Source organism: Nocardia nova NBRC 15556, from assembly GCF_001613005.1.
GTDB classification, from domain to species: Bacteria; Actinomycetota; Actinomycetes; order Mycobacteriales; family Mycobacteriaceae; genus Nocardia; species Nocardia nova.
In genome coordinates this window covers 57,672-115,342 of sequence record NZ_BDBN01000002.1, presented here as the reverse complement: position 1 = coordinate 115,342, position 57,671 = coordinate 57,672, and the positions used below count along the sequence as shown (strand labels likewise).

Below are 57,671 nucleotides of genomic sequence, written 5' to 3'. Positions count from 1 at the left end.
GGTTCCGTATGTCATCACCGAGGTCGACGCGACCCGGCTGGTGGCTGCCACCCGATTCACCGATGCGCACCTGGGCGGTAACGGTGCGGTTCACGGCGGTCAGATCCCGCTGCTGTTCGACGATCTGCTCGGCATATTCGTCGAGATGAAGGCCCAACCGGGTTCGCGCACCGCTTATCTGAAAGTCGACTACCGCCGCATCACTCCGGTCGACCGACCCCTGCGCGTGGAGGCATCCATCGATCGGGTCGAAGGCCGCAAGACATTCGTCAATGGCCGGCTGCTCGACGGTGCGTGCGTGTGCGCCGTGGCCGAGGCCCTGTTCGTGCGGTTACTGCCCGGACAACCGTAGGTCTCGGCAGCTGGCTGCCGCCCGGTTCACCGATGCGCACCCGGGCGGCAACGTACCGCTGTGCTGCGGCGTGAATGCCGATCGTTATCAGGCGCGGGGGAAGTTGAGCATGCGGCGCGCGTTGGTTTCGGTGATCATTTCGACTTCGTGGTCGGGGACGTCGGCCAGGACTTCGGCGGCGCGTTTGCGGCTGTTGGGCCAGTTGGAGTCGGAGTGGGGGTAGTCGATTTCGAGCATGATGCGGTCGATTCCGGCCTTGTGGCGGTTTTCGACGCCGAATTGATCGTCGATGAAGCAGCCCCAGAAGTGCTTGAAGTAGAGGTCCGAGGGGCGGGTGTCGAAGTCGATGGGCTGGTAGTGACGGTGGCGTTCCCAGACGAAGTCGGCACGTTCGAGGATGTAGGGAATCCAGCCGATGCCGCCTTCGGCGAGGGAGAATTGGAGTTTCGGGTGGCGTTGCAGGACGCCGGAGAACAAGAGGTCGGTCAGTGACCACATGAGGTTCGTGGAGAAGATGGTGATGGCCACGGCGAACGGTGCGTCGGGCAGGACGACCTGACCTGGGATTGCTTTGGTTCCGGAGAAGGAGAATCCGGGAACGTAGGAGCCGGAGCCGAAATGCAGGGACAGGACCTGTCCGGTCTCTTCGCAGGCGTCCCAGACAGGTTCCCAGTAGGTTTTGTCGTGGAACGAGGGCAATCCGAGGGGCACGGGGGAGTCGGGGAAAGTGATCGTGCGTGAGCCCTTGGCAGCGGTGCGACGGATCTCCTGGGCGGCCAGCGTGGGGTCCCAGGTGGGGATGAGGGACATGGGGATGAGCCGGGTGGGTGCGGTCGCGCACCATTCGTCGACGTGGTAGTCGTTCCAGGCTTTGACGGCGAGGAGGGCCAGCTCTTTGTCCTTGGCGCGGTGGAAGACTCCGCCGCCGAAGCCGGGGAAGGAAGGGAAGCAGAGCGCGGCTTCGACTCCGTCGACGTCCATGTCCTTGATCCTGGCCGCGGGGTCGTAGCAGCCGGGGATCATGTCTTCGTAGCGGACGGGGTCGAGTCCCCACTGTTCCGGGGGTTTGCCGGCGACGGCGTTGAGTCCGACGGTGGGGAAGATGTCGCCGTCGTAGTGCCAGACGTGCTTGTTGTCGACTTCGACGATTTTGGGGCCGCGGTCTTTCAACTTCTCCGGGAGGCGGTCCTGCCACACACGGGGGTGTTCGATGAGGTGGTCGTCGACCGAGACGATCTGATGGTGGTCCTGCAAGGGCATGGGGGGCTTCTCCTGTGACGAGGTTCGTAGGCTGCTCGTCTGATACCAAAATCAGCTAACTTATTGACCTTTATTGGTCAGTTCTAGTCAATCAGATCATAGGCTCGAATGTGCGACTATCGCCGGAGTTTTCCCGTTGATATCGCGCTATGAGATTGGGGTGCTGGGTGAAGTTCCAGTTCAAGCCCATGCGAGCTGGCGCCGGATATACTAATAGAGTATTTATTCAGCTGATTGTGGGCGTCGTGCGTAGAGTGCGCATCGGGAACGCGGTTCGAGACGATGGAGGTCGCGATGACGGAGCAGGGTAACCCCCCGGAGCGTGCGGACAAGGACGATCATGACCTGCTCACCTACAGTGAGGTGGCCGTACGGTTGCACGAAGAGGTGGAGTCCCTCGCGCAGCGGGCGCGCGAACTCGCCGCGGCCGGTGAATCGGAAGAGCTGACGAGGGTGGAACAGCGGCTCGCCGTACTGGAAGCCGCTCGCGACCGCAACAGCCGCCAGCCCATCAACGATGACAACTTCGAAAAGTTCTTCGGATACAAGGGTTTCGCGAGAAGGAACGTCTGAGTGCGGCGGTCTGCCGCACCGGGTCGCTACCGGGGTCGGCGGCCACCCGGCGTGACCGCCGAGAAGATACGGTGTCAGCCCCGGTGATGTCGGATGTAGCTGTGCCCGTTCATAATTCGACCCATCCCGCGCCCGCCGAACTCCGGCGGGCGGCGGTGATGATGCGCTGGACCCGCAATCCGTCCGCGAGGCCGGGGACGTCGGGGGTCGGTTTTCCGTCGAATGCCGGAAGCCAATCCTCGAGCAGCAGCGCCAGTTGCCGTGCGGCGCCGTTCCGTGCTCCGCCCTCGAAGGACAACGCGCCCGAGCGCGGGATGCGGGACGAGCCGGGTGTGGTGCTCAGTGCGGGCTCGTCGGCGGTACCGGCGAGCAGGGTGCGTTCGAACAGCGTGCCGTCGATGGCCACCGCCCCGGCGCTGCCGGTGATGTCGAGGTGGTAGGAGGCGCCCGCGTGCAGACCCATCGCGGTCAGCGTGTGAGTGGCGACGACCCCCGACTCGAAGCGGATGAGCACCGATGCGGTGTCGTCGGCGTCGATCTCGAGCACGGTGCCGTCGGGGCGCTGGCGGCTCGGCACCGTGGTGCGCACATCGGCGCACACCGCGGCCGGCTCTCCGAACAGCCAGCACAGGTAGTCCAGGTCGTGGGCGCCCAGACCCAGCAGATAGCCGCCGCCGTCGGCACTGCGGTACATCCATTCCGATTGCAACGGATGGGCCGGATGCCAGTAGTCGACCCGGGCGCTGACCCGCGCCGAATACGGGGTTCCGAGATAGCCGCCGGAGATCAATTCGCGCGCCGCGTACTTCTCCGGTGACCAGCGGTCCTCGAAACACACCGCGTGCGCGACACCCTTGTCCTCGGCGCGGGAGAGCATGTCGTGCGCATCGTCGTCGGTGAGTGCCAGCGGCTTCTCGCACAGCACATGCTTTCCCGCCTCGATCGCGGCCAGCACCTGATCGTGATGAGCCACCGTCGGCGTCGCGATGGAGATGACATCGAGGTCGTCGCGCCGGACGAAGGCGGGCCAATCGGTGCTCAGATCCGTGATCCCGGTACGACCACCGGCCTTGTCCACACTGGCCTCGGTGCGCGCGCACAGGGCCACCACCTCGAATTCGGGGACCGCCCGGAATGCGGGCACCTGCACGTGCACACCCCATCCGACGCCGACGATCCCCACTCGCAATCGATCGGACACCACTTCTTCTCCTATATACGGACTTCGTTGTTCCGATATGTGTTGTGCTCGCGCCTATTTCGGCATGCCCAGCACGCGCTCGGCGAGAATGTTGCGCATGATCTCGGTGGTGCCGCCGGCGATCGTGGCCGAGCGCGACATCAGGTAGTCGTGCTGTGCGGCGGCACCGGTCGCCGTGGTGATCGCGGCCGGGCCGAGCACCCGCAGATGGGTGTCGCCGATCGCCTGCATCGTGGTACTCCAGACCAGCTTGATCACCGAATGTTCGGCGCCCGGCGCACCACCGGCGGCGATCCGGCCCAGTGCGCGCTTGCCCAGCAGTCCGACCGCGCGGGCCTCGCTCAGTCGGTCGGTGAGCTCGGCGCGGGCGTGTGCGGGAAGCTCGTGGCCGGCGAGGGCGGTGACCAGATCCAGGACGGTCTGTTCCAGACGTCCGGCCATCATGATCACTCCGGCGCGTTCGAAGCCGAGCGTGGTCATGGTGACCTTCCACCCCTCGTGTAGGGGGCCCAGCAACGCACTGCGCGGCACCCGGACGTCATCGAAGAACACCTCGGCGAATCCGCCCTCGCCGGTGATCTGAGTGATCGGGCGGCGGGTGATTCCGGGGGTGTCCATCGGGACCAGCAGGGCCGAGATCCCCTTGTGCGGGGGCGCCTGCGGGTCGGTGCGCACCAGCAGCAGGCAGTGTGTGCCCTCCATCCCCTCCGAGGTCCAGATCTTCTGGCCGTTGATGACGAATTCGTCGCCGTCCAGCGTCGCGCGGGTGCGCAGGCTGGCGAGATCACTGCCGGAGCCGGGCTCGGAGAAGCCCTGACACCACACCTCGGTCCCGGCCTGGATGGCGGCCAGATGCTCGCGCTGCTCCGCGGTGCCGTAGTGCATCAGGGTCGGCGCCACGTTGTTCACACCCAGGACTCCAGCCAGCATGGGCGCCCGCGAGCCCGCCAGCACCTGGTCGCAGGCGACTTGATCGACGATCGAGAGCCCGCGGCCGCCGAATTCCGTCGGCCAGTGCGGTGCGATCCAGCCGGCCTGGTGCAGGCGCTGCTGCCAGGACAGCCGGGCCGGGAACGAATCGTCGGCACCCCATTGCTCGTGATGCAGCGGCAGCAGTGATTCGACGGCGGCGGCGAGTTCGGCGGCGGGGCTGCCGGGGGCGATCTCGGCGGCCACGGTCGACGCGGCCGCGTCCCGGGTGGGGTCGAGGCGCTCGCGGGCGGCGCTCACGCCGCCGAACAGCGGGGCCGAGGCGCCGGCCCGGCGATAGTAGAGGTGTGCCTCGTGCTCCCAGGTGAAGCCGACTCCGGCCAGCACCTGAATATAGTCCGCGGTGACATGCTGTGCGGCCGTGACGGATTCGAGCAGCGCCAAGGCGACCGCCTGATCCAGGGCAGCGGCTCCGGCGCCGGAATCCAGCAGCCCGGCAACTTCGCGGGCGGTGGCTCGCGCCAATTCGACATGGGCCAGCATGTCGGCGCACTTGTGCTTGACGGCCTGGAATGCCCCGATCGGCTTGCCGAATTGTTCGCGGGTGGCGGCGTAATCGACCGCCGCCCACAGACAGTGGCTCGCGACGCCGGTCAGGTCACCGGCCAGGGCCAGTCCCGCGGTGACCAGGCTGCGCCGGATCGCCCCCACCGCGTCGTCGCCGGTGGCCAGAACGGTGCCCGCTGCCTGCCGCAGATTCACAGCGCCGAGCGGGCGTAGCAGATCCAGGCTTTGGGTTCGCTCGGTGCGCACCGCGTCGGTATCGGAGGTCGGCACCGCGATCAGCAGCGGGCCGGATTCGCTCTCGGCGAGCACGAGGACGACGTCGGCCTCCGGCGTCAGGATCAACTCCGCGGTGCCGGAGACCAGCGCCCGGTCGGGGTGGTTACCGGCCACGGCCTCGAATCGCCCTGCGACCGCGGGCATTCCGGTGTGTTCGGTCCACGCCACGGCCGGGACGACGCGTCCGGAGGCGATATGCGCCGACAGGTCGCCGCCCGCGACATTCGGCGCGCTCAGTGCGCCGAGCGCGCCCGCGACGGCGATGACCGGCGTCGGTGCCACGACCGAACCCAGCGCCTCGGCGGCCACGGCGAAATCGGCCCAGCTGCCGCCGGATCCACCCTGGGATTCGGCGACCGGCAGTCCCGCGACGCCCACCTCCGCGAGCTGCGACCACAGCGACACCTCGCTGACCCGGTCGGGGTCCTGGATCAGCTTGTGCGCGGCGCCGGGGCCCCAGTGGCGGTCGAGCAGCCGCGCGATCGCTTCCACCAGCGACTGCTGCTCTTCGGTGTCGGCAACGACTACGGACGAGTTGATCACAGGCTGTCCCCTCCGGCACACGCGGAAAACAGAATCATATAAATAATTATGCCATGTCAGATTTGATTCATGCCAGCAGTGCGGTGAAGCGCCAGTCCAGCACCTGCCGGTCCGTGGTGGCGGTGTTGTGGGCGAACACGCGCGAGCGCAGCTGCAATACGCCACCGTCGTCGCCCAGCGCCGTGGCGCTGTCCACGGTGAGCTCGCTGGACAGGGTGTCACCCTCGTGCACAGGACCGGTGTGATCACACGAATGCCAGCCCAGCACCGTGACGAGGTTGGGCAACGCACGAGTGGCCTGTGCCAGTGCGATGCCGATGGCGTGCCCGCCGTAGACGAGCCGACCCTGTTCACCGACCCGGTAATCATGGTGTGTCGCAGCGATATTCAGGCTCAGGCGAGCGAATTCGGGCGCGTTCGAGACGACATCACCGCTCGAGTGCCGGATCTGCCCGGCCAGCGCCGGATCGAAGTGGGTGCCCGGCACAGCCGCACGGAAGGCGCGCAGATCCCACGGCGGGGGTGTGGTCCGTGCCGGCTCCGTGTCGATGCCGATGCGCGACAGGTCGTCGTCGGGCACGACCCTGGCGGGATCCGGATTCTCGCTCAGCGGCAGCATCGCACAGCGGTGAAAATCGAGCACCGTGCGTTCCAGATGGTCGGTGCAGGTGATCCGCAGCGCGGCCATGCCGGTGGGACGGCGGCCGGGTTTGGCGGAGTTCTGCCGGAGTCCGACGACCTCGGTCCGGGTGCGCAGCGTATCGCCGAGGGCGGGGAAGCGATGGAAATTCAGCCCGCGGTAGAACAGGTTGGCTTTCACTCGCCGGGTCACGATCGTGGATTGGCCGATGGCGACATCCCAGACCAGGGCAGGGTGGGCGAGCGCCGCGCCGGTGACCGCGGTGGACAGGTGCCGGTCCAGTGCCAGCCGCAGGCGATCGCCCGCGATGGCCTGGTGTGCGGCCGACAGGCCATCGGTCAGCGTGATCGAGGGCGCGTCGTCGAAGATCTGGCCGACCCGCAGGTCGTCGAAGTAGGGCCCGTCGCCGGGTGTCGTCATCACTGTTGTCCTCCGATTCGTGTCAGCACCCGCCGGGCGGCGATCGCGACGGCCTCGTCCAGCATGCGGTCGCCGAGCCGGGCTACCCCGGCGCCGGCTCGGGTGGCCTCGTCGAGCGCGGCGAGGACGGCGCGGGCGTGTTCGACCGCATCCTGGTTGGGAGTGAATTGTGCTGTGGCCGTAACAATCTGGGCGGGATGCAGAACCCATTTGCCGTCGAATCCGGCTTCGTGCGCCCACCGGACGCGGCTGCGGAAATCGTCGTCGTCGGTGACGGCGAGATGTGGTCCGTCGATCGCCGCGACGTCGTTGGCCCGCGCCGCCAGCAGGATGCGATCCTGGATGGCCGCCCATCGCCCGGGCGGCAGGTCCGCGCTGCGGCCCAGTGCGGCGCCGAGGTCGGCGTATCCGATCACGACGGCGGCCAGGGGAGCGGTGGTCCGGCAGATGTCGTCGGCCGCCAGCACGCCACGCGGTGTTTCGATCAGCGCCTGCAGGCTCGCCGGATGGCCGTCGAGCAGCGCGTGTGCGCGCTCGAGCGTCGCGGAGTCCTCGACCTTGGGAATCACGATGCTGTCCACGGTGCTCGTCGCGGCGAGCGCGCGCAGATCGTCGGCGGCCCACGCGGTCGTGAACCCGTTCACCCGCACCGCGACCGAGCGCGCCGGGTCGCGTTCGATTCCGCGTAGCAGATTCGCGACGAGCTCGCGCGCCGATTCCTTGGCGTCGACGGCGACCGCATCCTCCAGGTCGATGACCACCTCGTCGGCACCGGCGTGCAGCGCCTTGACGATCCTGTGTTCGGCTGCGCCCGGGACGACCAGTACGGCGCGCCGTCGGACCGGATTCTGCTTTGACGGCATAGACGTGCTCCTACGATGGGTGGTGAATGTATGGACATTTGACCCGGGGCTGACTTGCGCTGCCGGGCAGTAGATCGGCACGTTAGCAATGCAACTGGCGCCTGTCGAACTTTCGGCACGGCGTATGCTCAGCGGGCGAACCAACATTTCGAAAAATGGCCGTACAAATTGTCCACGGCCTGGAGGAGACGACGTGAACCACGGATGGCTGAACAGTGAGGAGGTCTTGCTCGTCGAGACCGTCCGGGCCTTCATCGACCGGGAGGTCAAGCCGAAGGTACAGGAGTTCGAGCACGCCAACCGCTATCCGGAGGAGTGGATCGAGCAGATGAAGCGGATCGGCATCTACGGCTTGGCGGTGCCCGAGGAATATGGCGGCACTCCGGTGTCGATGCCCTGCTACGTCCAGGTCACCGAGGAATTGGCGCGTGGCTGGATGAGCCTGGCCGGGGCGATGGGCGGACATACCGTGGTCGCGAAACTACTGACCCTCTTCGGCACCGACGCACAACGGCAGGCCTACCTGCCACGGATGGCCACCGGTGAGCTGCGCGCGACGATGGCGCTGACCGAACCGGGCGGCGGCTCGGACCTGCAGGCGATGACCACCCAGGCCAGACGCGACGGCGACGAGCTGGTCATCACCGGAGCCAAGACCTGGATCAGCAACGCGCGCCGGTCCGGGCTGATCGCGCTGCTGTGCAAGACCGATCCGGCGGCGGTACCACGGCATTCGGGTATCTCGATCGTCCTGGTGGAGCACGGTCCCGGCCTGACCGTTTCGCGCGATCTGCCCAAGCTCGGCTACAAGGGCGTGGAGAGCTGCGAGCTGTCGTTCGACAACTATCGTGCGCCGGTGTCGGCGATCCTCGGCGGTGCGCCCGGTCAGGGATTCGCGCAGATGATGAAGGGGCTCGAGACGGGCCGCATCCAGGTCGCCTCGCGGGCGCTGGGCGTGGCCGCGGCGGCGCTCGAGGATGCGCTGGCCTACTCCCAGGATCGGGAGAGCTTCGGTAAGCCGATCTGGAAGCACCAGTCGATCGGCAACTATCTGGCGGATATGGCGACCAAACTGACCGCGGCGCGGCAACTGACTCGCTATGCGGCCGAACAGTTCGACCGCGGGGAGCGCTGCGATATGGAAGCGGGAATGGCCAAGTTGTTCGCCTCCGAGGTCGCCATGGACATCGCGTTGAACGCGGTGCGCATTCACGGCGGATACGGGTACTCGACCGAATACGACGCCGAGCGCTACTTCCGCGACGCCCCGCTGATGATTGTCGGCGAGGGCACCAACGAGATCCAGCGCAATGTCATCGCCGGTCAGCTCGTCGCGCGCGGCGGTATCTGAGCCGTCGGCGGTCCGTAGGATCTGTTTCCCATGAGGCGGGACAGGGTGGAGTCGGAACCGGCGTACCGGGCGGTGGCGCGCAGTCTGCGGGCGGAACTCGCGGCCGGCCGCTACGCCGGTGGAGTGGCACTGCCGACCGAAATGGAACTGGCACAGCGACATCGGGTCAGCCGCCACACCGTGCGCCGCGCGTTCCAGGATCTGGTCGCGGCGGGGGAGGTGTACCGGGTGGCCGGGCGCGGTACCTTCGCCACCGGCGCCGAACAGCGGTATCTGCGGCAGTTCGGTTCGATCGAAGACCTCATGCAGTTGTCGTCGGACACCACCATGCAGGTGCGGTCGGGGCTGCGTCGCCGGGTCGACATCGAGGCGGCCAGCCGGCTCCGGCTCGACACCGATGTGGTGTACACGGTGGTCTTCGTCCGCCTGCACGACGGAGTGCCGTTCGTGTGCACGACCGTGCATCTACCCGAGCCGATCGCCCGCTCGGTGGCCGCGGCGCCCGAGCTGGCCGACGGCGCATCCAGTCCCTACACCGTGATCGGACTGCTGGAACCGCACCTGAACAGCCCGATCGTCGAGGCCGCGCAATCGATCACGGTGGCCGCGGCCACCCCGGCGACCGCCGCCGAACTCGGCTGCGCACCCGGACATCCGATGTTGCGCGTGGACCGGCTGTACTCCGATGCCGGCGGCGCGGCGGTGGAATTGTCGGTGAGCCAATTTCTGCCCGAGCACTACACCTACCGCGTGACACTACGGCGATCGGGTGTCACCCCGGCTTGATCGCCCCGCACAATATAGCTCAAAACGATCAATCATCTACCTATTCGATGATACCGTGACCTGCGGCCGGACCATCAAGCATCATCCGCGCCGGCTCGACAGTGCCCCGGAGGATCGTTCTGGAATGACTCAACATGTGGTGTTTCTGTTGCTCGGTCTGGGCAACGGCGCGGTATTCGGGGCCCTGGCCCTGGCCGTTGTCCTGACCTATCGCAGCTCGGGTGTGGTGAACTTCGCCTCCGGCGCGATAGCGCTCTACACGGCCTATGTCTACGCCTACCTGCGCGAGGGCAAATTCTTGCTGCTGGTGCCCGGTCTGCCGACATCGATCACATTCGGTGACGGGCTGGCGATGTGGCCGGCACTGCTGCTGTCCATCGTGCTCGCCGCGGTGCTGGGTGCGGTGCTGTACGTAGTGATCTTCCGGCCGCTGCGGTCCGCGCCCGCTGTCGCCCGCGCGGTGGCCGCGCTCGGAGTCTCGCTGGTGCCCGCCGGTCTGGTGGCCGTCGAACTCGGCACCGATCCGATCAATGTGGACCCGATATTCCCGGCGACCATCTGGCGCAACGGCGATCTGCGGATCTCGGCGGATCGGCTGTATTTCGCGGTCGCGATCCTGGTCCTCGCGATCGTGTTGTCGCTGATCTTCAAGTACACGAAGTTCGGCCTGGCCACCCGCGCCTGCGCCGAGACCGAGCGCGGCGCCTACGTCAGCGGTATCTCACCCGATCGCGTCGCGGTCTACAACTGGATGCTCAGCTCGGCCGTGGCCGGGCTCTCCGGCATCCTGATCGCCCCGATCGTGCCGTTGGTGCCCGTTGCCTACACGCTGTTCATCGTGCCGGCGCTGGCCGCGGCCGTGGTCGCCCGCTTCGAATACGTCGTGGTGGCGGTGATCGCCGGACTGGCGGTCGGCGCCCTGCAATCGGAGGCGCAGTATCTCGCCTCCAAACATTCCGCGCTGCCCTCGAGTGGGCTTCCCGAGTTGGTGCCGCTGGTATTGATTCTGGTCGTACTCCTCATCAGATCGCGGCCGCTCCCGGCGCGGGGGGCGATCATTCTGCGAAGTCTTGGCAAAGCGCCGAGACCCCGGCGCATCCTGCCGACGACCATGCTGATGGTGGTGGTCGCCGCGGTGGCGCTGGTGGTTCTGCACGACCGCTACCGCACCGGCCTGATCATCAGTCTGATCATGGCGATCATCGCGTTGTCGACCGTGGTCGTCACCGGCTATGCGGGCCAGGTGTCGCTGGCGCAGTTGACGATCGCCGGTGTCGCCGGATTCATCCTCGGCCCGATCAGCACCTCGTGGCATATTCCGTTCCCGCTCGCCCCGCTGTGCGCCGCGCTCGTGGCCACCGCGCTCGGCGTGCTGGTCGGCCTGCCGGCGCTGCGCATCCGCGGACTCACCGTGGCGGTGGCGACACTGGCCATGGCCTATGCGGTGGAAGCACTCTGGTTCCGGAATGTGGATCTGGTCGGTTCGTCGGGCGTCGCGATCGGCTCGCCCTCGTTGTTCGGCTGGGATCTGGGAATCGGTTCCGGGCACGGGTATCCGCGGTTGAGTTTCGCGTTCCTGTGCCTGGTCGTGCTCGTAGTGGTCGCGCTCGGCGTGGCATATCTGCGCAGGAGTTCGCTGGGGTCGCAGATGCTGGCCGTGCGGGCCAACGAACGCGCCGCCGCGGCCGCGGGGGTCAGCGTGGTGCGCGTCAAGATCATCGCCTTCGCCATAGCGGCGTTCATCGCCGGAATCGGCGGTGCGATGCTGGCCTATCAGGAGCAGACCGTCACCTTCGACGCGTTCTCGGCATTGAACAGCCTCGTGCTGTTCGGCACCGTGTACTTGGCGGGGACGACATCGGTCGCCGGTGGCCTGCTCGCGGGCGTGCTGGCGGCCAACGGCCTGGTGTTCATCGTCGTCGACGAAGTCTTCTCCGCACACGGCTGGTATCCGGTGGTGGCCAGCATCCTGCTGATCTTCACCGTGATCCTCAATCCGGACGGAATCGTCGGGCCCTTCCACACGCTCGTGGCCCGCCGATGGGGCCACGCAGGGGGCGAGAAGGCCGGGGCCGCAGTCGGTTCCGTGCCACCGCGGGCGGCCGGGCCGGTCATGGCGAACGATTCCGGCGCGCCCACGGCTCTGGAATTGCGTGACGTGTCGGTGCATTACGGCGGCGTGGTCGCGATCGACGACATCTGCCTGTCGATTCCCCGCGGTGCGATCGTGGGGCTCATCGGACCCAACGGCGCCGGCAAGACCACGCTGATCGACGCGATCAGCGGCTTTGCCGATCACAAGGGCGCGGTGCTGCTGGGCACCGAGAATATCGACGCGCTGCCCCCGCACCAGCGCATCCGCGCCGGTTTGGGCCGGACCTTCCAGGCCGTCGAACTATACGACGACCTGGATGTGCAGGAGAACGTGCGCGTCGGATTGACCGCGGGCCGGCACCGTGGCGGCGGTGACGATCAGAAGCTGAGCCGCGTACTGGATCTGCTCGGTCTTTCAGAGGTGCGCGCCCGCCTGGCGGGTGAGCTGTCCCAAGGGCAGCGCCAGCTGGTGTCGATCGCGCGAGCTCTGGTCGGATCGCCGGATGTGCTGTTGCTCGACGAACCGGCCGGCGGGCTGGACACCAATGAGAGCCAGTGGCTGGGCGATCGTCTTCGCGACGTCCGCGACAGCGGGGTCACCATCGTCATGGTCGATCACGACATGGGATTGGTACTCGGGCTCTGCGACCGCATCCATGTGCTCGACTTCGGCAAGGTCATCGCCTCGGGCGGGGCCGAGGACATCCGCACCGACCGCGTCGTCGCACAAGCTTACCTGGGCAGCGCGCACACCAGTGGATTGGCGATCTGATGACTGAAACTACTTCTGCCGCACCGGCATTCGAATGCAGCGGACTGGTCGCCGGGCATGGTTCGGTCGCCGTGGTCCGCGATATCGGACTGCGCCTGGACGCCGGGACGGTGCTGGCCGTCCTCGGCCCGAACGGCGCCGGCAAGACCACGATGATGGAGACGATGGCCGGTCTGCTGCCGCGCCTGGGCGGGGAGGTCCGCGTCGGCGGCACCGCGCTGCCCAGTGGGAAGCCCGCCGCCGCCAACCGGGCCGGACTGGCCCTGGTACCCGACTGCCGGGACCTGTTCACCACCTTGACGGTGGCACAGAATCTGCAGCTTGCGCACCGGCGCGGTGGACCCGGCGTCGACGCGTGCCTGGAGATATTCCCGGCCTTGGCGAAACGGCTGAACGTGGCCGCGGGCGCGCTGTCCGGAGGCGAGCAGCAGATGCTCGCGGTGGCCCGGGCGCTAGCGCAGAACCCCGCGGTACTGCTGATCGACGAGATGAGCATGGGATTGGCGCCGGTGATCGTCGAGAATCTGCTCCCCGTGGTGCGCCGCGTGGCCGAGGAAACCTCGGCGGTGGTGATTCTGGTGGAGCAACATGTGCGGCTGGCGCTCGAGGTTGCCGACGAGGCGATCGTGCTGGTGCACGGTGATGTCCGGCTGCGAGGACCGGCCACGGAGTTGATCGACGATCCCGACCGGATCGAGGCCGCCTACCTCGGCGAGATGGGGACCGCGCCGGCGTAAGCGCAACCGGAAATAGTTCGGCCGCCTCCGGATTCGGAGGCGGCCGAAGTCGTGTTCGCCGAAGGTGGTCAGCGGCCGGGCATCGAATACAGCTTGGCGTCCGCGGCGACGCGGCGGTAGTTCGACAGGGTTCCGGCCTTGTCGGCGGTAGCCATGATGCCGTCGGTGCTGCAGATATTCGGCGACAATGCGATCTGCTTACCGTTGCACTGGAACATGACGCCGCCCGAGAGCGGGTATTCCGTCGCCGGCGCCGATTGCAGAGTGCTGGTCACGGTCGCAGGGGTTGGTTCCGAAATCTTGGCGGCATTCAGCGCATCGACCATGCCCAACATCGGCGAGTAGCCGAAGGCCGCGGTGGAGCCGAATTTCGCGCCGTCGCCGTATTTGCCCAGGACGCTCGCGAAGAGTTTGCCGTCGGGCCGGTCCTTGCTGAGGTCGGTGGTGGTGACCACGTTGATGTCCTGGTACCCGCCGGGGATGGCGCTCGCGCCTCCCGGCGTGATGCAGCGGTCGATGATGGTGGTCTTCACGCTCGGGTCGACGGTCTTGATCGCCTTGAGGGCGCTGGTGCAGAAGGTGTCGTTGCCGACGACGGTGTAGAGGTCGGGATGTTCGCCATCGGCGGCGGCGATCTGCGGGGTCATATCGGCGGTGCCCGGAGGCACCGCTGTCACGTTCAGGCCCACGCCGGCGTTGCCGTAGAGCAGCGCGCCGATCTGGCGGGCGGGCCCCTCCGCGGCCGGCACGCCGATGACGACGAGGTCGGCCTTCTTCACGCCGTCGGCCTTGGCCTGTGCGGCGGGCGTCCCGAAGTAGGACAGCCCGTTCAAAAGCATGAACACCCCTGGCGTCTGCAACGCCGCCTGAGTGCTCGCGGTGTGGGTGACCAACGGGATTTTGGCCGCGGCCAGAGGCGCTATCGTCGCATCGATCTGACCTTCGACACCTTCGACCACAGCCGCCACGTCGGCCGCCACCATCTGATTCGCGCAATCGGTCGCGGTCGCGGGCTGGCCGAGGCTCTCGCACACCTTGAGCGTGATCGGATGGCCGCCGAGACCGCCGAGATAGTCGTTGGCGTAGGCCACCGCCGCGCGGGCCCCCTTGATCTCGTCGGTGTTGTCGATCGCCGGCGATTTTCCCTCGCTGATGAAGCCGATGGTGACCGGCGAGCCGGCGGCTTTGTTCGGTGAACCTGCGATCGGCTCGGCCGAGGGGGTCGAATCCGACGTCGACGACGAGCTACACGCGGTAGCCACCGCGAGGGCCGCGGCGATCATCAGTGGCGCTGCGATGCGCCCGGGGGTCCGTGGACAGTGCACTTCAATCTCCAATCGTGATCCTGGCGACCCCGTGCAGCCGGGGCGGATGGACAGATGCGGCACGGACGTGCCTCTGCCAGGGATTTGATGCTATCCGATAGATGATTGAACTGATCGTGGTTTCCGGGTCAGGATGCGAAAAATAGTTGAATAATTTTATTCGAAGTGCGTCGAGTGGTCAGTGCCTGCGTGATGCGGCCAGCATCTCGGCCACCGAGACGAATTTGACCCGGGGGCGGCCTTGCTGCTTGCCGAGTTCGCGTTCCGCGGCGTCGATGGCGCGCCAACCGGTGCCGTCGACCAGTTCTGGGCGGCGCTCTGCCAGCAGGGCATGCAGGGCCCGGCGGTCGTGGCGGGGTGCGGGCAGCATGCCGGCGGCGAAGTCGTCCAGCAGACCGGCCACCGTCTCCTGGGCACACGCCTTGTTCGTGCCGATCACTCCGCGCGGCCCGCGTTTGATCCAGCCGGTCACGTAGACGCCGGTCACGGGGTCGCCCTCGGCGGTGACCACCCGGCCCCGTTCGTTCGGCACGATATGCCGAGACTCGTCGAAGGGCAGGTCCGGTACGGGCTGCCCGCGATACCCGACCGAGCGCAGCACCAGCGAGGTCGCGATCGTCTCGGTACAATCGGTCGGCCGGGGGGTCAGCTCGCCGCCGGATTCGGCCAACTCGTTGCGCACGATCGTAAGCCCGTCGACCCGATCGGTCCCGAGGATCTCCACCGGTGAGGTCAGGTACCGGAACACGATCCGTTTGTGACCGGGGTGCTGTGCCTGCTGCGAGTACTCCCGGGCCAGCTCGACCTTGAGCAGGGTCGACGGCTCGGTGCCGGGATCGTCGAGGACGGCCTGGCTGGCCGAATCGAGTTTGAGCTCGGATTCGTCGATGATCACATCGACGCCTGGCAACCGTTGCAGGGCAAGAAATTCCGGCGAGGTGTAGGCTGCCTGGACCGGGCCGCGACGGCCCAGCAGAACCACCTCGCGGATCGTACTGTCACGCAGGGCTGCCAGGGCGTGGTCGGCGATATCGGTGCGGGCGAGCTCCTCGGGGTCGAGTGTGAGCACGCGCGCGATATCGAGTGCCACATTGCCGTTCCCGACGATGACAGCGCGCTCACCCGACAGGTCGAAGACGCGATCGGCGTAGTCGGGATGGCCGTTGTACCAGGCCACGAACTCGCCCGCGGAATGGCTGCCGGGCAGCGATTCGCCGGGGATGCCGAGACTGCGGTCGGCCGATGCTCCCACCGCGTAGATCACCGCATGGTGGTGATCCATCAATTCGGCATGCGAAATGTGTTCGCCGACTTCGACATTGAGCAGATAGCGGAAGCTGGCGTGGCGGGCCGCGGCCTCGAACGTCGTGGTGATCGCCTTGGTTCCCGCGTGGTCGGGGGCGACACCGGCTCGCACCAGTCCGTGTGGCGAGGGTAACCGGTCGATCACCTCCACCTCGGCGTCGGCGCGGCGCATCAGCTCCTCGGCGGCATAGGCCGCGGCCGGTCCCGCACCGACGATCGCCACGCGCAGGGTGCCGAGTTCCTTGGCGACCCGGCCGGGGGGCGCCGGCTGGATCATCTTCGCGTCCAGCGGGTGCCGCTCGAAGTAGCCGGCGTTGATGTCGGTGTAACGTTGCAGGCCCTCGGGCAGCTCGTCCTCGGAAAAGATCGCGTCGACTGGGCACGCATCGGCGCATGCGCCACAGTCGATACAGGTCTGCGGGTCGATGTAGAGCATTTCCGCGGTGGCGAAATCCGGGTCCTCGGGCCGCGGCCGGATGCAGTCGACCGGGCACTCCGACAAGCAGCTCGCATCATTGCAGCATCTCTGCGTCACTACGAAGGCCATGGTGCGAGGTCCTCACATTCCCTGTGTCGCAACAACTTCGGTACGTCAGCAGGCTATCTGCGGATCGTCCGGATATGGTTCGCGACTAGTCTATACGGTTTATTGAGTCAACCTATTGTACTATATCGTACAGGGCTGTCGGCTCGCGGGCGGTGCGCGCAGGAGCCGCCGCGACATGTGCCGCGCGTCGACGAGCCGAAACCGACAGGCGGTGTACTCACGTGGACGTGGCGACAATCTGGACCACCCGGTGGTCCCCCTCGGTGTGGACCGGTGCCATGCGGCTGATGATCGAACTGGGCCGTCAGGTCTGTGCGCTGGACATGCCCTCGGAGATCGGCGGGACGATCGAGTCGGCGGCGCGGTCGAAAGGGTGGACCGTCCCGGTGTTCGAGTACCGGCCCGGTCAATGGTTGGTGTTTGCCACACCCGACCGGCCGGTCGCGGAAGCGGAACGCCGCGGTTTGCGACAGGCGGGGGTGACCGCGCTGGACACCGGGACGTTGGAGTTGCCGATGCCGGGAGCCAACAGCCCGTATTGGCACCGGCACCTGCATTCGGTCCGGCCGGTGCCCTCGCGCTCGCAGCTGGTGAGCCTGGTTCTCAGCGCAACGACCGGCAGTCGGGGCGAATAATCGCCGGGGAATCCACGCGCTGAGCCACGGGACCGCCGGCCCTCACAGGGTGCCGGTGGTCCGGTCGAATGCCAGAGGGGCGTGCGGGGCCGGGGCCCCGGTGGCCCGCGCGGTCCCGCCGATGAGGTACTCCATCAACGTGATGAGCATGGCCTTGGCGGACTCGCGACGGCGTGCGTCGCACAGCATGACAGGCACATGGTCGGCGAGGTCGAGGGCATCGCGGACATCCTCGGTCGTGTAGCGAGGTGCGCCGTCGAAGCAGTTGACACCGACGACGAACGGCAAACCGCGACGCTCGAAGAAGTCGACGGCGGCGAAACTGCTGTCGAGCCGTCGGGTATCGGCCAGCACGACCGCCCCGAGGGCGCCGAGGGCCAGTTCGTCCCACATGAACCAGAACCGGTCCTGCCCGGGCGTGCCGAATACGTAGAGCACCAACTCGGGGGAGATGGTGATGCGACCGAAGTCCATGGCGACGGTCGTGGTCGTTTTCGACTCGACCCCGGACAGATCGTCGATATCGCGCGAGAGTTCGGTGACGACTTCCTCGGTGCGCAATGGGACGATCTCGCTGACGGCACCGACCATGGTGGTCTTGCCGACACCGAAACCGCCGGCGACGAGGATCTTCACCGAGGCGGCCAGGGCGGGCCGTTCGTCGGGGTCAAAGGTTGCGGATGCCATCCAATACCGTTCGCAGAAGGTCGAGGTTGTGGACTCCGGTGTCGGTCACGGGGGACACCGACCGGCAGATGAGGTGGCCGTCGGCGAGCAGATCGCTGAGCAGGATCTTCGTCACCATCAGCGGAAGACACAGGGCGGCAGAGACTTCGGCAACCGACTGTGGTGCCTGGCACAGACGCATGATGTCGCGATATTCGGGTTCGCGTCGACGCAGGTCGGCCGTGGTGTCGACCGCCAGGACGAGGGTGATCATGTCCAGGTCCGCTCGTGGACTGCGGGTGCGTCCGCGCGTTAGTGCATAAGAACGTACGAGGGGTCCGGCCTCGTCCTCGTACCACGAGGCGCGCGGACCGGTCACGAGCTCGGGTCGCCCATGCGGCCGAAGCCCCGGCGGGGTGCGGCGGAAAGAAAGGTGCCCACCCGGTGCACGGTCTGGTTGATCTCGTAGGCGACCATGCCCATGTTGGCAGTCTCGTCGGTGAGCAACGCCAGACAGGCATTGGGCCCCGCCGCCGTGGCGAACATGACGGCATGGTCGAGCTCGATGACGGTTTGTCGGACAGTGCCACCGGTGAAGCGGTGCCCGGCGCTGCGCGCCAGGCCGTGCAGTGTCGCGGCCATCGCGGCGAAGTGCTCGGCGTCCTCGACCGGCATGACGGTGGAGCGGCCGAGCAGTAGACCGTCGGTGGACAGCACCACGGCGTGGCGGACGCCGGGAATGTGCGCGACGAGGTCGTCGAGGAGCCAGTCGAGGTTGCGGGTGGGCGTCGTCATTGGGAGCCTTCGGGTTCGTAGGGGGCGGTGTCGGGGCGCCGCCGGCGGCCTTGGCGCGTGCCGTTCTCGATGGCCGACATCAGATTTCGTGCTTGATCGGCGGACCGCGGGCGCGGCGGCGGGTCGGCGGCGCGCGAGGTGGACGGGGCCGGTGCCTGGGCCAATTCCGGCGCCAGGCTCTGCTGGCGGCGTCGGCGCGGCAGCGGCGGCTTGTCGGCGCCGTGCGGACGGGCGGGGGACGGATCGTGGAACGACGGCGACACCGGGCTCGGTCCGGGACCGGGATCCGGCGCCGGGTAGGCCGCGGCGGTGTATTGATCCGGGGACGCCGGGCGGCGCGCTGGTACCTGAGGGGACGGTGCGAGATCGGCCCGGGCGGTCGCGGCCGGTCCCGCAGGAACGGCGGCCCAGGTATCACCATGCCCGGCTGCGATGGGCGGCGCGACCGGGCCGGTCGGCCGATGATCGTTGTGCGCCGCCTCGGTGGCGATCAGCTGGGACGGGATGACCACGATGGCTCGAATGCCGCCGTAGTGCGATTCGGCCAGGCGCACCGAGATGTTGTGCCTGGCCGCCAGCAGTGCGACCACGAACAGTCCGAGCCGAGAATCATCCGACAGGCTCGTCACACTGAAATCCGGTGGGTTGGAGAGGGTTTCGTTAGTCCGCTGGAGGTCGTCGGCCGCCATGCCCAGACCTTGGTCGGAGACCTCGACCAGGATGCCCTTACCCACGACATTGCCGGTGACCTCGACTGTGGATCCGGGCGGGGAGAAGGACGTCGCATTGTCCATCAGCTCAGCCAGCAGGTGGACGAGGTCGGCGACGGCGGTGCCGGCCACCGATCCGTCGGGGACACGGCCGACCTGCACGCGGGCGTAGTCCTCGGTTTCGGCGACCGCGCTGCGTACCAGGTCGAGTAACGGGACCGGGTTGCGCCACTGGCGGCCGGGCTGACCCCCGCCCAGAATGATGAGATTCTCCGCGTTACGCCGCTCCCGGGTGGCCAGGTGGTCGAGTTTGAACAGCAGCTCCAACTGGACGGGATCTTCGAGCTCGCGTTCGGCTTGGTCGAGCACTTCCAGCTGGCGGTGGATCACCAGCTGGCTGCGATAGGCGATATTGAGGAACAGCGCGTTGACCGCCGTCCGGGTTCTGGCCTCCGAGACTGCCGCGGTGACCGCCGCCATCTGCGCGCGGTTGAACGCCTCGGCGACCTGACCCACCTCGTCGGTGCCGAAATCGAGCCGCAAGATGTCGGTGTCGAGGTCGACCGTGCGGCCCGTATGGAGCTGTTCGGTGATCCGGGGGAGTTGGTCGTCGGCGAGCGCGAGCGTTTCCTGGCGTAGCCGGCGCAGGCGCCGGATGGTGCGGGTCGCCAGCCCGGCCGCGATCAGGAAGGCGACCACGGAGATCACCAGTACCGCCCCGCCGCCCAGCAGCGAATTGCGGGCGGTGACTTTGCCGTGATCGGTCGCCGACCGCAGGGCGTAGTGGTTCTGGTTCTGCCACAGGTCGATCAGCGTATTGCCGACCTGCGCGGCCGCATCTTGCCAGTCGGCCACGCTCAGGGGAAGCGGAGCGGGCTCGCTCGTGTCATGGGCCTTGGCGCTGGTTGCCGACGGCGATTGCTGGGAGACGCCGCGTTGTATGAGGGCGTCCTCCATCGTCGCGAGCCGTCGCCACGGATCGCTCTTGGTCAGAGTCCGTAAGGTTGCTTGCGCCCCGGGGTTGAGCTGCGGTTCGAGATTGGCGATCTCGCTTCGGTAGAAGCCGATCTGGCGGCTGTATTCGAGGAGCTGTTCGGCCGACAGGCCATTGCCGATGACTGCGGCCGCGGCGAGCGCATTGCCTTTCGACATCGCCTCGGCGGCGTGAAAGAGCCTGGCCGCGTTGGATTCCTCGGCCGCTGTCTCCGAAGTCGGTGCCGCTCTGGTCAGCAGTTCCATTCCACCCGCCGCCACCTGGGTGAGACGGTTGAAATAGGAGTACGCCTCGTCGGCGGACAATGTTCCGGCATCGGCGCGCTGGCGAACAGTCGGTAGCTGGGAGGTGAGCGATCGGGCCGCGTCCAGGGCGCCGTCGAAGCTGCCGTCCATGCTGCTGATGCGCTGACCGGCGGCGATGATCGTCTGGATCGCGCCGTCCACGCGCGCTCGCTGGGCCGTGAGCTCGCCGGCGTGCTGCGTGTCGCCGCCGATCTCGAGCAGTGTCAGTCGTCGTTCGTCCTGCGCTTGGACGGCGAACTCCATACCGGGCGCGGTATTCCGGTCGATCTCTGCTGCCCAGTTTTCGGCGTGGCGACCCTGTATCAGAAGCGAGGCGGCCACCCACATCCCGACGAGTAACAGCGCCAAGCTCGGCACCAATGCGATCGACAGAATTTGGCCTCGGACACCGAGTTTGGCCTTGAACACCGGCACAGACTAACTCAACCCTCCGCGTTTATCAGCAAGATGAACGCAATTATCTTACTAAAAATTGGGCAGTGTCGAGAAGTGGTCCGGAGGCGACCTGGTTCGGCTCAGGAATCTGCCGCGGCGACGTCAGCTGCTGCGTTGTCCGGCGGTGCGGGTCGGTAGCACAGCGTCAGCAGCGCTCCGGCCGCCGCGGAGCCCAGCGCCGCAGCTGCCACGGCGGACCGCAGCCCGCTACGCCGGCGTCCGCGGAGCCCGTCGATGGAGAACCTGCCGTGACCCAAGCCGGCAAGCGCGACCGCCGTCCCGGCAACCACGCCGACGTATTCCCATCCGCCTTTGAATACGAAGAATCCTTTGCCCCGATGATCGGTCGCGGCGGCGACCGACATGAGGCCGACCGTCGCCGCCGCCGGCAGCGGATTAGCCAGTCCGAGAACGAGTCCCGTGCCCGCGGCGATCTCCCCGGCTGCGGCCGTCCGGGCGTGTACGGCGGCCGGTCGCAGGCCGAGGGAGCCGAACCAGCGTGTCGTGCCCTCGATGCCGCCGGGGCCGGCGATCTTGTTCCAGCCGTGTGCAATGAGCATCGGTCCGAGCGTGGCGCGCAGCGCGATCGCGGCGATATCCGCGGACCGGTCGGAGCTGGTGCGATGCAGTGCGGTCATATGCTTCCTCGTTGAAATATCGTGCGCCTCGGGCTTCCGGATGCGCGCTCACACCGGCGCGGCGGCGGAGTTCGGATCGGCGGGCGCCGTTTCGGGGTAGAAACGGGTCGCCCAGGTGCGCAGGCGCCGGAAGCCCGCGGCTTCGGAGGGGGCCAGGCCCGGAGGGTCCATGTACTTCTGGTGTTCCCAGATCGCGATGTCGTCGGGCAGGGCCAGTTTGGCTTGAGCCAGCCGCTCGTCGTATCGTCCGTTGTCCTTGTCGATCCAGTACGTGGCGAAGATGTCGGTGGTGGTGTCGTCGACCGGTGTGGGGCAGATTGCGATAACCCGGATTCCGTCGGCGGTGACCTCGCCGTTGAAGCTCAGACCGATGCCCGACCACAGAATTTCGATCGTATTCGACGTATCTTCGGCCCTGTCCACGCCGTCGCTCCAGCGACGTCCGAATCCGACCTTGGACTGCCAGCGCGCGCCCTGGACGGTCTCGCGGAGCACGACCGGTGCGTGGGGAGTGTGGTGTACGAACCTGAAATGCCAAGGGTCGACGGCATTTTCGGCGATCACCTGAGGGTGGACGTGAACTCCGGCGTGGCGCGACCGAGCCTGTTCGGTGAGTGGAAAATAGTCGACGCGGGCAATGTGGTCGCCGAGCGCGGGGAATGCGTCGGGGACTTCCCAGCTCGGCGGCCTGCCCTCGGAATCGTGCCAGATGTAGATCGACTCGTTGCGTTCGGTGACCGGCCACGCCCGCACGCGCCGGACCCGGTTGGGCTTGTCGTGGTACGGAATGTGCGTATTGCGCCCCTCGCCGTTCCATCTCCACCCGTGGAAGGGACACTGAATATCATCGCCCACCACGCACCCACCGTGGCCCAGATGAGCGCCCACATGCCGACAGTGGGCGTCGAGAACCCGTACATGGCAATCGTTTCCGCGGAATGCCACGAGTTCGGTGCCGAAATAGTGCAGGGCCTTGACCTCGCCGTCCCCGAGGTCCGCAGACCAAGCGACCTGGAACCAGCCCGTGGGCCGAGCCGACGGAAGTTCGGTCATCTCGGACTCCTTTCGAATACGCCTACCATGTCATCGTTTGACAATATAGTCAAAAACGCTGCTTCCCGGCGGTGCATTCGACAGGCTCGTCTGGTTAAGTCCCCACTGTAAGCTGGATATAGATGTGTTCGGCTGACTTTGACTACTCTGACAAATATGGGCTGAGAGAGTCGATCGTCGAGAGTTGGGCGGGTCATGTGCCGAACGATGCCCTCGGTGCTCGCGGCGCGACAAACTCTGTGCCGCGCCGCGATTCGGTCACAGTCGGCGGTTCGCGCCGCTACGGCTCGAGACCTTAGGCGATGGCTGCTAAATACCGATCCGCTGGGCCAATCTGGCGCGGTGCGTGCCGGCGTCGCCGAGCAGCAGTTCCGATGATCGCGCGCGCTTGAAATACAGGTGGGCGGGCACTTCCCAGGTGAAGCCCATGCCCCCGTGGAATTGGATGTTCTGGTGCGCCGCGGTGACGAACGCTTCGCTGCAATAGGCTCGGGCCAGCGCCGCCGCCGCGGGCAGTTCCTCGTTGTCCGCAGCTGCCGCGGCCAGCGCGTAGTAGGCGGCTGACTTCGCGGACTCGACTTCGATCAGGACGTCGGCGGCCATGTGCTTGAGGGCTTGGAAGGCGCCGATCACCTGACCGAACTGCACGCGTGTCTTGAGGTAGGCGGTCGACATGTCCAACGCGGCCTCGGCGCCGCCGACCTGCTCGGCGGCCAGTGCGACGGCGGCGAAATCCAGCACCCGTTCCAGCACCTGCCGGCCGCCGCCTTCGGCGCCGATCAGGCGTGCCGGGGTCGAGTCCAGCTCCACCACCGCGAGCTTGCGGGTCTGGTCCAGGGTGATGGACGGCGTGCGGACGATCGCACTGCCGGTGGTATCGATCGCGAACAGTGAAATGCCGGTTGCGGTGCGGGCGGGCACGATGATCAGCTGGGCGTGCGCACCGTCGAGGACGTAGGGCTGGGTACCGTTCAAGGTCCAGCCGTCGGGGTCGTGTGTCGCGCGCACCGTGACGTCGTCGGGGTTCCAGCATCCGTGATCCACGATCAGAGCAACCGTGGCGATCAGCGACCCGTCGGCGATCGCGGGAAGGTACTGCTCCTTGGCTTCTTCGTCGCCCGACTCGAGCAGGGTGGTGGCGGCCAGCACCACCGTCGAGAAGAAGGGGGCGCACAGCAGTGCGCGTCCGGTCTCCTCCAGCACGATGCCCAGTTCGATCCAGCCGGCGCCCTGACCGCCGTACTGCTCCGGAATCGCGAGACCCTGCAGTCCGAGATCGCGTGCCATCTGGGTCCATATCACGGGGTCGTACCCCTCGTCGGTGGCCATGAGCCGGCGCACCTCCGTCTCGGGCGACTTTTCCCGCACGTATTCGCGAACGAGCGCGCGTAACTGGTTCTGCTCGTCGGTGAATGTTGCGAACAACGTCATTCTCCTAGTTCCCGTCCTGCACGGCGGTGCCGCCCTTGCGTACGTCCCGGAACGGCACGCCCCGGTCGGGCTCGTGGCCCTTCGGCAGCCCGAGGATGCGCTCGCCGATGATGTTGCGTTGAATCTGGTCGGTGCCGCCGCCGATCGAATTGATGAACGACCACATCATTTGATGGTCGACCTCGTAGGCTTGTTTGTCGCTCTCGTCGTAGAGAAGTCCGCGCGCACCCAGCAACCGGAAGCGAAGGCCCCAGGCGGAGTGCAGAATCCGTGATTTCGCGAGCTTGCCCAGTGAGGCCAACGAGGAACCTCCGCCCGCTTCGATCTGTTTTTTCGCCCGAACGGCGTTCCAGTCGTTCACCAGCCGCCAGGAGTGGATGCGCATGATCTCCTGCCGGACGGCCTCGTCGCCGAGTTTGCCGGCCGCCCGAGCCGCGGCGACCAGGTCATCGGATGCGGTGAAGATCGCGGGTCGAGCATTGTCATCGCGTGTGGGCGCTCCGATCTCGAAGCCCATCGTGCGGCGCTCTTCCTTGAGTGCTGTCTGCAGCACTCGCCAGCCGTCGTTCAGTTCGCCGATGAGCGCGCTTGCCGGGACACGGACGTCGGTGAGGAAGACTTCGTTGAAATCCGATTCGCCGGTCATCTGCTTGATCGGGCGAACCTCGATCCCGGGCAGGTCCATGGGAATGATGAAGAAGCTGATGCCGGCGTGCTTGGGCCGGTCCCAGTCGGTGCGGGCGAGCAGCAGCGCGCAATCGGCCTCATGGCCGCCGGTTGTCCAGATCTTCTGACCGTTGACGATGAACACATCGTCGTGCTGGTCGGCGCGGGTCTGTAGCCCGGCCAGGTCCGACCCGTTGCTCGGCTCGCTGTACAGCAGGCAACCGCGGCTCCATTCCCCGGACAGGAGTTTCGGCAGAATGTCGCGCTTCATCTGCGCCGAGCCGAACTCGACGATCGTGTTTCCCGCGAGTGCGGTGAAACCCCGGTGCTCGACGGCGGCCCCGCGTGCGCCGGCGGCGCGGAATTCGTCGCGTACCGTCTTCGCGTCCGGCCGGGACAGCCCGCGGCCGAACGAATCGCTGGGCCAGGTCGGCGCCGCCCACCCCGACTCGACGACGCGGGCGCGCCAGGCGCTGTCGTCGGTACCGTGCCAATTGTCCGCCAGCCAGGAACGGACCTCCTCGGCAAGGGTGTGTGGTGTTGTCGGTGGCCCTTCGGCTTTCGTCATGCTGCCCTCTCGAATTCGTCACTTCGTCGTGCTGCTCGTCCTCGACGCTCTCACCATCCGAGCGAGCCGTAAACGACCGGCCCGCTCACGGACAGATGAGCCGACGGGACATGTGCCGGTGTCCTTATCTGTGATGTACAACTCGGTTCTCCGGCACCAGCATCGGTAGTACAGCCCGTGGTTGCCGCATCGGACGCCATCGCCGAACAGGCTCTCGGGCAAAACATCTCGTACGAACCGACATGGGAGTTGGCCTTGAGCGACATCACCCCCAGCTACGATCCGCCGCTGCTCGGAGTCCGAGTCGTGGACCTCGTGTCCGGGCCCATGCAGGGCGTCGGCCGCCTCCTCATCGATCTGGGCGCAACGGTCGTCAGGGTTCGGCTCGCCGGCGTCACCGACGACTCCGGCTTCGGTCCAGTGGTCGGCGGGATCGCGCTCGGCAGTGCGATTGCCGCGCGTGGAGCCGGCGCGGTCACGATCGATCCGGCCACCGATGCCGGGCGCTCGGAATGGGAGAAGGTGCTTGCCGCATCGGACATCCTGATCGAGAACACGGCGCCGGGTAGTTCCGCCGAAGCCACACTCGCGATACCGGAGATCACCACAACTCATCCGTCGCTCGTGGTGCTGTCCATCAGTGACTTCGGCCGTGACAACGACTTCAGCCGATGGCAGGCCACCACACCGGTCATCCATGCCCTCACCAGTGAGTTGTCCCGCTCCGGCCTCCCTGGCCGGGCCCCGCTGATGCCGCCAGGGGAGCTGCCCTATGACGTCGCAGCCGCCCAGGCGGCGTTCGAGGCGCTGAGCATGTATGTCGACCGGCTGCGCACCGGATCGGGGTGCCGGATCGATTTCTCCGTACTCGACGGTGCGATGCAAGCACTCGATCCCGCCTACGGCATGACTGGGAGCGCGTCGGCCGGAGTACCGCTGAGTTCGCTTCCGCGGGGTCGTGCGGACGAGCGGTACAAGTACCCCATCATCGCGTGCAAGGACGGGTTCGTACGGATCTGCGTACTGGCCCAGCGGCAGTGGCGTGGCATGTTCGAGTGGATGGGACGCCCGCAGGAATTCGCGGACCCGAAGTACGACAAGCTCCTGGTCCGATTCAAATCACCGGACCTGTTGCCTGCCATCGGGCGGCACTTCGCAGACAAGACGCGGACGGAACTCGAGCAGCAGGGACAGGAATACGGGGTCCCCACGGCGAGCGTGCTGACGCCGGACGAGGCACTGGCCACCGAGCAGATCAGGTCACGGGGCTTCCTGCGTGAGGTCGAACTGGCGCCCGGTGTGATCGTGCCGGTGCCGGCGGGGGCCATGGAAATCGACGGTGCGCGGGCCTGGGTAGACACCCCACCGGAGACCACAGCAGAACAACGACCGCGAGGCGACATCCTGGCCGCCCGCCCCCGCACTCGTCCGGGGTTGCCGCTCGACGATATCCGAGTCCTCGATTTCGGCGTGATCGTGGTGGGTGGTGACACCGGCCGGCTGTTCGGCGATCTCGGTGCCGATGTCATCAAGATCGAGAATTCCGCCTTCATCGACGGTGCGCGAGGCGCCCAGGGCCCAGCCGGGATGACGCCGGGTTTCGCGGCCGGGCACCGCAACAAGCGCAGCATCGGAATCGATCTGCGCAACCCCGCCGGCCAGAAACTGGTCCGGCAACTGGTTCGCTCCGCCGATATCGTATTGACGAATTTCAAACCGGGCGTAATGAATTCGCTCGGACTGGATTACGGCTCACTCGAAGACGTGAATCCCGGAATCGTGGTCGTCGACAGTTCCGCGTTCGGGCCCACCGGCCCGTGGTCGCGCCGCCTGGGCTACGGCCCGTTGGTGCGCGCGGCCACCGGCTGCACCGCTCGGTGGGTCTATCCGGATGATCCGGGTTCCTTCAGTGACGCGATCACGGTATATCCCGACCATGTCTGCGCTCGTATCGGTGCGCTGGGCGCGTTGGCTCTGCTGATCCGCCGGGAACGCACCCGGCTCGGCGGGTCGGTCAGTGTCGCCCAGTCCGAGGTGATGCTCGGTCACTTCGCCCCCGTGATCGCGGCCGGTCACCTGCTCGAAGGCGGGCTACCGCAGGCGGATGTTCTCGAGCGGGATGCGCCGTGGGGGCTGTTCCCGGCTGCCGGCGACGACGAGTGGCTCGCCGTCACGGTCCGCGACGATACGGATTGGGCCGCACTGTGCTCGGCGATCGGGCGCACCGACCTGCTGGACGACGAGGCGCTGTCCACCGCTGCCGGTCGCCACGCGCAGCGGGACCGCATCGACACCGCGCTCGCGAAATGGACACGCGAGCACGCACCTTCGGATGCGATGAAGTTGCTGCAGGAGGCGGGCGTTCCCGCCGGTGCGATGCTGCGCGGCGCCGATCTGCCCGATTGGGCCTACTGCAAGCAGCGGGGCGCGTTCCGCGAAGAACGTCATCCCCGCGGGCGTGAGCCGTATGTGCTGGAGAACGTGCAGATTCACGCCGACCCTGTGGCTGAGCCGCCGTATGGACCGGCGCCGTTGCTCGGGGAGCAGACCCGCCGGATCGCTGAGGATCTGCTCGGCCTCGACGAGGACCGGATCGACGATCTGCTGCGGCAGGGTGTGCTCGAGATCGCGGTGCCCCGAACCTCCTGATCGTTGGGGGCGGCCGCCGGCCGACGGCCCAGCCGGTCTCCGCCCCCCTAGGCCGTACCGGCTGGTAAGTGTCACGCCGCGTCGAAGGTCTCCGTCAGTTCGTCGATGGCCGCCCGGAGTGCGGGATGCTGCTCCGGGCGGTCGCGTGACCACGCGAGCGCGAGTTGTCCCGGTTTCCACCGCTGGTCGTCGATGGGGATCAACTTGAACTGTGGTGGCGAGAAGACCCGGCCGAGGATGGAATCGGGAGCGTAGGCGATCAGCAGGACCAGTCGCCTGCTCCGTACCTGGGCCGCGAGTTCGACCTCACTCGCGCGGCTGCCGGCGGCTTCCACGACTCGCGCGACACCGCTGGAGTTGAGGCGGCGGGTCAGCGTCGCCATAGCCAGGGGATTGGCTCGTGCGATGTCCACGGCTACCTCGCGATCGCGCAGATCATCGATCGTGATGACTTCGCGCGCGGCCAGAGGATCGTCGTTGCGTACCGCGATACCGCTTCGGTACCGGGAGATCACGCGGAAGTCGACTCGGGATTCGGGACACGGCAAATGGATCAGGCCGAGGTCGAGATGGCCGGCGACCAGGTGGGCAGCAACCTCCGCGGCGGAGCCGGGAATGCTGAATTGCGTTGGCGCAGCGGTTAATTGGTTGACCGCATCCTCGAAGGCGTACAGGAAATCGGAGGGCGCGAATGCCGTCGCACCGACGCGCAGCGGCCCGGCGCTCCCGGCGATCTTGCTCGCGGTCGCTCGGAGCTCGGTCACCATGTCGAGAATGCGGTGAGCCGGCTCGACCAGCGCCGCGCCGAGTGGTGTCAGCCTCACGTCGTGGTAGCTGCGCGCGAACAACTCGCCGCCGAGCTCGCGCTCCAGCAGTTTGATCTGCTTGCTCAGCGGTGGCGGCGTGATGTGCAAACGGTCGGCCGCGCGTTTGAAGTGCAGTTCTTCGGCGACCGCCACGAAGTACTTCAGGCGGGTGAAGTCGATGCTCACCGATTGCGCCATACGGGCCGTCGCTTCTGCGCGAAGGCGGTCATTCCTTCGACGCTGTCTTCGCTGAGCAGGAGTGCGTCGAGCGCCGGCGAGAGGTGGGTGACGGCGTCGAGGGTATCGGCGATGCCGGCGGTCTCGCTCATGATCTGCAGTGAGGCGCGCACGGAAGTGGGGCTGCCGTCGAGAATCTCGGCTGCCAACGCGCGGGCTCCCGCCATCGCGGTACCGGGGGCCACCACACGGTTGACCAAACCGTAGGAGTGGGCTTGGGCGGCGGTGATGCGTTTGCCGGTGAGGATCATCTCGTTGGCGAGCTTCGCCGGTATCGCGCGCGGCAGTCGTACCAGGCCGCCCGCCCCGGCAGCGAGGCCGACTTTCACTTCGGACAGCGCGAACGTCGCGGTCTCGTCGGCGACGATGAGATGGCAGGCGAGTGCTATTTCGCACCCGCCGCCCATGGCGAAACCGTTGACCGCGGCGATGACTGGTTTCGTCATATCCCGGCGGCTGGTCAGCCCGGCGAACCCGTTCTTGGGCACCCATACGGATTTCCCGGACGCGGAGTAGACGAGGTCGTTTCCGGCCGAGAATGCCTTGTCCCCGGCGCCGGTCAGGATGGCTACCCAGAGGTCCGGATCGGCGAAGTAGGCGTCGAAGATCTCGTCGAGTTCCTCGTTGGCCGGCGGGTGCAGGCTGTTGCGCACCTCGGGCCGGTTGATGGTGATCTCGAGCAGATGACCGTCGCGGCGGACCGACACGTGTTCGTAGTTCTCGCGCAACACCTTCGGCCGAGGTGGGAACAGTTCGTCCATCCGGGCCTGGTCCGTGGTCACCCGGTTTCCGAAACCGAACGAGCGGACGTAGACGCGGGTGCCGATCGGTTCGCCGGTACCGAGCCGACCGAGAATCTCCTCGTCGCCTTGCTGGGTCATGGCGACGAAGCGGCGGGCATCGGCCTCGAGGCGCCCGATCACCACACCGGTGCGTTCACCGTTGTGGCCGTGCTTCACGGTGTAGGTCTCGATGGTCGCCCAGCCGTCGGCGGCCGCCGCCTGCTCAGGGGTAGGCCACGCATCGATATCGGCCTGCAGTTCCGCGCTACGGTCGGCACGCCACGGGGCGGGAGCGGTCGAGTAGATGCCGACCGAATACTTGCTCAGAGTGCCGCCGTTGGCGCCCACCAGACCGAAGGTGCCCGGTCGGGCACGTAACCGGTTCACGGTTTCGGCGATGGCGTGCATGGAGTAGTTGTTGCCCGCGCCGCCGAAGAAGGGCAAGCCCCCGGTGAGGGTCAGTCCGCGCGGATCGTCCGGCGCCAGATCCAGGCCGTCGCAGATGTTGGATACCGCGATGGGGAAGCAGCTGTACAGATCGAATGTCGCGATCTCGTCCAGCTCGATCCCCGCGACTTCCAGCGCGTGCCGGACCGCCATGACCGACGCCGGCGCGCACGAGAGGTCCTCGCGGTCCATCAGTGCGGGCTCGCGCAAATCGGCATGGCCGTGCAGGAACACCCAGCGCTCTTCGGGAACGCCGAGACGCCGGGCGGCCGCAACGGACATGAGAAGTACGGCCGCACCCTGGTTGACCTGGTCACGAGCGACGAGAAACCGCGGATAGGGCTCGGATATGAATCGGTTGCGCTCGGTCGGTGTAGCCAGCTCGTGTGCGTCCCGCTGCACGGGTGCGGCGGCGTGCGGATTGGCCGCGGCCACCGCGGAGAAGGGCGCGAACAGGCGGCCCATGGACAGCGCGTAGTCCGCTCGCGACTGCTTCAGTCGTGCTCGTCGCGCATTCTCGAACAGCGCGTATTGGCTCGGTGCGTTGGTGAGGCCGTGCATGGCCAGGTGCCGGGAGGACAGGCCCTCGAGACCGTAACCGCGATCTTCCAGCTCGCCTCCGACGGTTTCGCTGAAATCCGGTTTGTCGGCGGACTTGGCGAGGTGGCGGGTAGTCGAAATTGCCTCCGAACCGCAGACCAGTGCTACCTCGAGGTCACCACGGGCGATTGTCGCGGCCATTTCCGTGACCAGATGTTGCGGGGACTGTCCGCCACTGACTTCGAGTATGGCCTTACGCGGGTCGGCTCCGATTCGGCGCGCTACCGAGCGCGGATAATTGTCGGACTTGCCCAGTGGTGCTCGAGCCCCGGGGGTGGAGATCTCGAATTGCCGGACAGCGGCGACGGTTTCGATCGCGGCGCCCAGTGCGACAGTGTCGGCACCCGTGTCGGCCAGCGCCTCGGCGGCGGCCTCGGCCGCGAGTTCGACGGCGGACAACCCGCGGTATCCGGGATCGTCGATACGTTCGGAGGACTGTCCGACCCCGACGAGAACGGGGGTCCGGGAGTTCAGTTCGGAGAGGTCGGTCATACCCGAGTACATATCTAACTATTATCACTATGTGCTCTAAGAGTCGAGTGTCGGCATCGACCCGTTTGCCGCGGTGAGCCGGGCTACGCTGTGTAGTCCGGCTCACCGATGACGCCTATCTGCCGCGGTTCTCGGAGCTGAGCAGCCATGCCAGCTTCTCGAGTTGATCGATCCTGGCGTGCAGAAGATCGGCAGTGGACGGGTCCTCGGCGTCCACCTCGTCGTGCACCTCGCGCATCGTCGCGACAGTGGTGCGGATCTGGGTGGTGACCAGGTCTACGACACTGGAGGTGTCTTGTTCGCCGGGCGGGAGTACCGGCAATCCGGTGGCGGCCGACACTGTTCGCGGCCGACCGTCGGGCACGGCGTCGAGGGCTCGCATACGTTCGGCGATGGTGTCGCTCGCGTCGCGGGCGGCATCGACGATCTCGTCGAGCTGCAGGTGGAGGTCGCGGAAGTTGTGACCCACGACATTCCAGTGTGCCTGTTTGCCGTTCAGGTGCAGGGCGGTCAGGTCGACGAGGACCCGCTGCAGGTGGCCGGCCAGTTGTGCCGATGCTCGGAAGCCGAGGCGTGTTTCGGTCTGAGTCATGATCGTTGCTCCTGATAGGTAGGGGGGCGATTTATTCGGGCCAGGGATTGGATTCGATGACGTCCACGAAGTCCGTTCGGACGAAGCCGGGGACGAAGTGGGCGAGAACGTCGGCATTGACGGTGCCGAACGTGGTGTCGGGACGATCGGCGAAGCCCTTGGTGAACGCGGCGAGAATCTGTCGTTTGAAATCGGGCCGTGGGTGAGCGTCGGTGACGGCTTCGATGTCGGCGGGTGCCAGGTCGTGGTATCCGATGCCGAGAACGTCGGTTTCGACACCGGCGGTCACCAGTGCGATCTCGGGTTCCATGTGCTCGGGGATTCCGGGCGTGGTGTGCAGAGCGATGGCAGTCCAGACCCGTTGTGCCGCTTCGGGTTCGATGCCGTGCTCGAGGAGGAATCGGCGAGCCTCGTCCGCGCCGTCGACCTCGAAGCGCCGATCCTCGGTGCGATAGGCATCGGTCAGCCCCAGGTCGTGGAACATAGCACCGACATACAGCAGCTCAGGATCAGGCTCGAGCCCGCGCAGTTGCCCCTGCAGCATCCCGAACAGGTAGACGCGGCGAGAGTGATGGAACAGCAGTGCCGGAGCAATACCGCGGACGAGGTCGGTGGCCTCGGCCACCACTCGGCTGTCGGGGACCGCGATCCCCGCGATGCGCATGGGTTTCGTCATTGTCGTGCCTTCCTATCGGTTGAGGTCATTCGTCGTCGGGGTTGAGCGCGAGGAATACCGCGCCCGCCCCCGCGGCGGCGAGGAGTTGCGCCACGAAATACACCCAGAGCGTCGGCCAGGCGAAGACACCCATCACCGCCGCACCGAGGGTGACCGCCGGGTTGAATGCGCCTCCGGAGATCGCGCCGACCGCGAATGCGCCTGCGACGACGGTGAATCCGATCGCGAGGCCGTAGAAGGAGTTGTCAGGGTGACTCTTGCTGGTGGCGACGTTGAGCATCACGTAGCACAGCGCGAAGGTGAACAACAGTTCCACCGCGAACGCGGCCCCCAGCGTGTGACCGGTCAGTGTCAGGGTCGACGTGGTCGCGGTTCGTGCCGGATCTACCACGTAACGCACCACCAGTGCCGCGAGCAGTCCGGCGACCAGTTGTGCGACCCAATACCGCACGGCGTCGCGAAACTCGATCCGGCGCCGCACCAGCACCGCCAGGGTCACCGCCGGGTTGTAGTGCCCGCCGGAGAGGTGTCCCCCGGCATAGATCATCACCATCAGAACCGCGCCGATGGCCAACGGGGCGAGCTGGTTTCCGCTGCGGATGGCCGCCCCCACCGTGAATACGAGAAAGAAGGTGCCGATCAACTCCACCGCATATTTCGACCCGAGCCCGCGGGCTGAGGTTATCGCGATCTCTGTGTCGGCAGTGTTCGTCTCGGCTGAACGGAACTCTGTGGAAGTGACCATGTCACGACTCCTCGAATCTGTCTGGTGGACACCTCTCAGAATTGCTCGCCCGGATGCCGATGTCGTCGGCGCTGACGCCCATACGCGGTGCCCGCCAACCCCACTTCCGGTCTACCTGCCAGCTGCAATACGCCCGGACTATGCTCGAATCCGATCGGTCGCGTCCCGAGCATCCGAGGAGGTCGAGCCCAGGTGACAACCCCGCTGCGGGTGCTTCTCGCCGAGGACGACGTCTTGCTGCGCGAGGGTGTGGCGAGCCTGCTGGCCAGGTCGGGGTTCGAGGTCGTGGGGCAGGCCGGCGACGCCGCGCAGCTGCTGGCGATGGTTCGGCAGGAGCCGCCCGATGTGGTGGTGGTCGACATTCGCATGCCGCCCTCGCACACCACCGAGGGGCTGGACGCGGCCCGTGTCATCCGTGCGGAATTCCCCGACATCGGCATCCTCGTCCTGTCGGCGCACTCCGATGTCGAACACGCGATGGAGTTACTGGCCAGCGGGCACGGAATCGGCTATCTGCTGAAGAGCCGGATCACCGATGTCGAGGACTTCATCGGCACCCTCGGGCGAATCGCCAAAGGAGCCTCGGTCGTCGACCCTATGGTGGTGACGGAATTGGTGTCGGCCCGACGGCGCAACGATCCGCTCGCGATGCTCAGCGCGCGCGAGCGCGAGGTCCTGGCGTTGATGGCCGAGGGACGTTCGAATGCCGGTATCGCCCGGCAGCTGTGGGTCACCGAGGGCACGGTCGAAAAGCACGTGCGCAGCATTCTGACCAAACTGGATCTGGCGGAGGAAGCTGACGATCACCGCCGAGTGCTCGCGGTGATCACGTTCCTCGAATCGCGCTGATCCGATCCCCGTCGCGTCCATCGAGCAGCGCGAGGATCGCCACCGACGACAAGTCCGATTTGGCCAGGAAACCCACCGCCGGACTCTCCGCGATCAGGTCGGCGAAATCCTGCTGCGCATGAGTGGATATCAGCACAACCGGCACCGATGTCCCAGCCAGCCGCTCGGCCAGCTCGAAGCCGCTCTCTCCGCCGAGATCGATATCGACCAGGGCCAGATCGGGCCGGAGTCCCTCGACGCGCCGCAGCGCCTCGCTGACAGTGGCTGCCACGCCGACAATGCTGATTCCCTGCTGCTGCAACAGGTTTCGGGCAGCAGCCAGGAAAAAGGGGCTGTCGTCGACGATCACGCAACACAGCGAGTCGGCCCTTGCGATCATGATCGCAGTCTGCCCCCGCCGCTCCCAGCGCGCATTACGGCTACCCGGAAAAACCCGCCGATACGGAGTGGACCTCTACCCGACTCGGGATTTGCCGCTACGGTGGCACGCCACCATCGACGATGGTCACGGCGGCGGCGACATCGCCGCGGACGTCACTGCGACGAGGTCGTAGGAGGGCCTGCTCTGGATGACGATATGACGTGGACGGCTACGATGGATGTCGGAACCGAGGATTCATCCATACCCGTCGATGATCGATGTGAGCGCCACATCATGATCCCGAAACCGTCACACGGACGCGGCTGGCGTTTCCGCCGGCTCTCACTGTCCATGCGCCCGGCGCCGCCGTCGCTGTCGCTCGGCCTCACCGTCGCAGCGTTGGTCATCGCTGCGGAGACGGTGGTGGTGCTGGGGCTCGAGCGGATCGCTCCCGGCAACTCGTTCGGAGTGCTGTATCTGCTCGGGGTCCTGATGATCTCCACGGTGTGGGGACTCGGGCCGGCGGTGATCACATCGGTCGTCAGCGCCATCGGCTTCGACTATTTTCGGCACTGGCCCACCGAATCCGGCCCGGTCGCCCCGCAGAACGCCATCACGGTCGCGGTGTTTCTGATCGTCGCGGTATCGGCCAATACCCTTGCCGCACTGGCCCGTTCGCACGCGGCCGAGGCTGATCGACGACGCCGGGAAGCCGATCGCGTGGCCCGGCAGCAAGCCGCGTTGCGCCGGGTGGCCACCCTCGTCGCGCGCGGTGCGACATCGTCGGAGGTGTTCTCGGCGGTGGCGCGGGAATCGGCCCGCTGTCTCGGGGTGTTCAACGCAACCCTGCTGCGTTTCCAGCCCGACGGCTCGGCCGTTCTCGTCGCTGCCCGCGACGAGCCTGAATTGCCGAGAATGCCGGTGGGTATGCGATTCACCCTTGAGGGCGACAATGTGGCGGCGATGGTGTTGCACAGCGGCACCACCGCCCGGATGAACAGCCATGACCGAGCCGCCGGCTCGGCCGCCGCGCTGATCCGTTTCTATGGCCTGCATGCCGGTGTCGGTGCTCCGATCGTCGTCGACGGCCACGTATGGGGCGCTATCGTCGCCGGAACCACAGGTCGAGAGCCGTTACCGCCCGACACCGAGCAGCGGCTGGCCGAGTTCGCCGACCTCGTCGCGACCGCAATCGCGAATACCGAGGCGCACGCCGAGCTCACCGCCTCCCGCGCCCGCATCGTCGTCGCCGCGGACCAGGCTCGGCGCCGATTCGAACGTGATCTGCACGACGGCGCGCAACAACGCCTCGTCTCCCTGGGACTCGCTTTGCAGACCGCCCGCACCGCAGTACCTTCCGAGTTGGACACCCTGAAAACCGAACTCTCCCAGATCGTTCGGGGGTTGGTCGACGTGTCGGAGGACTTGCGCGCGATCTCCCGCGGGATCCACCCGGCCATTCTCTCCGACGGCGGACTCGGCCCGGCGCTCAAGGCGCTCGCCCGTCGCTCCGCGGTCCCGGTCGATCTCGCCGTCGACATCGACCGGTCCATGCCGGAATCCACCGAAGTCGCCGCGTATTACGTTGCGGCGGAAGCGCTGACGAACGCGGTCAAACACGCGCAGGCATCCGAGGTGACCTTGTGTGCGACGATGAACGACGGCGGTCTTTGTCTGCGGATTCATGACGATGGAGTGGGCGGAGCCGACCCCGGCAAGGGGTCCGGGCTGACCGGCCTGACCGACCGGATCGAAGCCCTCGGCGGCCACCTGCACATCACCAGCCACATCGGCCACGGCACCACCCTGACCGCGGCAATCCCCGTTCGTGCCGAGTGACGCCGCTGTCGTCACCGCGTGACCAGAAGTTCCTTCACGCCGTAGTTGGTTCCGGTGACGTCCATGGGGACCTCGTCCGCCGGTACGGCCAGGCGCAGGTCGGGAAAGCGTTGAAAGAGCTTGGGCAGCACGGTTTTCAGTTCGGCGCGGGCCACGTTCTGGCCGAGGCATTGATGGACCCCGTACCCGAAGGCCAAGTGGCGGGTCATCTTCCGTTCGAAGTCGGGGACGTCGGGATCGGTGAAGACGCGGGGGTCGCGGTTGGCGGCGTTCATCGCCACCACCACCAGATCGCCCTGACCGATCACGACATCGCCGAGCTCGACATCTTCCAGAGCGACGCGCCCCAGCCCGAACTGGACGATGGTCAGGTAGCGCATCAGCTCCTCGACCATCGAGCCGACCTTCATCGGTTCATCCGCGTGCTCGATCAGATAGCGCCGTTGGTCGGGGTGGGTCAGCAATGTGTAGGTGGACAGGCCCAGCATGCCGGCGGTGGTGTCGTGACCGGCGAAAAGCAGGAGTACGCCCATCCCGATGAGCTGATCGTCGGTCACGAAAGAAGCGTCCGCGCGTTGTGCCGCTATGAGTTCGGCGAGCAGGTCGCCGGTTGCGTTGGTGCGCTTCTTGTCCGCGATCAGCTCGGTGATGTACGCGATCAGCCAGTGCGCGCCTTTGTCGCGCACCTCGCGGGGGTTGCCCACATCCGTCATGACCTCGGTGGCATGATGGAATCCGTCGCGGTCGGCGTAGGGAACGCCGAGCAGCTCGCAAATCACCAGACAGGGGATGGGCAGCGACATCGCCTGCACGAAGTCGAATGTCGGAGGGCCCGCGGCGATCGCGTTCAGATGGTCGTCGACGATCTGATCGATATAGGGCTGCAGCCTGTTCTGGATACTCTTCGGTGTGAAACGGCCTGCCAGCAGCCGCCGGTAGAGGCTGTGGTCCGGCTCGTCCATCATCACGAACACCGGGTCGAACGGCGCGTCCTGCCCGGCCTCGCCGACTTCACCGGGCAGTGTGTCGTGACGCTGGCGGCGGGCGGTGAACCGGGGGTCGCCGAATACCGCGCTGCCCTCCTCGAAGCGGGTGACCAGCCAGCCCTCCAGCCCGTTCGGGAAGCGGACCCGGTGGACCGGTTTGTCCTCCCGGAGTTCGTGATATTCGGCCGGTGGGTCCAGGGGTGCGGTGGCCGAGCGGGTTATGGGCTGGCGGACGATGGTCTCGGTCATTTCTTCTCCTGGGTGAAGTCGGCCAGGGCGGCTTCGATGCGGTGAAGTGCAGATAGATACTTCCGGCGGTGGTGCCCACTTCGTTCGCTACCGCGCGCATCGTCAATTTGTCGACTCCGCCCCATTCGGCCAGCAGCCGATTGACCGCCGCCAGGATCTCGGTGCGCAATTCCTCACCCCGGCCGCGGGGGCTACGCGGCCTTCCCGCACCGCTACCCGCCGCCGTCCGCGCCATATCGCCTCCTCAATGAGCCCGTCGCCGAGCGTACCGCGCCGACCAGGCCGAATCCTCCTTCTCGGGAAGCGGAATGCCGTGCCGTCGACGCTGCTGTGGCGGGGAGTGGGTAGTCGTCGAAGGCGGATCGTGGTAGCGAGTGTCCGATGGTCGGGCAGCCGCGATGGGGTGCTAACGTGAGATGCCATTTCGAAATGCGGTTCTGAGATCAGGGGGTCCCCGTAAGTGACCGGTGGCAGTGGTGAGACCGCTGAATCGGTGGTGTCGGGAGGTCGCCACCTCCGTCGGGTCGCGAATCCGGCCAGGCAGGTTCGCTACGACGAGGAAGTGAAGACGCTGATCCGGTCGGCGCAGGAGGTCATGCGGCGTAAGGGGCGGACCGAGATGCCCACGGTCGCTGAAATCGTCCGCGAGGCCGGCGTGACGAATCAGGCCTTCTACCGCCACTTCCGTAGTCGCGACGATGTGATCGTGGCGACCTATGAGCAGGGACTGCTGACACTGCACAGCTACCTGGAGCATCAGGTGTCCAAGTGCTCCGGCGCGCACGATCGGATCCGCGCCTGGATCGAGGGCGTGCTCGCGCAGATCGAGGATTCTCGTCTATCGCAACTCAGCGCGGTGATTCTGTGGAACGTCGGGCAGGTCGCCCGGGCCGAGAGTGAGATCGAACCTGTCGGCTTCGCACGGATGCTGCACCTTCTCGACACCGTCCTCGCAGACGGTGGAGTCGCCGATCACGAACGCGCCGCGCTGTTCGTGCAGACGTTGGTTCTCGGCATGACCTCCCGTTACCACGACAGCGGTACCGTGCCGACAGCGGCGGACCGTGAGCACCTGGTGCGGTTCTGCCTGGATGGCATCGGAATCGGTTGAGCCGCAGCCGGTTCGGAGGCCGTAGTGGTCCGGTTCAGTGATGTTCGTCGGCCTCGCGCAGCGCGTGCACCAGAGTGGGAACTTCGGCGAGCGCACGCATCGCGTCGTTGAGATGAGTGCAGCCCTCGGTTCCGGGCAGCTTCTCGAGCACGACGGTACGCAACTCGGAAAGTGGTGTGCCGATTATCTTTCCGACATTTCGTGAGGCGAGGGGGCACTCGTCGTAGGGCAGTACGCGGGGGTCGGCGTCGATCGTAAGCAACTGCCCGGTGGTCGGATCCGCGGTGGCGGTGAGCCGGTACTCGTGTACCGCGACGCGGCCGCCGGACGGCACCGTCGAACTGTCCTGGAACATCGAATCGATGGTAATTACGTCCCCAGCATGTACATCGATGCGGCGCGCCCGCCGCATAGCCATCTCCGTAAACTCTTCCAGCGCATGCCAACCCACCGGATCTTCCGGGCGGGGCAGTGGTCGCACGGGCTGGACCTGATGGTTCCATTTGGAGGAGCCGTCGGGCATCAGCGCGCCGGAACCGGGCTGGAATCCCGTGCAGATTCCGGTCATATTGCGGACCGGCCCGGCGCTGATCTCCCGGATGAGCAGGTCGCGGTCGATCCATCGGGAATAGGCGAAGCCGGCGATGAGCGACGCGCCCGCGATATCGTCGAGCAGCAGGTACAGCGGAGTCCCGGCCGCGGCCTCGTCGGCCATCGCCTCGGCCAGGACCGCGCGCGAATTCCCGCCACCTCGCGCGCCGATCAACTGTGTCAGGTTCGCGCGGGCCGGGGTCGCCTCGATCTCCTCGATCGTGCGGGTCGCGGCGTTGACGCCCACGCGCATGCTGTCCTCGCGCAGTACGAGCGGGTCGCCGCGGTCGCTGGGGGTCAACAGATCTCGTGCGCGCCCGATCAGCCGGAGCTGGGTTCCCGGGCCCGCGGGCCAATGCATGTCGATGCTCGATGTGCGCCGCACCGAACCGGGACGGCGTGGGGGAGTGGCCTCGGCCGGACCCCTTGCGACGAGGCCGAACGGTATCTCGACAACCACGGCGGCCCTCCTTCGAATCGTTCGCGCGCCGGCTCACTGCACAATGCCGTCGAGACGAACTCTCGCCCCGAGCACGAGGTGTACCTAGTAAGTTATCACTGTCGGATGCGCGGCCGTATCCCGGTACCGGAACGCCAGCCCCGGAAAGTTCTCGCCCCATTCGCTATGGCGCTCAACCCTTTCCGGGCCGGAGGTCATCGTTCGGCGAACGCCGCCATCGCCCGGCAGCTCCGCGGTTGCGGTAGTGTCACACCTTCTTGGCGGTCAGCCCGGACCGCTCCACCCGGCGGGCGAAATCGGCCGAGGTGAGTCGGTGCGATTGGAGCCGGGCGCACTCGTGCAGGTACGCGTCGTCCGGCAGTCCGGTTCGGGTGAGAGCCACATACCCCGCCAGGGCCTGCGAACCCACGCGCGAGAGCGCTGCCGCGAACTCGACCGCGGCCGCGACAGGATCGGCGACGACCTCCGCGATACCGTGAGCGGCGATGTCGTCGACGGTGAGCTCGCCGCCGCTGCCCAGTAACTTCCACAGCAAGCCGGGTGCCAACCGCTCGAGCAGCGCGGCCCCGCCGGTGCCGGGGACCAATCCCATCCGGGCCCAGCCCTGCCCCAACCGCGCCGATGGAGCCACGAATCGCCGATCGCACCACAGGGCAAGGTCGAGGCCGAGTCCGATGGCGGCGCCGTTCACCGCGGCCACGGTGGGGATGCGGCATCCGCGCAGCGCCCGGGCAAGTGTCTGGAAGCGGTCGTACACGATTGCTTCGACTTCAGCGGGGTCCGCGCCGTCGATCGCCGCCAGAATGGATGGCAGGTCGCCGCCTGCGCAGAACGCCTTCTCGCCGGTCAGGATTAGCGCCGCGGCGCCCGAGCCGGCCGCCTCGGCGATCGCCTCCGCGACCTGCTCGGCTTCCTGCGGTCCGAGGGCGTTTCGCCGTTCGGGCCAGCGCAACGTGACGATGGCGGCGTGTGCGGACCTGTCGATCGTGACGCCCATTGATTCTCCTCGCCGGAGCGTGCGCGCCACGGGAGACACGGCCGCTCCTCAGATAGATAGATAACCTAGATTAACAAGTCGCGTAGGATGGTGGCGGGAATCCGGCCGCGAACTCGATGAGGAGTGCACATGACCAGCGCTGAAGTGTCGAAGGGGCCGGTGCTGCTCACCGAACAGCGTGGCGGGGTTCGCATCCTTACGCTGCATCGCCCGGCCGCGCGAAACGCGTTGACCAGTCCTCTGATCGAGGCATTGCGACGCGAACTCGCCGCGGCGGACGGCGACGATCGCGTGGACGTGGTCATCCTGACCGGCGCCGATCCGGCGTTCTGCGCGGGCCTGGATCTGCGCGAGCTGGGTGCGACCGGGGACAATGCCGCCCGGATCGCCGCGGCGGAGATCCCCGTCGGTCATCCCTGGCGTCCGCTGTCGAAGCCGGTGATCGGGGCGATCAACGGGGCGGCCATCACCGGAGGTCTGGAGTTGGCGCTGGCTTGCGACTTCCTCATCGCCTCCGAGCGCGCCCGGTTCGCCGACACGCACGCCCGTGTCGGAGTGTTGCCCGGCTGGGGTCTGACCTCCCGGCTGCCCGCCGCGGTCGGGCGCGGCTTCGCTCGCCGGATGATCCTGTCGGGCGACTTCGTCGATGCCGCCACGGCACTGCGCGTTGGCCTGGTGACCGAGGTGGTCGCGCACGACCAGTTGCTGCCGACCGCAATGGAAGTGGCGGTCTCGGTGGTCGGCAACGACCAGAACGGCGTCCGGACCCTGCTCGAGTCGTACCGGCGCGCTGAAGCCCATCTCCTCGATCCTGCGCTGGCCGTCGAGGATGCGACATCGCGGGCCTGGATGGCGAAGTTCGATCCGTCCGCGGTGGCCGAACGCCGCGATGCCGTGATCGACCGGGGGCGTGCGCAGTATCGGAACGCGCAGCGCGGCTGAGAATCTCGGGTATCTGCTGCCCGCGGGCTATTTTCGCAGTCGCAGCAGTCCTTCTTGCATCGTGCTGGCGACCAGGACGCCGTCGCGGTCGTAGAGGTGGCCGCGGGCGAGTCCGCGGGCACCTCCGGTCCAGATTCCTTCCTGCTCGTAGAGGTGCCATTCGTCGGCGCGGAAGTCCTGATGGAACCAGACGGAATGGTCGAGGCTGGCGAGTTGCATGCCGGGCTCGTCGATGGTGACGGCATGCGGCGGGAGGGCCGACGACAGCAGGAACAGATCCGAGGTGTAGGCGAAGCCCGCCGCCTGGATCAGCGGGTCGTCGGCGAGTCGCGCGCCGGTGCGGACCCAGGCGCGCTGGCGTGGCGGCCGGGATTCGCCCCGCGCGTTGGCGATTCGCGGATACTCCTCCGGGAATCGGAAGTCGACCGCGACGTTCGCTCGCAACTGTGGCAACCAGATGGCCTCGGCCGGGTCGATCGAGTCCTCGAACGCCGGCAGCTCCTCGGGCGCCGGTGCGGTGGTCTCCAGGGCCTGGTGTGAGAACCCCTGTTCGGGTCGCTGGAACGAGGCGGTCAGCACAAAAATGGTCGTCCCGCCCTGGGTGGCTCGCACCGATCGAGTCGTGAAACTTCCACCGTCGCGGACTCTTTCGACGTGGTAGAGCACCGGTGCCTGCGGATTGCCGGGGTGGATGAAATGGCCGTGCAGTGAATGGGCGCGGCGCTGCGCCGGCACCGTCCGGCCCGCGGCGATGAGAGCCTGTGCGACGGCCTGGCCGCCGTAGATGCGCAGAGCGGCGTCATTGTAGGAGCGGCCGAGGTAGAGGTCGGTGTCGACTTCCTCGAGTTCGAGGATGCGCCCGAGTGGTGGGCGCCGGCCGTCGGTGGGGTCGACTACACCGGTCTCCAAAGTGGTGGACATCCGTGAAGTATATAACTAGGTGATACTTGTTGTGAATCGGTGGTGGCGCCCGCGGCAAAGGCCGGCATTCGCGACCGAGGCCCCCGCATCGAATGACGCGAGGGCCCTGGTTTATCGCAGCAGGGATCAGCGGGCGATCTGTTCCCGGGGCAGTCCCAGCAGCCGCTCGGCGATCACGTTGCGATTGATCTCGGAGGTACCACCCGCGATGGTGTGCGCCCGCCCGAACAGATAGTCGCGACTCACCTCGGGAAGCTGCCCGACCACCGCGGCCTCACCCGCGAGCCGCATGCCCGCCTCGGCGGTGTGCTGTAAATGCTCGGCCGACAGCATCTTGGTCACGCTGCCCTCCGGACCCGGTGCCGCGCCCGTGACAGCACGGGCGACATGCCGCAGATTCAGCACCTGCAAAGCCTGCTCCATGGCGAGCAGGCCCGCCACCTCGCGCTTGGCGGCGAGCTCGTCGCCGGCGATGTGGACCAGGTCGATCAGATCGAAGGGGGTCCGGCCGTGCGACATGCCGCCGATGGAGACGCGCTCGTTGCCGAGGGTCGCCCGCGCCACGGTCCAGCCGTTGTTCACCTCGCCGACGACGTCGGAGTCGGGCACGAAGACATCATCGAAGAACACCTCGTTGAACACCGCGTCCCCGGTGATCTCCCGCAGCGGGCGGACCTGCACACCGGGCGCCCCGAGGTCGATCACCACGGCCGTGATTCCCTTGTGCTTGGGTGCGTTCCGGTCGGTCCGGATGGTGGCCAGACCGCGATTGCAGTTCTGCGCGTTCGAGGTCCACACCTTCTGCCCGGTAACCCGCCAGCCGCCGTCGACCCGCACGCCCCGGGTGCTCACCGCGGCGGCGTCCGAACCCGCACCGGGTTCGGAGAACAACTGGCACCACACCAATTCGCCGAGCAAGCTAGCCCGGATCCACCGCTCGATCTGCTCGGGCGTGCCGTGCTGACTCAGGGTCAGCGTCACCCAGGCGCCGATGCCCAGATTCGGCATGTCCACCTCCGCGAACTCCTCGTCGATGACGAGCTGTTCGATCGGGCCGGCCTCACGGCCGAAAGGCTTGCGCCAGTGCGGCATCAGATAACCGGAGTCGACCAGCATCCGGCGTCGCTCGGACTCCGGCGCGGTGTTCATTTCGGTGACGAACGCGGCTGCCGCGCTGCGGAACTCGTCGGCCTCCGGCGGCAGATCGACGGCGTACTCGCGCCGCACTCCCGCTACGGCATCGGTATAGACGGCGTCCAAGGCGACGTCCACCGCACCGAACAGTGCTCGAATACTCTGGGCGCGACGCAGATACAGGTGGCAGTCGTGCTCCCAGGTGAAGCCGATTCCGCCGTGGATCTGCAGGCTCTTCTCCGCGTTGCGCACGTATTCGTCATAGGCGATCGCACCCGCGACATTCGCGGTCAGCACGCCCTGCTCGCCGTGCGCGCCGGCCCGTGCGGCATCCCAGGCCGTGGCCACCGCGAGTTCGGAACCGGCGAGCATATCGGCGAGGTGATGTTTGATCGCCTGGAAAGAGCCGATAGCACGGCCGAACTGCTCGCGCACCTTCGCGTAGGCCAGCGCCTGCTCGAGTGTGGCCCGCGCCCCGCCGGCCGCTTCGGCGGCACCGAGAATGCGGGCGGTCCGGGCGGCAGTCGCCGCCGTGCCGGACAGGACTGCCGCCGGAGTGACGCCACGCAAGGCGACACGGCGGATCTGCAGGCTGGAATCGAGCGCGTCGACGAGCTGTGCATCGACACCGTCGGCATCCGACCGAATCAGTGCGATGTCGCCTCCGACGCGCACCGCGAGCAGCGTCGCCGCACCCGCGCCGACCACGTGACCGGCGCCGCCGCTCAACGCCCCGGAACCGTCGGCGCTCACGTCGCCGTGCAGGCCGAGCCCCGCCACCTCGGAACCGTCAGCGAACCCCGGCAACAACGCCTTCTTCGCGGCCTCGGTGCCGGATTCGGCGAGCAGCGACGAGACGACGACCGTCGGGACGAACGGCACCGGCGCCACCACGGCGCCGAGTTCCTCGGCGACGATCGCCAATTCGGGCAGGCCGTAGGCGTCGCCGCCGAATTCGGTCGGCAGATGCAGCCCGAGCCACCCGAGGCCGGCCAACGGCTTCCACAGTTCGGTGGCGTCAGTCTCAGGATCGTCGAGGAATCGGCGCGCGAGTGCGTGTGCCTGCTGTTCGGTCAGAAAGGACCGGACCGCCTCGGCGATGGCGAGGTGGTCGTCGGTCAATGCCAACGGCATGGAAATCTCCTAGCTGGTGGTGGACGGGTCAGCGCGGTGCGAACCGCTGGCCGGCGTCCAAGCGCAAGCATTGACCGTTCAGCATCTGGTTGTCGACGATGGCGAGCGCGAGTTTCGCGTACTCCTCCGGCCGCCCCATGCGCTTCGGGAACGCGGCATCGGCCACCAGCGGCGCGACCTGCTCGTCGGTGAACGCGGCGGTGGCGCCGGTGGCGAACAGGCTCGGCGCGATGGCCAGTACCCGGATGCCCTGGGGGCCGAGGTCACGCGCCATGACCAAGGCCATTCCGGCGATACCGGCCTTGGATGCGGTGTAGGCGACCTGGCCGATCTGCCCCTCGAACGCCGCGATCGACGAGGTGTTGACGATGACCCCGCGCTCCGAATCCTCGGGCTCGTTCTTGCTCATGTGGAACGCCTGGAGCCGGTTCAGATTGAACGTGGCGATCAGATTCAGATCGACGACCTGGCGGAAGGTCTCGAGATCGTGCGGACCGCTGCGGCCGAGGGTCTTCTTGGCGGTGCCGCCGCCCGCGGTGTTGACCGCGATGTGCAGGCCGCCCAGTTCGGCGACGGCGGCCGCGAGGGCCGCTTCGGCTCCATCGAAATCGGTGATGTCGATGGGTTCGAAGATGCCGCCGATGTCCTGGGCGATGGCCTTGCCGTCGCTCGATTCCCGGTCGAGGATGGCCACCTTCGCGCCGGTGGCCGCGAGGGCCTGCGCGCTGGCCTTGCCCATACCGGAGGCGCCGCCGACGACGACCGCGTTCTTACCGTTGATCTCCATATGCGCTTCCTGTCCGCTGATCCGCCGAGCCTCGAGTCCGGGCGCTCGGCGGGTGGGTTCCACGAAAGGTGTGGATGGGGTCTTGCTTCGATAACTTATAGTACTATCTTAACTATGTGACAGGGGCCACGGATGGGTCCAGTATTGGGACCATCTACCGGCGATGCACCCCGGTCCGCACTAGGCACAGATGGAGGCACCGTGATTCTGAAGGTAGGCCAGTCGTTGGCGAGCACCACCGACTCGACCGCGCTCATCGTCGTGCGCGCGCCCGCGGGCGATGTCGCGCTCACCTGTGGTGGCGCGGACATGGTGGTGGGCAAGGCGGGTCTCGGCGACGGCAGCGGCATCGATGACGCGCACCGCGGTGGCACACTGCTCGGCAAGCGCTACGTAGATGACGAGGCCGGGCTCGAGGTGCTGTGCACCAAGGCCGGCGACGGGTCGCTGGCGGTCGCGGGCCGCCCGCTCGAGGTCAAGCAGGCCAAGCCGCTGCCGTCCTCGGACTGACCGCCGGCTCGATCACGATCTTTGGAGTTTCGAATGAATTTGACGATGCTGCTGGACATGGCGATCGACGGTTTCTCCGACCGTGTGGTGATCGGTCGTCGCGAGGGCGGCATCACCGCCGCGCGGCTCGGTGAGATGTCCGCGGCGGGCGCGGCCGCCATTCGCGAATCCGGCGCGGATTCAGTGGTCTACCTCGCAGTGAACGGTCCCGCGTTCCCGGTCGCCATGTTCGCCGCGGCGCGGGCGGGGGTTCCGCTGGTGCCGGTGAACTACCGGCTCGGAGCCGAGCAGCTCGAATCCCTGCTGGCGAATCATCCGCGCGCGATCGGGATCGCCGACGAAGCGCAGGTTCCGATCCTGGAGCGGGCCGGGCTGACCGTTCTCACCCCGGCGCAGTGGCTGGCCAGGGCGTCCGAGCCGGTCGCTGCCGTGCCGGATGCCGAGGAGACCGAGGCCCCGGCCGTCGTCATCTACACCAGTGGCACCACCTCGGCGCCCAAAGGGGTGTTGTTGCGGCACGATAATCTGACCTCTTATGTATTCGGGTCGGTCGAATTCGCTTCGGCCGAGCCGACCGATGCCGCGCTGATCAGTGTGCCGCCGTATCACATCGCGGCTGTGGCGAATGCGATCACCAGCCTGTACTCGGGCCGGCGCACCCTGGTGCTGGAACGGTTCACCCCTGCCCAGTGGCTGCAGCTCGCGCGCGAGGAGGACATCTCCAACGCGCTGGTCGTCCCGACGATGCTCGCCCGCATCGTCGACGCAGACGGGGACAAGGCGCTGCCCTCGCTGCGCAGCCTCGCCTACGGCGGGGCACCGATGCCCACCTCCGTCATCGAGAAGGCGCTGCGGATGTGGCCGGAGGTCGGATTCGTCAACGCCTACGGACTCACCGAGACCAGTTCCACCGTCGCGGTGCTCGGCCCGGAGGACCACCGGGCCGCGCTCGCCAGCTCCGAGCCGGCCGTGCGGGCACGGCTGGGGTCGGTCGGCCGGGTTGTGCCGGGCGTCGATCTCGAGATCCGCGACGCGAACGACGCGGCTGTGGGCCCCGGCGTTACCGGCACCATCTGTGTGCGCGGTGAGCAGGTCTCCGCCGAGTACGCGGGCATCGGACGCGCGGTCGACGACCGGGGCTTCTTCAACACCCGCGACCAGGGATTCGTCGACGAGGACGGCTACCTCTACATCGGCGGGCGGATGGACGACACGATCATTCGCGGCGCCGAGAATATCGCGCCGGCGGAGATCGAGGACGTCATCCTGCGGCATCCGGCGGTACTCGACACTGCGGTCGTCGGTGTGCCGGACGAGGAATGGGGCCAGCGCATCGAGGCGGCCGTCGTGGTGCGCCCGGGCATGGTCCTGGATCCCGAGGAGCTGCGTGCTCACGTGCGAAATGTCCTGCGCGGCAGCAAAACGCCGGAGCGGATCGTCTACTGGGACGAGCTGCCCCGCACCGAGACCGGGAAGCTGGTCCGCCGGCACGTGCTGGATCGGATCGTCGCCGACGACGTCGCGGTCTGATCGGCGCCCCGAACGGAGACTGGGCTGCCTTCCGAATCCGGTAGGGGGCCCAGCCTTTCGGTTCGTGCCGTGCGGTCTCAGGCGAACAGGTCGACGATGGTGGTCTCGCCGGAGCCGTCCCGGAAAAGTCCCTCGCCCGCCGCGCGCATGTGCTCGGTCCAGTGGCGCTGGGCGCCTTCGCGGTCGCCCGCCGCGATCAGAGCTACGAGCTTCTCCAGCGAACGCAGATTGAGCTGAAAGTCCTTGCCGGGCGCGGCGGTTCGCGTCCCCTTCGCTAACGCATGCGCGTGGTGGGTGTCGATGATGTCGCGAACGACACCGGCCTGCACCGCGAGGGTCCTGTTGCCGGCGCGCTCGGTGATCAACCGATGAAATCGCGAGGTGAGCTCCGACCATTCGGACATGGCCGCGGGTGAGTCCAGGCCGCGGTCGCCGAGCCGGGACAACGCCTCGACGCAGGCCCGCAGATCGCGCAGGTCCTGCTCGCTGTGGCGCTCGGCCAGCAGACCGGCGCACGCGGGTTCGGAGATCATCCTGGCCTCGTACACATCGGCGAGGGTGGTGCCCTGCAGCTGCAGAATCAATCCGACATAGCGCGCGGCGACCCCTATGTCGGGCCCGGTGACCTGCGCGCCACCGCGAGTACCGCGTCTGCTGCTGATGAGCGCCTCGGCTTCGAGGATGCGGATGGCTTCGCGCAGTGTCGGGCGGGACACGCCGAACTCCTCCATCAACCGGGCCTCGGTGGGAAGCACGTCCCCCGCGAGGAGTTCGCCGTGCACGATGCTGCTTCGCAGTCGCATGGCCACAAGTTCCGCCGTCTTCGGTGCCCGCACCGAAAGTCCCGGAGGGAACTCCTGGGACGAGTTGACGTCGATAGTGGTCACCGCCGCAGTCTACATCGCTAACTTAGATAACGATCTGCTTTAACGGTTGTCGTCAACCTCTTTTACTTAGTTTACTTTCTATGTAAGGTGAGAAATGCGCCCCTCGGGTACGGGGCTCGGCCGCCGAATCGCAGCGCGGGCCCGCATCAGCTCACGACCATGGAGGTAGTACGGATGACGACGGCGGAAGAAAAGCAGACGGACGCACCGAAGGTGTACACCTTCCGCGACGAGGACATTCAACGCGCACACGACCTGGTCGGCATCTACCACGCGGTGACCCAGCGCGAGCAGTTCACCCGCGCCACGCCCGATGTCATGCGCAATTTCGCGCGCAGCTACGGAGACGACAATCCGCTGTTCGTCGACGAGGAGTACGGCCCCGGCACCCGATGGGGCGGCCAGATCGCGCCGCCGATGATCAACATCGCCCTCACCCGGGAGCTGCGCGCGGATCCGATACCGAAAGAGCAGCGCCGTCCGTCGTTCCGTGGCATCCACGTCTTCGTCTCGGGAACGACCACCGACTGGTACCGTCCGGTATACGACGGTGACACCCTGTACTCGTTCCAGGGGTTCAGCGACGTGGAGCTCAAGGAGTCCGAGTTCGCCGGCCGGTCGCTGATCGTCACCCGCTCGCATGTGCAGATGAACCAGCGCGCCGAGATCGTGCAGGTGCAGAAGGTCATCACCATCCACACCGAGCGCCACGAGTCGAAGAAGCGCAACAAGTATCAGGGGATCGAACCGGCCTCCTACACCCCCGAGGACATCGCGAAGATCGACGAGATCTACGCGGCCGAACAGCGCCGGGGTGCGAATACCCGGTACTACGAGGATGTTTCGGTCGGTGAATCCCTCGGCACCATGGCCAAGGGGCCGCTCACCACCACCGATATGGTCGTGTTCCATTCCGGCGGTTACGGGTTCGCGCCCTACACGCCCTCGACAGGCCGCCTGACCTACCTGAACCGGCAGCGCATCGCACCGTTCTACATCCCGAACGAACAGGGCATTCCCGATGTCGCTCAGCGTATTCACTGGGACAGTGATTATGCCCGGTCCATCGGCCTGCCCGCCGCCTACGACTACGGCATGATGCGCGACTGCTGGCTCTCGCACTATCTCACCGACTGGATGGGCGACGACGCGTGGTTGGTGAGCATGTCGAGCCAGATGCGAAAGTTCAACTACCAGGGCGACACTCACACCATCACCGGTGAGGTCGTCGGCAAGCGGGTCGACGGCGGCCGCTATCTGGTCGATGTGGAGTTCCGCGGCACCAGCCAGCGTGGCGAGGTCACCTGCCCGGCGACCGCCACCATCGCGGTGCCGAGCCGCGAGGGCGGCCTGGTCGCCCTGCCGACGCCGCCGAAGCAACTCGAGGTGGTCGCCGCGCAGATGCTCGCCCGGCACGGCGAGCTACGCGCCGCGGCGCGTAGCTCCGACTGAAAACTTCACTACCCGAATCCGGTTCGTCACCGACCGGATCCCGAACGAACTCGCCGAGGTGTGTTCCGTCCACCCCGGCGAGTTCGTTCCATGTGCGTAGAAGGATCGCCCACATCCACGCCGGGCCGAACATTGTTGCAGCGCAACAGTTTCGGACTTCACGGCGAAGATACCCGCGCGCGTCAGTCGAGAATGTCGCGCACCTGGACGTTTTCGCGGCCCTCGAGCAGCGACATGCGAGCGTTGACCATGTGTTTCTGCCAGTGCGCGAAGGCTCCGTCCGCGTCGCGGGCGCGCAGCAGTTTGATCAGCCGCCGGCAGGATCGGATCTCGAGCTTGTAGGAGGCTTCATAGCGTTCCTTGTCCGCGCGGGTCTCGAGCAGTACCGCGCCGGTGTGGCGCTCGGTGATCTCGTGCAGCATGCCGGCGATGATGGCCAGCGTCGCGTTGCCGGACAACTGCACGATCCGCAGGTGGAAGGCGGACGTGCCGGCGGCCAGGTTGTCGGAGGCGAAGGCCGCGGGGATTTCTTCGTCGACGATGCGCTCGAGTTCGTCGAAATCTTCCTCGGTGCCGTCGGTCGCGAGAATCCGGGCTGCGTCGGGTTCGATGGCCTCGCGAGCGACGAATACGTCGGCGACCGTCGCGCCGGACAGTTCGAGCAGCAGTGACGCCGGTCGCGCCACGATCTCGGGCCCGGGAACGCACACGCGTGCGCCGGAGCGGGATCCGCGCCGCACCTCGACCAGGCGCTCGGATTCCAGGACACGGACCGCCTCGCGCAGCGTCGGGCGGCTGACGGAGTAGTGTTCCATCAACTCGGCCTCGTGTGGGAGATGGTCGCCGTCCTTCAGTTCGCCGTCGATGATCATGCGCCGGAGGTTGCGTGCGACGAGCTGGGCTGTCTTCGGCGTCCGGATCGGGCGTGCCGCCGTACTGCGCGAATCGAAGATCGGTGCTGAGGCCCTGTCAGCCACGTAATTCCTCCCGTAGATCGTATTCGTTAACCAAGTTAACCATCTGGTACGAACCTCGTGTCGCTGACCGGTTGCCCGGCGGGGGCTGCCGTGACAGGAACGAGGGAGTTTCCTGATCGTGAGAATCTATCGTACTAGGTTTAATAGGTATCGCAGCACAGCGCACCGGACTGTGTTATGGCGATGTTCCGGCTGCCCGGCGTCGGACCGTGCCGGAACATCGCGGGTGCTTCAGCTGCCGGTTCGATGGCCCGGCGGGGTCGCCGCGCCCTGTGCCCGCTGGGCCTGGAGCTGATTGAACTTCTGTGTCCCGGCCGCGATGCCGACCGGAATGGCCACCGCGGCGCCACCGAGGCCGGCGCCCAATCCGCCGACGGCCACCGCGCCGACTACACAGGTTGCCGCAACCGCCGGAATGGTCATCGTTCCCGCACTGGCTAGCGACAACAGTGTTCCGCCGGTGGCGATTCCGAACGGACAGCCGCGGCCACGGATTGGTTGATATCCGACATGAGGTCGCCCGGCGCGGACTGCGCCGGTTCCGCGGCCGTATTCGCTTGGCCCGCAATATCCGACGACGCCGGATGTCGGTCGGGCTCGGCGACGGGGGCTGCCGCACCGGCCTGCGCGGGTGCGGCCGAGATCGGCTGATCCGCTCGCGCGAGGGCGGGGCCGGCCGCGGCGACGGAAGCGGTGGCGGCCAAGGACACGAGGGCGGCCGCCGCCCAGGTGGAATAGCGCACTTTTTCTCACTTTCCATGGGTGTGCAAACATGGGTTGCGCACCAAACGGGCGAATGATTTGGCGGCCTGCTCGACATGCTGAGGTCGAGGGTCGCCGGATTCCCCGCCGCGGGTGCGAGCGGGCAGATGAGGGGGTCAGGCAACAATCCCGCGGGCGTGCAGGTCGGCGATTTTCGCTGTGTCGTAACCGATCTCGGTGAGCAGCGCGTCTGTGTGCTCGCCCGTCAGGCAACCGCCGTCGGCTTTGGTGCGGGACCGCGAGAACGTGGTGGCGGGGCTGAGGCGGCGGTGGACATCGAAGGTCGGGTGCACGGCCAGCACGCCGTAGCCGGCCTCGAAGAATTCGTCCTCCTGCAGTGTCTTCTCGGCGACCTGCTCGGCGACCGCCACGCAACCGACGTCTGCCGCGCCGAGTTCCTTCTCCCACAACGCTTTCGCGCGTGTCGCGAACACTCTCGCCAGCGCCTCGGCGAGCGCGTCGTCGTTGTCGATGCGGGCGATCGCGGTGGCGAAGCGGGGGTCGTCGGCCAGTCGTAGGTGCGGCTCCATCGCGGCGATGAGGTCCGCCCATTCGTGTTCGAGCGGCGCGGCCAGGAAGATCCAGCCGTCCGCGGCCCGGTAGAGGCGGTAGAGGGCGCTGTAGCCGTACATGTCAGGGTCGGGGCGCAATGCTTCGCCGCGACCCGGGTAGTCGACGTTGCGGTCCACCAGCGCGTGTGTTCCGGTGGCGATCATGGTGGTGGTCAAGGTGCCCAGTGGCCGGCCCAGGCGGCGGGCGAGCAATCCGAGCAGCATCGCCGATGCCGCGCCGAGTGCCGCGACCCCGTCCGCCTGCACCGAGAGGTTGGCGGCCGCGGCATAGAGCCGGATCACCGCGGCCTTGACCTCGTCGAGGTTGTCGGCTCGCGCGACCACATCTGGCACGTCGGTCAGGCCGAGGCCGGTTGCCGCGCCGATCGACGGAGCGTAGGCGGGCTTGCCGCCGTACGGTCCGTCGATCCCGTAGCCCGGTGCGCACAGATAGACGAGCCTGGGATTGAGCGCGGTCAGGGTCGCAGCGTCGACTCCGGCTCGCTCGGCGGCTCCCGCACGGTAGGTCTGCAACACCACGTCGGCCTGCTGGGCGAGCCGGTGCACGATCGCCAGGCCCTCCGGTGAGTGCATATCGAGGGCGATGGATTCCTTGCCCTGCATCACTTTCGCGCCGCCCGCCTCCGGGAACGGGACCAGACCGCGAATGGTGTCACCGCCCAACGGCTCCACTTTGAGCACGCGGGCGCCCAGATCGGCCAGGAGGGTGGCAGCATAGGGACCCGCGAACATGGAGCCGAGCTCGAGGATGGTGATGCCCGCCAGTGGGAGGTCGGCGCGAGCAGCGCCGGAAGGTGTTGGTACGGAAGAGGATTCGGCCACCCGGCGCACCGTTTCATCGGTGTCGGCGCCGAGGCGGGGCGCGAGCCGCGGCGGTGCCAGTGCGGCGCCGTTCACGTGGACGAGGGTGGAGGGCTGGGTCACCTCGCCGAGATCGGGATCGGTGATGGTCACGACCCGTCCGTCGTGCGCCAGCTGCGGGTGATGCAGCGCTTCGGCCGGGGTGCGGAAGACCTCCGCGCTGAGGTCCGGGTTCGTGTCGAAGACCTGCTGCCACTCGGCGAGGGTGCGCGCCGATGCCCGCTCCAGCATGATCTCCCACAGTTCGATGCGCAGCGCGACGTCCTCGAGTTGCGGCAGACCGGCCCACTTCGGGTCGGTGAACATCCAGGTGAGGTCGAGTTCCTTCATCAGTGCCAGGAACAGGCGCGGCTCGGTCTGCGCGAACTGAATGAAATGGCCGTCTTTGGTGGGCGTGACCAGCAGCGGATAGATCAGATGTCCATTGGGGTTGCCCTCGTCGTCGAAGGCCGATACCGGGACGAACGCGTCGGGCCACCGATTGACCACCAGCTCGGAGAACCACTGCCAGGTGTCCATCGTGGCGATGCCGCGGACCAGGTCGGCCTCGACATGCTGTCCGGCCCCGCTGTCCTCGCGTTCGAGCAGTGCGGCCAGGATGCCGTGTATCGCAGTCTGAGCCGCACCCCAGGAGGCGAACGGACTCGGTACGAACGACGGGCCCGGCCGGGTCGTGGTCTGGCGTTTGCCGTACATGATGCCGAGCTTCGCCATCACCAGGGCCTCGTAGCCCTTGAGATCCTTGAACGGCCCGGTCGAACCCCATCCGGTGATGGCGGCGCTGACCAGCCGCGGATTGAGTGCGCCCACGGTGGCCGGGTCGACACCGAGCCGGGTGGCGGCCGCGGGACGCATGGTGGTGACGAGTACGTCGGCGGTGCGCAGTAGTCCGCGCAGTGTCGCGGCGTCGGCGTCGTCGTGCAGATCGAGGGTGATGCTCTTCTTGCCGCGTCCGAGTGCGGGCCAGCCGGGTAGCGCGCGTAGCCGACTCCCGGATGGGGGTTCGACGAAGATCACTTCGGCGCCGGCGTCGGCCAGGAACATGGTGGCCTGTGCCCCGGGCAGGGTGGTCGAGAGGTCGATCACCGTGAGGTGGTCGAGAGGGCCGGCGGGGGTGTCGTGGCGGGTCGAGTCGACAGTCACTGGCGATCCTCCGGATCATGGATGAGAGTGCGATCGACCGCGCGGGAGGGGATGTGAGACCGGACACTGCGCCGATCGCATGTGAGCCACATCTCACGGTAGCGCCAGCTAACATAGTTCACAAGGTTCAATTTCTCGAGTGCGGAACTCCGCGTTTGTGTCCCGCTCTCTATCAAGCTCGAGATTGATAGATTACTATGTGATATAGGTGAGCTCGTGCCTTCGGCGGTGGATGATGCCGAGGCCCCACCAGCGGTTCCGCGCCCCGGGTTCGGTGGCCGGCGGCAACCAGAATGGAGTGTTGATGTGTCGAACGGTTTGAGAGATGTCGCGATCGTCGGGGTGGGGGCGACCCCGTACTACAAACGCGGCGGATCTGCGCCGCAGACCAATCTGGAGTTGGCGGGCAAGGCGATCCTGGCGGCCTGTGAGGATGCGGGCATCTCGGTCAAGGAGATCGACGGGTTCGCCTACTACTCGGGCGCGGGCGCCGGCTACGGCGACAAGATGGACACCGCCGATTTCATGGAAACCCTCGGGATCCCGGAGGTCACCTTCACCGCCTCGCTGACCTCCGGCGGCGGCGGCGCGGCCGGTTCCATCGGGCTGGCCCGCGCGGCGATCGTGGCCGGTGACGCCACCACCGTGGTCACGGTGATGACGCTGCAGCAGCAGCGGCAGCGGCTGGGCTCGGTGTTCGCGGCCGCCGCCGCGGATCCGATCAACTCTTTCCTGCAGCCCTCCGGACTGTCCGGTCCGGGCCACCTGATGTCGGTGCTGGCGCGGCGCCACATGCACCTGTACGGGACCCGGCGCGACGCGTTCGCCGAGATCGCGATCTCGACGCGGGAGAACGCCCTGAATCGGCCCAAGGCGATTCAGAAGAAGCCGCTCACCAAGGAGGAGTACTTCAACGGCCGGATGATCGCGGATCCGTTGTGCCTCTACGACTTCTGCCTCGAGACCGAGGGCGCCGTCGCGGTGATCACGACCAGCGTCGAGCGAGCGAAGGATCTGCGGCAGCAGCCGGTGCCGGTCGTCGCGGTCGCGCACGGCGGGCGCCGCGAATGGGGTCGCGCCTTCGCCTGGTACGGCATGCCGGACGAGTACTTCGCATCCTCGGGCAATGCGCCGATCGCCAAACGGCTGTGGGAACAATCCGGTTTGACGGCCAAGGATATCGACGTCGCACTGCTGTACGACCACTTCACCCCGATGGTGCTCATGCAGCTCGAGGACTACGGATTCTGCGGTAAGGGTGAGGGCGGGGAGTTCGTCGAGAGCGGCGCCATCCGGTACAAGGGTGGCTCGATACCGGTCAATACCCACGGCGGCCAGTTGTCGGAGGCCTACATCATCGGGATGACCCACATCAAGGAGGCGGTCGAGCAGATGCGCGGCACTGCGATCAACCAGGTGAAAGACGCCGAATTCGCGCTCGCCACAGGCGGTCCCGCGTCCCTGCCGGTCTCCGGCCTGATTCTGGGGAGTGCGGCGTGAGCGACGTCAGAGCTACCACATTGCCCGCCGACGCGGTCCATATCACCACCAACAGCGACACCGAACCGTTCTGGCAGTACGCCAAGGAGGGCAAACTCGTTGCCCTGCAATGTGGTTCGTGCGGCCACTTCCGGATGCCGCCCACCCCGTTCTGTCCGGAATGTCAGTCCACCGAGAAGAACTGGAAGCGACTCTCGGGCCGCGGCAGCGTCTACAGTTACGCCGTCATCCACGGGTTTCCCGGAATTCCCGACATCACCCTGGTCGGTGCGGTGGTCTCGCTCGAGGGGGCCGGTGATGCCCGGTTGGTGACCAATATCGTCGACGTGGATCCGAGTGAGGTCCAGATCGGTATGGAGCTGGAGGTGACCTTCTCGCCGATTGCGGACGGCTGGCAGTTGCCGGTGTTCCGCCCGGCCCAGGGGTGAGCATGGCGGTGTTCTGATTCCTTCGATTATGTTGTGCCACAACGCGGGTCCGGCTCTCCGGGCCCGCGTTGCGACGTTTCCGGGCTTGACATAGCGGCTAAAAAGCAGAATCATATTCTGAGAATACAAATTCGATTTTGCGTGCCGGCTGGACCCGCCGGTGATCCCGCTCCGAAGGGAACAGTTCAGTGCGACAGTCCGATGCGGCCACTCGGCTCGACGAGGCGACATTGGCCGACGAGCTCGCGATCCGCGCCACCGATGCGGCGGCCCGCGCCATCACCGGCGCGACGGTATCGGCCGTCCGGCCGTTGACCGGCGGTACCTCGAGCCTGACTTTCGTCGCGGAGCTGACCGCGCCGGGATCGACCGGTTCGGTGGTGCTCAAGGTCGCCCCGCCCGGACTGATGCCGGTGCGCAACAGGGATGTACTGCGGCAGGGGCGGGTGATGGCCGCGTTGGCGCGGGCCCCCGGCGTCCGGGTGCCCTCTGTGCTGTTCGACGACGATGGCCTGCCGCCGCGGACGCCGCCGTTCGTGGCCATGGATCTGATTGCCGGCGAGTGCGTGGAGCCGCTGCTCGAGGATGTGCGGGAGGCCGCCGCGAAACCCCGGATCAGAGCCAGATACCTCGATGCCGCCCGCATGCTCGGTCATCTGCATCGCGTGCGGCCGGAGCAGGTCGGCCTCGCGGACGAGCCCGCCGTTACCCTCGATGCCGAAATCGACCGGTGGACACGCGCTTTCGAGACGGTGCCGGAGGATTTGCGGGGCAACTACCGAGCTTGCGCGCTGGCCTTGCACGAGTCCGTGCCGGAGCAGGCCGAGCCCGTGATCAACCACGGCGACTACCGGCTCGGCAACACCCTGTGTGCGGACGACCGGGTCACCGCCATCATCGATTGGGAGATCTGGTCGGTCGGCGATCCGCGGGTGGACCTGAGCTGGCTGACCTTCTTCACCGACGAGGCACGCCACCCTGCCGCCCCGAGTCTCGAGCCGTGCGGGACGCCGACCACCGCCGAGGTGGTCCGGGAGTACGAGGGGGCGCTGGGGCGCTCGGTATCCGACCTCGCCTGGTTCGACGCGCTGACTCGCTACAAGGAGGCCGCCGCCACCGCGCTGTTGATCAAGCGCGCCCGCAAAGCCGATGCCATGCCCGCGGCGTTCCTGCGGATGGAGCCCGCACTGCCGGGCCTGGTCGAGGAGGCGATGGCTCTGCTCG

49 protein-coding genes and 1 pseudogene (2 of these 50 cut by a window edge) are annotated in these 57,671 nt (G+C 67.0%); 18 read left to right on the top strand and 32 right to left on the bottom strand.

Annotated elements, in window-relative coordinates; translation table 11 throughout:
• Window positions 1-352, top strand: the 3' portion of a protein-coding gene (locus NN2_RS01600) for a PaaI family thioesterase (RefSeq protein WP_063009637.1). Its footprint begins 236 nt before the window's first position; only the last 352 of its 588 coding nucleotides appear in the window; the start codon falls outside the window, past its left edge; its stop codon occupies window positions 350-352.
• Between the two features lie 87 nt (window positions 353-439).
• Here the strand turns inward: NN2_RS01600 and NN2_RS01595 are convergent, their stop codons facing one another.
• Window positions 440-1,612: an amidohydrolase family protein gene (locus tag NN2_RS01595; protein WP_063009635.1), complete on the bottom strand. Its 1,173-nt coding sequence runs from the start codon at window positions 1,610-1,612 to the stop codon at window positions 440-442.
• Window positions 1,613-1,906: 294 nt separating this feature from the next.
• On the opposite strand from NN2_RS01595, the gene NN2_RS01590 reads away from it, so the two are divergent.
• Window positions 1,907-2,185, top strand: a complete 279-nt coding sequence (locus NN2_RS01590; RefSeq protein ID WP_063009877.1) for a hypothetical protein — start codon at window positions 1,907-1,909, stop codon at window positions 2,183-2,185.
• Between the two features lie 109 nt (window positions 2,186-2,294).
• On the opposite strand, the gene NN2_RS01585 is transcribed toward NN2_RS01590, so the two are convergent.
• The 4 genes from NN2_RS01585 to NN2_RS01570 all read right to left on the bottom strand — a co-directional run bounded on the left by NN2_RS01585 (window position 2,295) and on the right by NN2_RS01570 (window position 7,625).
• Window positions 2,295-3,386: a Gfo/Idh/MocA family protein gene (locus tag NN2_RS01585; protein WP_104363471.1), complete on the bottom strand. Its 1,092-nt coding sequence runs from the start codon at window positions 3,384-3,386 to the stop codon at window positions 2,295-2,297.
• A gap of 54 nt (window positions 3,387-3,440) precedes the next feature.
• The gene (locus tag NN2_RS01580; protein WP_218021979.1) at window positions 3,441-5,702 is read right to left on the bottom strand and encodes an acyl-CoA dehydrogenase family protein; all 2,262 of its coding nucleotides are present in this window, start codon (window positions 5,700-5,702) and stop codon (window positions 3,441-3,443) included.
• A 67-nt stretch (window positions 5,703-5,769) separates the two neighbouring features.
• Window positions 5,770-6,762, bottom strand: a complete 993-nt coding sequence (locus NN2_RS01575; protein ID WP_063009633.1) for a MaoC family dehydratase — start codon at window positions 6,760-6,762, stop codon at window positions 5,770-5,772.
• Complete coding sequence (locus NN2_RS01570) at window positions 6,762-7,625, bottom strand: HpcH/HpaI aldolase/citrate lyase family protein (protein WP_063009631.1); 864 nt, start codon at window positions 7,623-7,625, stop codon at window positions 6,762-6,764. The genes NN2_RS01575 and NN2_RS01570 overlap by 1 nt, the downstream gene beginning before the upstream one ends.
• Before the next feature lie 193 nt (window positions 7,626-7,818).
• Here NN2_RS01570 and NN2_RS01565 point away from each other — a divergent pair, with 193 nt between their 5' ends.
• Genes NN2_RS01565 through NN2_RS01550 form a run of 4 tightly spaced genes read left to right on the top strand, consistent with a single transcriptional unit; the run spans window position 7,819 to window position 13,365 of the window.
• On the top strand, window positions 7,819-8,976 hold the full coding sequence (locus tag NN2_RS01565) for an acyl-CoA dehydrogenase family protein (protein WP_063009629.1): 1,158 nt from the start codon (window positions 7,819-7,821) through the stop codon (window positions 8,974-8,976).
• Between the two features lie 30 nt (window positions 8,977-9,006).
• Window positions 9,007-9,762, top strand: coding sequence for a GntR family transcriptional regulator (locus NN2_RS01560; RefSeq protein WP_063009627.1), 756 nt, complete (start codon window positions 9,007-9,009; stop codon window positions 9,760-9,762).
• Window positions 9,746-12,628 (top strand): branched-chain amino acid ABC transporter permease/ATP-binding protein, encoded by a 2,883-nt coding sequence (locus NN2_RS01555; RefSeq protein WP_245658495.1) that lies wholly within the window; start codon window positions 9,746-9,748, stop codon window positions 12,626-12,628. Before NN2_RS01560 ends, NN2_RS01555 begins: the two co-directional genes overlap by 17 nt.
• Window positions 12,628-13,365 carry an ABC transporter ATP-binding protein gene (locus tag NN2_RS01550; RefSeq protein WP_063009625.1) on the top strand — a complete coding sequence of 246 codons (738 nt, stop codon included), beginning with the start codon at window positions 12,628-12,630 and terminating at the stop codon, window positions 13,363-13,365. The genes NN2_RS01555 and NN2_RS01550 overlap by 1 nt, the downstream gene beginning before the upstream one ends.
• 68 nt (window positions 13,366-13,433) lie before the next feature.
• On the opposite strand, the gene NN2_RS01545 is transcribed toward NN2_RS01550, so the two are convergent.
• Together NN2_RS01545 and NN2_RS01540 are read right to left on the bottom strand one after the other, a co-directional pair.
• Window positions 13,434-14,690: an ABC transporter substrate-binding protein gene (locus NN2_RS01545; RefSeq protein WP_146100902.1), complete on the bottom strand. Its 1,257-nt coding sequence runs from the start codon at window positions 14,688-14,690 to the stop codon at window positions 13,434-13,436.
• Between the two features lie 178 nt (window positions 14,691-14,868).
• A complete protein-coding gene (locus NN2_RS01540) occupies window positions 14,869-16,542 on the bottom strand; it encodes an FAD-dependent oxidoreductase (protein ID WP_063009621.1) in 1,674 nt (557 codons plus the stop codon).
• Between the two features lie 227 nt (window positions 16,543-16,769).
• Here NN2_RS01540 and NN2_RS01535 point away from each other — a divergent pair, with 227 nt between their 5' ends.
• Window positions 16,770-17,177, top strand: coding sequence for a hypothetical protein (locus NN2_RS01535; RefSeq protein ID WP_146098727.1), 408 nt, complete (start codon window positions 16,770-16,772; stop codon window positions 17,175-17,177).
• A 42-nt stretch (window positions 17,178-17,219) separates the two neighbouring features.
• On the opposite strand, the gene NN2_RS01530 is transcribed toward NN2_RS01535, so the two are convergent.
• From NN2_RS01530 to NN2_RS01495, 8 genes are all read right to left on the bottom strand, one after another.
• The gene (locus NN2_RS01530) at window positions 17,220-17,864 is read right to left on the bottom strand and encodes a GTP-binding protein (protein ID WP_063009617.1); all 645 of its coding nucleotides are present in this window, start codon (window positions 17,862-17,864) and stop codon (window positions 17,220-17,222) included.
• Window positions 17,845-18,222: a DUF742 domain-containing protein gene (locus tag NN2_RS01525; protein ID WP_063009615.1), complete on the bottom strand. Its 378-nt coding sequence runs from the start codon at window positions 18,220-18,222 to the stop codon at window positions 17,845-17,847. Before NN2_RS01525 ends, NN2_RS01530 begins: the two co-directional genes overlap by 20 nt.
• Window positions 18,219-18,638 (bottom strand): roadblock/LC7 domain-containing protein, encoded by a 420-nt coding sequence (locus tag NN2_RS01520; RefSeq protein ID WP_063009613.1) that lies wholly within the window; start codon window positions 18,636-18,638, stop codon window positions 18,219-18,221. Before NN2_RS01520 ends, NN2_RS01525 begins: the two co-directional genes overlap by 4 nt.
• Window positions 18,635-21,055, bottom strand: a complete 2,421-nt coding sequence (locus NN2_RS01515) for a sensor histidine kinase (RefSeq protein ID WP_245658493.1) — start codon at window positions 21,053-21,055, stop codon at window positions 18,635-18,637. Before NN2_RS01515 ends, NN2_RS01520 begins: the two co-directional genes overlap by 4 nt.
• A gap of 107 nt (window positions 21,056-21,162) precedes the next feature.
• Window positions 21,163-21,720 (bottom strand): DoxX family protein, encoded by a 558-nt coding sequence (locus NN2_RS01510; RefSeq protein WP_063009609.1) that lies wholly within the window; start codon window positions 21,718-21,720, stop codon window positions 21,163-21,165.
• A gap of 48 nt (window positions 21,721-21,768) precedes the next feature.
• On the bottom strand, window positions 21,769-22,773 hold the full coding sequence (locus tag NN2_RS01505) for a Rieske 2Fe-2S domain-containing protein (protein ID WP_063009607.1): 1,005 nt from the start codon (window positions 22,771-22,773) through the stop codon (window positions 21,769-21,771).
• A gap of 309 nt (window positions 22,774-23,082) precedes the next feature.
• Entirely contained in the window at window positions 23,083-24,204 is a 1,122-nt protein-coding gene (locus NN2_RS01500; protein ID WP_063009605.1) for an acyl-CoA dehydrogenase family protein, read from the bottom strand.
• Between the two features lie 4 nt (window positions 24,205-24,208).
• A complete protein-coding gene (locus NN2_RS01495; protein ID WP_063009603.1) occupies window positions 24,209-25,438 on the bottom strand; it encodes an acyl-CoA dehydrogenase family protein in 1,230 nt (409 codons plus the stop codon).
• 264 nt (window positions 25,439-25,702) lie between these two features.
• Between NN2_RS01495 and NN2_RS01490 the strand changes: the two genes are divergently transcribed.
• On the top strand, window positions 25,703-28,087 hold the full coding sequence (locus NN2_RS01490; protein WP_063009870.1) for a CaiB/BaiF CoA-transferase family protein: 2,385 nt from the start codon (window positions 25,703-25,705) through the stop codon (window positions 28,085-28,087).
• A 71-nt stretch (window positions 28,088-28,158) separates the two neighbouring features.
• Here the strand turns inward: NN2_RS01490 and NN2_RS01485 are convergent, their stop codons facing one another.
• The 5 genes from NN2_RS01485 to NN2_RS01465 all read right to left on the bottom strand — a co-directional run bounded on the left by NN2_RS01485 (window position 28,159) and on the right by NN2_RS01465 (window position 33,464).
• On the bottom strand, window positions 28,159-29,079 hold the full coding sequence (locus NN2_RS01485) for a LysR family transcriptional regulator (protein ID WP_063009867.1): 921 nt from the start codon (window positions 29,077-29,079) through the stop codon (window positions 28,159-28,161).
• Window positions 29,076-31,451, bottom strand: a complete 2,376-nt coding sequence (locus NN2_RS01480; RefSeq protein WP_063009868.1) for an acetyl-CoA acetyltransferase — start codon at window positions 31,449-31,451, stop codon at window positions 29,076-29,078. The genes NN2_RS01485 and NN2_RS01480 overlap by 4 nt, the downstream gene beginning before the upstream one ends.
• A 115-nt stretch (window positions 31,452-31,566) precedes the next feature.
• Entirely contained in the window at window positions 31,567-32,043 is a 477-nt protein-coding gene (locus tag NN2_RS01475) for a Dps family protein (RefSeq protein ID WP_063009601.1), read from the bottom strand.
• 31 nt (window positions 32,044-32,074) lie between these two features.
• Window positions 32,075-32,719, bottom strand: coding sequence for an HD domain-containing protein (locus tag NN2_RS01470; RefSeq protein ID WP_063009599.1), 645 nt, complete (start codon window positions 32,717-32,719; stop codon window positions 32,075-32,077).
• A 25-nt stretch (window positions 32,720-32,744) separates the two neighbouring features.
• Window positions 32,745-33,464, bottom strand: a complete 720-nt coding sequence (locus tag NN2_RS01465) for an MIP/aquaporin family protein (RefSeq protein WP_082856632.1) — start codon at window positions 33,462-33,464, stop codon at window positions 32,745-32,747.
• Window positions 33,465-33,656: 192 nt separating this feature from the next.
• On the opposite strand from NN2_RS01465, the gene NN2_RS01460 reads away from it, so the two are divergent.
• Window positions 33,657-34,313, top strand: a complete 657-nt coding sequence (locus NN2_RS01460; protein WP_063009598.1) for a response regulator — start codon at window positions 33,657-33,659, stop codon at window positions 34,311-34,313.
• On the opposite strand, the gene NN2_RS01455 is transcribed toward NN2_RS01460, so the two are convergent.
• Entirely contained in the window at window positions 34,291-34,692 is a 402-nt protein-coding gene (locus NN2_RS01455; RefSeq protein WP_063009596.1) for a response regulator, read from the bottom strand. The two genes, NN2_RS01460 and NN2_RS01455, sit on opposite strands and share 23 nt — an antisense overlap.
• A gap of 276 nt (window positions 34,693-34,968) precedes the next feature.
• Here NN2_RS01455 and NN2_RS01450 point away from each other — a divergent pair, with 276 nt between their 5' ends.
• On the top strand, window positions 34,969-36,513 hold the full coding sequence (locus NN2_RS01450; RefSeq protein ID WP_063009594.1) for a sensor histidine kinase: 1,545 nt from the start codon (window positions 34,969-34,971) through the stop codon (window positions 36,511-36,513).
• An 11-nt stretch (window positions 36,514-36,524) separates the two neighbouring features.
• Here the strand turns inward: NN2_RS01450 and NN2_RS01445 are convergent, their stop codons facing one another.
• Entirely contained in the window at window positions 36,525-37,748 is a 1,224-nt protein-coding gene (locus tag NN2_RS01445) for a cytochrome P450 (protein WP_063009592.1), read from the bottom strand.
• A 52-nt stretch (window positions 37,749-37,800) separates the two neighbouring features.
• Window positions 37,801-37,983: pseudogene (locus tag NN2_RS38890) on the bottom strand (hypothetical protein); the annotation flags it as partial.
• A 327-nt stretch (window positions 37,984-38,310) separates the two neighbouring features.
• Here NN2_RS38890 and NN2_RS01440 point away from each other — a divergent pair.
• A complete protein-coding gene (locus NN2_RS01440) occupies window positions 38,311-38,859 on the top strand; it encodes a TetR/AcrR family transcriptional regulator (RefSeq protein ID WP_143860120.1) in 549 nt (182 codons plus the stop codon).
• A gap of 34 nt (window positions 38,860-38,893) precedes the next feature.
• On the opposite strand, the gene NN2_RS01435 is transcribed toward NN2_RS01440, so the two are convergent.
• Complete coding sequence (locus NN2_RS01435) at window positions 38,894-39,910, bottom strand: DUF2889 domain-containing protein (RefSeq protein WP_063009588.1); 1,017 nt, start codon at window positions 39,908-39,910, stop codon at window positions 38,894-38,896.
• 247 nt (window positions 39,911-40,157) lie between these two features.
• The gene (locus NN2_RS01430) at window positions 40,158-40,907 is read right to left on the bottom strand and encodes an enoyl-CoA hydratase/isomerase family protein (protein WP_063009586.1); all 750 of its coding nucleotides are present in this window, start codon (window positions 40,905-40,907) and stop codon (window positions 40,158-40,160) included.
• A gap of 129 nt (window positions 40,908-41,036) precedes the next feature.
• Here NN2_RS01430 and NN2_RS01425 point away from each other — a divergent pair, with 129 nt between their 5' ends.
• Window positions 41,037-41,849 carry an enoyl-CoA hydratase gene (locus NN2_RS01425; RefSeq protein WP_063009584.1) on the top strand — a complete coding sequence of 271 codons (813 nt, stop codon included), beginning with the start codon at window positions 41,037-41,039 and terminating at the stop codon, window positions 41,847-41,849.
• Between the two features lie 27 nt (window positions 41,850-41,876).
• Here the strand turns inward: NN2_RS01425 and NN2_RS01420 are convergent, their stop codons facing one another.
• The 3 genes from NN2_RS01420 to NN2_RS01410 all read right to left on the bottom strand — a co-directional run bounded on the left by NN2_RS01420 (window position 41,877) and on the right by NN2_RS01410 (window position 45,825).
• Window positions 41,877-42,770, bottom strand: a complete 894-nt coding sequence (locus NN2_RS01420) for an acyl-CoA thioesterase (RefSeq protein ID WP_063009582.1) — start codon at window positions 42,768-42,770, stop codon at window positions 41,877-41,879.
• A 126-nt stretch (window positions 42,771-42,896) separates the two neighbouring features.
• A complete protein-coding gene (locus NN2_RS01415; RefSeq protein WP_063009580.1) occupies window positions 42,897-45,038 on the bottom strand; it encodes an acyl-CoA dehydrogenase family protein in 2,142 nt (713 codons plus the stop codon).
• 28 nt (window positions 45,039-45,066) lie between these two features.
• Window positions 45,067-45,825, bottom strand: coding sequence for an SDR family NAD(P)-dependent oxidoreductase (locus NN2_RS01410; protein WP_063009863.1), 759 nt, complete (start codon window positions 45,823-45,825; stop codon window positions 45,067-45,069).
• 201 nt (window positions 45,826-46,026) lie between these two features.
• Between NN2_RS01410 and NN2_RS01405 the strand changes: the two genes are divergently transcribed.
• On the top strand, window positions 46,027-46,335 hold the full coding sequence (locus NN2_RS01405; RefSeq protein WP_063009577.1) for a hypothetical protein: 309 nt from the start codon (window positions 46,027-46,029) through the stop codon (window positions 46,333-46,335).
• A gap of 33 nt (window positions 46,336-46,368) precedes the next feature.
• Entirely contained in the window at window positions 46,369-47,865 is a 1,497-nt protein-coding gene (locus NN2_RS01400; RefSeq protein WP_063009575.1) for a class I adenylate-forming enzyme family protein, read from the top strand.
• A 77-nt stretch (window positions 47,866-47,942) separates the two neighbouring features.
• On the opposite strand, the gene NN2_RS01395 is transcribed toward NN2_RS01400, so the two are convergent.
• Complete coding sequence (locus NN2_RS01395; protein ID WP_063009573.1) at window positions 47,943-48,752, bottom strand: FadR/GntR family transcriptional regulator; 810 nt, start codon at window positions 48,750-48,752, stop codon at window positions 47,943-47,945.
• A gap of 174 nt (window positions 48,753-48,926) precedes the next feature.
• Here NN2_RS01395 and NN2_RS01390 point away from each other — a divergent pair, with 174 nt between their 5' ends.
• Window positions 48,927-50,204, top strand: a complete 1,278-nt coding sequence (locus NN2_RS01390; protein ID WP_063009861.1) for an FAS1-like dehydratase domain-containing protein — start codon at window positions 48,927-48,929, stop codon at window positions 50,202-50,204.
• Between the two features lie 182 nt (window positions 50,205-50,386).
• On the opposite strand, the gene NN2_RS01385 is transcribed toward NN2_RS01390, so the two are convergent.
• From NN2_RS01385 to NN2_RS01370, 3 genes are all read right to left on the bottom strand, one after another.
• Window positions 50,387-51,181, bottom strand: coding sequence for a FadR/GntR family transcriptional regulator (locus NN2_RS01385; protein ID WP_063009571.1), 795 nt, complete (start codon window positions 51,179-51,181; stop codon window positions 50,387-50,389).
• Window positions 51,182-51,412: 231 nt separating this feature from the next.
• Complete coding sequence (locus NN2_RS01380) at window positions 51,413-51,604, bottom strand: hypothetical protein (RefSeq protein WP_063009569.1); 192 nt, start codon at window positions 51,602-51,604, stop codon at window positions 51,413-51,415.
• A 455-nt stretch (window positions 51,605-52,059) separates the two neighbouring features.
• Window positions 52,060-54,519: a CaiB/BaiF CoA transferase family protein gene (locus NN2_RS01370; protein ID WP_063009565.1), complete on the bottom strand. Its 2,460-nt coding sequence runs from the start codon at window positions 54,517-54,519 to the stop codon at window positions 52,060-52,062.
• 306 nt (window positions 54,520-54,825) lie between these two features.
• On the opposite strand from NN2_RS01370, the gene NN2_RS01365 reads away from it, so the two are divergent.
• From NN2_RS01365 to NN2_RS01355, 3 genes are all read left to right on the top strand, one after another.
• Window positions 54,826-56,019, top strand: coding sequence for a thiolase C-terminal domain-containing protein (locus tag NN2_RS01365; RefSeq protein WP_063009563.1), 1,194 nt, complete (start codon window positions 54,826-54,828; stop codon window positions 56,017-56,019).
• Window positions 56,016-56,447 carry a Zn-ribbon domain-containing OB-fold protein gene (locus tag NN2_RS01360; RefSeq protein ID WP_063009561.1) on the top strand — a complete coding sequence of 144 codons (432 nt, stop codon included), beginning with the start codon at window positions 56,016-56,018 and terminating at the stop codon, window positions 56,445-56,447. The genes NN2_RS01365 and NN2_RS01360 overlap by 4 nt, the downstream gene beginning before the upstream one ends.
• Before the next feature lie 188 nt (window positions 56,448-56,635).
• On the top strand, window positions 56,636-57,671 hold the 5' portion of the coding sequence (locus NN2_RS01355) for a phosphotransferase family protein (protein ID WP_063009560.1). Its footprint extends 8 nt past the window's final position; the window shows 1,036 of its 1,044 coding nt (coding positions 1-1,036); the start codon lies at window positions 56,636-56,638; its stop codon lies off the right edge, out of view.

Excerpts from the sequence above, each read along its gene's own strand:
- NN2_RS01495 (WP_063009603.1), bottom strand. The coding sequence starts at position 25,438 with ATGACGAAAGCCGAAGGGCCACCGACAACACCACACACCCTTGCCGAG.
- NN2_RS01390 (WP_063009861.1), top strand. The coding sequence starts at position 48,927 with ATGACGACGGCGGAAGAAAAGCAGACGGACGCACCGAAGGTGTACACC.
- NN2_RS01480 (WP_063009868.1), bottom strand. The coding sequence starts at position 31,451 with ATGACCGACCTCTCCGAACTGAACTCCCGGACCCCCGTTCTCGTCGGG.
- NN2_RS01510 (WP_063009609.1), bottom strand. The coding sequence starts at position 21,720 with ATGACCGCACTGCATCGCACCAGCTCCGACCGGTCCGCGGATATCGCC.
- NN2_RS01400 (WP_063009575.1), top strand. The coding sequence starts at position 46,369 with ATGAATTTGACGATGCTGCTGGACATGGCGATCGACGGTTTCTCCGAC.
- NN2_RS01415 (WP_063009580.1), bottom strand. The coding sequence starts at position 45,038 with ATGCCGTTGGCATTGACCGACGACCACCTCGCCATCGCCGAGGCGGTC.
- NN2_RS01575 (WP_063009633.1), bottom strand. The coding sequence starts at position 6,762 with ATGACGACACCCGGCGACGGGCCCTACTTCGACGACCTGCGGGTCGGC.
- NN2_RS01465 (WP_082856632.1), bottom strand. The coding sequence starts at position 33,464 with ATGGTCACTTCCACAGAGTTCCGTTCAGCCGAGACGAACACTGCCGAC.
- NN2_RS01475 (WP_063009601.1), bottom strand. The coding sequence starts at position 32,043 with ATGACTCAGACCGAAACACGCCTCGGCTTCCGAGCATCGGCACAACTG.
- NN2_RS01425 (WP_063009584.1), top strand. The coding sequence starts at position 41,037 with ATGACCAGCGCTGAAGTGTCGAAGGGGCCGGTGCTGCTCACCGAACAG.
- NN2_RS01595 (WP_063009635.1), bottom strand. The coding sequence starts at position 1,612 with ATGCCCTTGCAGGACCACCATCAGATCGTCTCGGTCGACGACCACCTC.
- NN2_RS01380 (WP_063009569.1), bottom strand. The coding sequence starts at position 51,604 with ATGACCATTCCGGCGGTTGCGGCAACCTGTGTAGTCGGCGCGGTGGCC.
- NN2_RS01450 (WP_063009594.1), top strand. The coding sequence starts at position 34,969 with ATGATCCCGAAACCGTCACACGGACGCGGCTGGCGTTTCCGCCGGCTC.
- NN2_RS01410 (WP_063009863.1), bottom strand. The coding sequence starts at position 45,825 with ATGGAGATCAACGGTAAGAACGCGGTCGTCGTCGGCGGCGCCTCCGGT.
- NN2_RS01560 (WP_063009627.1), top strand. The coding sequence starts at position 9,007 with ATGAGGCGGGACAGGGTGGAGTCGGAACCGGCGTACCGGGCGGTGGCG.
- NN2_RS01540 (WP_063009621.1), bottom strand. The coding sequence starts at position 16,542 with ATGGCCTTCGTAGTGACGCAGAGATGCTGCAATGATGCGAGCTGCTTG.
- NN2_RS01505 (WP_063009607.1), bottom strand. The coding sequence starts at position 22,773 with ATGACCGAACTTCCGTCGGCTCGGCCCACGGGCTGGTTCCAGGTCGCT.
- NN2_RS01500 (WP_063009605.1), bottom strand. The coding sequence starts at position 24,204 with ATGACGTTGTTCGCAACATTCACCGACGAGCAGAACCAGTTACGCGCG.
- NN2_RS01420 (WP_063009582.1), bottom strand. The coding sequence starts at position 42,770 with ATGTCCACCACTTTGGAGACCGGTGTAGTCGACCCCACCGACGGCCGG.
- NN2_RS01530 (WP_063009617.1), bottom strand. The coding sequence starts at position 17,864 with ATGGCATCCGCAACCTTTGACCCCGACGAACGGCCCGCCCTGGCCGCC.
- NN2_RS01445 (WP_063009592.1), bottom strand. The coding sequence starts at position 37,748 with ATGACCGAGACCATCGTCCGCCAGCCCATAACCCGCTCGGCCACCGCA.
- NN2_RS01430 (WP_063009586.1), bottom strand. The coding sequence starts at position 40,907 with ATGGGCGTCACGATCGACAGGTCCGCACACGCCGCCATCGTCACGTTG.
- NN2_RS01590 (WP_063009877.1), top strand. The coding sequence starts at position 1,907 with ATGACGGAGCAGGGTAACCCCCCGGAGCGTGCGGACAAGGACGATCAT.
- NN2_RS01520 (WP_063009613.1), bottom strand. The coding sequence starts at position 18,638 with ATGACGACGCCCACCCGCAACCTCGACTGGCTCCTCGACGACCTCGTC.
- NN2_RS01550 (WP_063009625.1), top strand. The coding sequence starts at position 12,628 with ATGACTGAAACTACTTCTGCCGCACCGGCATTCGAATGCAGCGGACTG.
- NN2_RS01470 (WP_063009599.1), bottom strand. The coding sequence starts at position 32,719 with ATGACGAAACCCATGCGCATCGCGGGGATCGCGGTCCCCGACAGCCGA.
- NN2_RS01570 (WP_063009631.1), bottom strand. The coding sequence starts at position 7,625 with ATGCCGTCAAAGCAGAATCCGGTCCGACGGCGCGCCGTACTGGTCGTC.
- NN2_RS01455 (WP_063009596.1), bottom strand. The coding sequence starts at position 34,692 with ATGATCGCAAGGGCCGACTCGCTGTGTTGCGTGATCGTCGACGACAGC.